The organism is Pseudomonas syringae group sp. J248-6 (assembly GCF_032586995.1).
Classification (GTDB): domain Bacteria; phylum Pseudomonadota; class Gammaproteobacteria; order Pseudomonadales; family Pseudomonadaceae; genus Aquipseudomonas; species Aquipseudomonas amygdali.
The window spans coordinates 21,115-78,785 of the sequence record NZ_JAWHOP010000013.1; the positions used below are offsets into that span (position 1 = coordinate 21,115).

The 57,671-nt window shown below is 59.2% G+C and carries 52 protein-coding genes (1 of these 52 running past the window's edge); 20 read left to right on the forward strand and 32 right to left on the reverse strand.

What is annotated here, in order from left to right:
* Positions 1-111 precede the first annotated feature (111 nt).
* The 8 genes from RYC17_RS17280 to RYC17_RS17315 all read right to left on the reverse strand — a co-directional run bounded on the left by RYC17_RS17280 (position 112) and on the right by RYC17_RS17315 (position 10,636).
* Entirely contained in the window at positions 112-1,014 is a 903-nt protein-coding gene (locus RYC17_RS17280; RefSeq protein ID WP_058407628.1) for a peptidoglycan DD-metalloendopeptidase family protein, read from the reverse strand.
* A gap of 216 nt (positions 1,015-1,230) precedes the next feature.
* Entirely contained in the window at positions 1,231-2,127 is an 897-nt protein-coding gene (locus tag RYC17_RS17285) for a response regulator (RefSeq protein ID WP_058402540.1), read from the reverse strand.
* A gap of 203 nt (positions 2,128-2,330) precedes the next feature.
* A complete protein-coding gene (gene phoU, locus RYC17_RS17290; RefSeq protein ID WP_002555887.1) occupies positions 2,331-3,092 on the reverse strand; it encodes a phosphate signaling complex protein PhoU in 762 nt (253 codons plus the stop codon).
* Positions 3,093-3,162: 70 nt separating this feature from the next.
* On the reverse strand, positions 3,163-3,996 hold the full coding sequence (pstB, locus tag RYC17_RS17295) for a phosphate ABC transporter ATP-binding protein PstB (protein ID WP_058402539.1): 834 nt from the start codon (positions 3,994-3,996) through the stop codon (positions 3,163-3,165).
* 66 nt (positions 3,997-4,062) lie between these two features.
* Complete coding sequence (gene pstA / locus RYC17_RS17300) at positions 4,063-5,679, reverse strand: phosphate ABC transporter permease PstA (protein WP_193601225.1); 1,617 nt, start codon at positions 5,677-5,679, stop codon at positions 4,063-4,065.
* Positions 5,680-5,748: 69 nt separating this feature from the next.
* Positions 5,749-8,034, reverse strand: coding sequence for an ABC transporter permease subunit (locus tag RYC17_RS17305; protein ID WP_193601223.1), 2,286 nt, complete (start codon positions 8,032-8,034; stop codon positions 5,749-5,751).
* Between the two features lie 143 nt (positions 8,035-8,177).
* Entirely contained in the window at positions 8,178-9,179 is a 1,002-nt protein-coding gene (locus RYC17_RS17310) for a phosphate ABC transporter substrate-binding protein PstS (RefSeq protein ID WP_058402537.1), read from the reverse strand.
* A 167-nt stretch (positions 9,180-9,346) separates the two neighbouring features.
* Entirely contained in the window at positions 9,347-10,636 is a 1,290-nt protein-coding gene (locus tag RYC17_RS17315) for an MFS transporter (protein WP_058402536.1), read from the reverse strand.
* Between the two features lie 431 nt (positions 10,637-11,067).
* Between RYC17_RS17315 and RYC17_RS17320 the strand changes: the two genes are divergently transcribed.
* Together RYC17_RS17320 and RYC17_RS17325 are read left to right on the forward strand one after the other, a co-directional pair.
* Positions 11,068-11,469, forward strand: coding sequence for an acyl-CoA thioesterase (locus RYC17_RS17320; RefSeq protein WP_003378389.1), 402 nt, complete (start codon positions 11,068-11,070; stop codon positions 11,467-11,469).
* Between the two features lie 91 nt (positions 11,470-11,560).
* The gene (locus tag RYC17_RS17325; protein ID WP_058402535.1) at positions 11,561-12,472 is read left to right on the forward strand and encodes a D-hexose-6-phosphate mutarotase; all 912 of its coding nucleotides are present in this window, start codon (positions 11,561-11,563) and stop codon (positions 12,470-12,472) included.
* Between the two features lie 25 nt (positions 12,473-12,497).
* Here RYC17_RS17325 and RYC17_RS17330 read toward each other — a convergent pair whose 3' ends face one another.
* The 4 genes from RYC17_RS17330 to purE form a co-directional block, all read right to left on the reverse strand.
* A complete protein-coding gene (locus RYC17_RS17330) occupies positions 12,498-13,031 on the reverse strand; it encodes a DUF3299 domain-containing protein (protein ID WP_002555895.1) in 534 nt (177 codons plus the stop codon).
* An 82-nt stretch (positions 13,032-13,113) separates the two neighbouring features.
* Positions 13,114-13,359 (reverse strand): GlsB/YeaQ/YmgE family stress response membrane protein, encoded by a 246-nt coding sequence (locus tag RYC17_RS17335; protein WP_002555896.1) that lies wholly within the window; start codon positions 13,357-13,359, stop codon positions 13,114-13,116.
* Positions 13,360-13,694: 335 nt separating this feature from the next.
* Positions 13,695-14,777 (reverse strand): 5-(carboxyamino)imidazole ribonucleotide synthase, encoded by a 1,083-nt coding sequence (locus RYC17_RS17340; protein ID WP_316903859.1) that lies wholly within the window; start codon positions 14,775-14,777, stop codon positions 13,695-13,697.
* 9 nt (positions 14,778-14,786) lie between these two features.
* Positions 14,787-15,278 (reverse strand): 5-(carboxyamino)imidazole ribonucleotide mutase, encoded by a 492-nt coding sequence (gene purE, locus RYC17_RS17345; protein WP_002555898.1) that lies wholly within the window; start codon positions 15,276-15,278, stop codon positions 14,787-14,789.
* A 361-nt stretch (positions 15,279-15,639) separates the two neighbouring features.
* On the opposite strand from purE, the gene RYC17_RS17350 reads away from it, so the two are divergent.
* On the forward strand, positions 15,640-16,272 hold the full coding sequence (locus RYC17_RS17350) for a hypothetical protein (RefSeq protein WP_316903861.1): 633 nt from the start codon (positions 15,640-15,642) through the stop codon (positions 16,270-16,272).
* 40 nt (positions 16,273-16,312) lie between these two features.
* Here RYC17_RS17350 and RYC17_RS17355 read toward each other — a convergent pair whose 3' ends face one another.
* Entirely contained in the window at positions 16,313-17,218 is a 906-nt protein-coding gene (locus RYC17_RS17355; RefSeq protein WP_058402533.1) for a LysR substrate-binding domain-containing protein, read from the reverse strand.
* A 318-nt stretch (positions 17,219-17,536) separates the two neighbouring features.
* Between RYC17_RS17355 and aspA the strand changes: the two genes are divergently transcribed.
* The 3 genes from aspA to RYC17_RS17370 all read left to right on the forward strand — a co-directional run bounded on the left by aspA (position 17,537) and on the right by RYC17_RS17370 (position 21,729).
* Positions 17,537-18,961 carry an aspartate ammonia-lyase gene (aspA, locus tag RYC17_RS17360; RefSeq protein ID WP_058402532.1) on the forward strand — a complete coding sequence of 475 codons (1,425 nt, stop codon included), beginning with the start codon at positions 17,537-17,539 and terminating at the stop codon, positions 18,959-18,961.
* 282 nt (positions 18,962-19,243) lie between these two features.
* Positions 19,244-20,695 carry an alanine/glycine:cation symporter family protein gene (locus RYC17_RS17365; RefSeq protein WP_005744886.1) on the forward strand — a complete coding sequence of 484 codons (1,452 nt, stop codon included), beginning with the start codon at positions 19,244-19,246 and terminating at the stop codon, positions 20,693-20,695.
* Positions 20,696-20,724: 29 nt separating this feature from the next.
* On the forward strand, positions 20,725-21,729 hold the full coding sequence (locus RYC17_RS17370; RefSeq protein WP_054077390.1) for an asparaginase: 1,005 nt from the start codon (positions 20,725-20,727) through the stop codon (positions 21,727-21,729).
* 59 nt (positions 21,730-21,788) lie between these two features.
* On the opposite strand, the gene RYC17_RS17375 is transcribed toward RYC17_RS17370, so the two are convergent.
* From RYC17_RS17375 to RYC17_RS17385, 3 genes are all read right to left on the reverse strand, one after another.
* The gene (locus RYC17_RS17375; protein ID WP_316903865.1) at positions 21,789-22,676 is read right to left on the reverse strand and encodes a bestrophin family protein; all 888 of its coding nucleotides are present in this window, start codon (positions 22,674-22,676) and stop codon (positions 21,789-21,791) included.
* Between the two features lie 119 nt (positions 22,677-22,795).
* A complete protein-coding gene (locus tag RYC17_RS17380; protein WP_219170647.1) occupies positions 22,796-24,007 on the reverse strand; it encodes a YeeE/YedE family protein in 1,212 nt (403 codons plus the stop codon).
* A 53-nt stretch (positions 24,008-24,060) separates the two neighbouring features.
* Complete coding sequence (locus RYC17_RS17385; RefSeq protein ID WP_316903867.1) at positions 24,061-25,623, reverse strand: PLP-dependent aminotransferase family protein; 1,563 nt, start codon at positions 25,621-25,623, stop codon at positions 24,061-24,063.
* Between the two features lie 89 nt (positions 25,624-25,712).
* Between RYC17_RS17385 and RYC17_RS17390 the strand changes: the two genes are divergently transcribed.
* From RYC17_RS17390 to RYC17_RS17400, 3 genes are read left to right on the forward strand one after another with little or no spacing between them, the layout of a single operon-like run.
* A complete protein-coding gene (locus RYC17_RS17390) occupies positions 25,713-26,351 on the forward strand; it encodes an FMN-binding negative transcriptional regulator (RefSeq protein ID WP_316903868.1) in 639 nt (212 codons plus the stop codon).
* Positions 26,348-26,794: a GNAT family N-acetyltransferase gene (locus RYC17_RS17395; protein ID WP_122259292.1), complete on the forward strand. Its 447-nt coding sequence runs from the start codon at positions 26,348-26,350 to the stop codon at positions 26,792-26,794. Before RYC17_RS17390 ends, RYC17_RS17395 begins: the two co-directional genes overlap by 4 nt.
* 15 nt (positions 26,795-26,809) lie before the next feature.
* Positions 26,810-27,478: a GNAT family protein gene (locus RYC17_RS17400; protein WP_316903871.1), complete on the forward strand. Its 669-nt coding sequence runs from the start codon at positions 26,810-26,812 to the stop codon at positions 27,476-27,478.
* Positions 27,479-27,602: 124 nt separating this feature from the next.
* Here the strand turns inward: RYC17_RS17400 and oadA are convergent, their stop codons facing one another.
* Together oadA and RYC17_RS17410 are read right to left on the reverse strand one after the other, a co-directional pair.
* A complete protein-coding gene (gene oadA / locus RYC17_RS17405; protein WP_122259294.1) occupies positions 27,603-29,411 on the reverse strand; it encodes a sodium-extruding oxaloacetate decarboxylase subunit alpha in 1,809 nt (602 codons plus the stop codon).
* A gap of 11 nt (positions 29,412-29,422) precedes the next feature.
* Complete coding sequence (locus RYC17_RS17410; RefSeq protein WP_002555912.1) at positions 29,423-30,838, reverse strand: acetyl-CoA carboxylase biotin carboxylase subunit; 1,416 nt, start codon at positions 30,836-30,838, stop codon at positions 29,423-29,425.
* Positions 30,839-30,999: 161 nt separating this feature from the next.
* On the opposite strand from RYC17_RS17410, the gene RYC17_RS17415 reads away from it, so the two are divergent.
* Positions 31,000-31,950, forward strand: a complete 951-nt coding sequence (locus RYC17_RS17415; protein ID WP_057402020.1) for a LysR family transcriptional regulator — start codon at positions 31,000-31,002, stop codon at positions 31,948-31,950.
* On the opposite strand, the gene RYC17_RS17420 is transcribed toward RYC17_RS17415, so the two are convergent.
* Positions 31,904-32,089 (reverse strand): PA3496 family putative envelope integrity protein, encoded by a 186-nt coding sequence (locus RYC17_RS17420; RefSeq protein WP_004659112.1) that lies wholly within the window; start codon positions 32,087-32,089, stop codon positions 31,904-31,906. The genes RYC17_RS17415 and RYC17_RS17420 overlap by 47 nt on opposite strands.
* 141 nt (positions 32,090-32,230) lie before the next feature.
* Complete coding sequence (hexR, locus tag RYC17_RS17425) at positions 32,231-33,097, reverse strand: transcriptional regulator HexR (RefSeq protein ID WP_002555915.1); 867 nt, start codon at positions 33,095-33,097, stop codon at positions 32,231-32,233.
* A 317-nt stretch (positions 33,098-33,414) separates the two neighbouring features.
* Between hexR and uvrD the strand changes: the two genes are divergently transcribed.
* The 3 genes from uvrD to RYC17_RS17440 all read left to right on the forward strand — a co-directional run bounded on the left by uvrD (position 33,415) and on the right by RYC17_RS17440 (position 37,363).
* On the forward strand, positions 33,415-35,598 hold the full coding sequence (uvrD, locus tag RYC17_RS17430; RefSeq protein WP_005734962.1) for a DNA helicase II: 2,184 nt from the start codon (positions 33,415-33,417) through the stop codon (positions 35,596-35,598).
* Between the two features lie 384 nt (positions 35,599-35,982).
* The gene (locus RYC17_RS17435) at positions 35,983-36,825 is read left to right on the forward strand and encodes a Tim44 domain-containing protein (protein ID WP_122259296.1); all 843 of its coding nucleotides are present in this window, start codon (positions 35,983-35,985) and stop codon (positions 36,823-36,825) included.
* Between the two features lie 130 nt (positions 36,826-36,955).
* On the forward strand, positions 36,956-37,363 hold the full coding sequence (locus RYC17_RS17440) for an SMI1/KNR4 family protein (RefSeq protein WP_004659120.1): 408 nt from the start codon (positions 36,956-36,958) through the stop codon (positions 37,361-37,363).
* A gap of 41 nt (positions 37,364-37,404) precedes the next feature.
* Here RYC17_RS17440 and RYC17_RS17445 read toward each other — a convergent pair whose 3' ends face one another.
* Complete coding sequence (locus RYC17_RS17445) at positions 37,405-39,168, reverse strand: cation:proton antiporter (RefSeq protein ID WP_058407640.1); 1,764 nt, start codon at positions 39,166-39,168, stop codon at positions 37,405-37,407.
* Positions 39,169-39,460: 292 nt separating this feature from the next.
* On the opposite strand from RYC17_RS17445, the gene RYC17_RS17450 reads away from it, so the two are divergent.
* Complete coding sequence (locus RYC17_RS17450; protein ID WP_002555921.1) at positions 39,461-39,946, forward strand: acyl-CoA thioesterase; 486 nt, start codon at positions 39,461-39,463, stop codon at positions 39,944-39,946.
* A 48-nt stretch (positions 39,947-39,994) separates the two neighbouring features.
* Here RYC17_RS17450 and pdxY read toward each other — a convergent pair whose 3' ends face one another.
* The gene (pdxY, locus tag RYC17_RS17455; RefSeq protein WP_316903878.1) at positions 39,995-40,861 is read right to left on the reverse strand and encodes a pyridoxal kinase PdxY; all 867 of its coding nucleotides are present in this window, start codon (positions 40,859-40,861) and stop codon (positions 39,995-39,997) included.
* Positions 40,862-40,979: 118 nt separating this feature from the next.
* Between pdxY and RYC17_RS17460 the strand changes: the two genes are divergently transcribed.
* The gene (locus tag RYC17_RS17460; RefSeq protein ID WP_057402017.1) at positions 40,980-41,372 is read left to right on the forward strand and encodes a DUF3301 domain-containing protein; all 393 of its coding nucleotides are present in this window, start codon (positions 40,980-40,982) and stop codon (positions 41,370-41,372) included.
* A gap of 109 nt (positions 41,373-41,481) precedes the next feature.
* Here the strand turns inward: RYC17_RS17460 and RYC17_RS17465 are convergent, their stop codons facing one another.
* On the reverse strand, positions 41,482-42,453 hold the full coding sequence (locus RYC17_RS17465; RefSeq protein WP_316903879.1) for a CobW family GTP-binding protein: 972 nt from the start codon (positions 42,451-42,453) through the stop codon (positions 41,482-41,484).
* Between the two features lie 52 nt (positions 42,454-42,505).
* Between RYC17_RS17465 and RYC17_RS17470 the strand changes: the two genes are divergently transcribed.
* Positions 42,506-42,880 carry a hypothetical protein gene (locus RYC17_RS17470; protein ID WP_058402547.1) on the forward strand — a complete coding sequence of 125 codons (375 nt, stop codon included), beginning with the start codon at positions 42,506-42,508 and terminating at the stop codon, positions 42,878-42,880.
* Positions 42,881-42,884: 4 nt separating this feature from the next.
* On the opposite strand, the gene RYC17_RS17475 is transcribed toward RYC17_RS17470, so the two are convergent.
* Positions 42,885-43,535 carry a DUF1826 domain-containing protein gene (locus RYC17_RS17475; protein WP_058407642.1) on the reverse strand — a complete coding sequence of 217 codons (651 nt, stop codon included), beginning with the start codon at positions 43,533-43,535 and terminating at the stop codon, positions 42,885-42,887.
* Positions 43,535-44,746: a zinc metallochaperone GTPase ZigA gene (zigA, locus tag RYC17_RS17480; RefSeq protein WP_058402520.1), complete on the reverse strand. Its 1,212-nt coding sequence runs from the start codon at positions 44,744-44,746 to the stop codon at positions 43,535-43,537. The genes RYC17_RS17475 and zigA overlap by 1 nt, the downstream gene beginning before the upstream one ends.
* Positions 44,747-44,886: 140 nt before the next feature.
* Between zigA and RYC17_RS17485 the strand changes: the two genes are divergently transcribed.
* On the forward strand, positions 44,887-45,270 hold the full coding sequence (locus tag RYC17_RS17485) for a hypothetical protein (RefSeq protein ID WP_057402014.1): 384 nt from the start codon (positions 44,887-44,889) through the stop codon (positions 45,268-45,270).
* 5 nt (positions 45,271-45,275) lie between these two features.
* Here RYC17_RS17485 and RYC17_RS17490 read toward each other — a convergent pair whose 3' ends face one another.
* Together RYC17_RS17490 and RYC17_RS17495 are read right to left on the reverse strand one after the other, a co-directional pair.
* Complete coding sequence (locus RYC17_RS17490; RefSeq protein ID WP_004666611.1) at positions 45,276-46,502, reverse strand: N-acetylmuramoyl-L-alanine amidase; 1,227 nt, start codon at positions 46,500-46,502, stop codon at positions 45,276-45,278.
* A 199-nt stretch (positions 46,503-46,701) separates the two neighbouring features.
* Positions 46,702-47,223 carry a DUF3617 domain-containing protein gene (locus tag RYC17_RS17495; protein WP_002555930.1) on the reverse strand — a complete coding sequence of 174 codons (522 nt, stop codon included), beginning with the start codon at positions 47,221-47,223 and terminating at the stop codon, positions 46,702-46,704.
* Positions 47,224-47,392: 169 nt separating this feature from the next.
* Here RYC17_RS17495 and cls point away from each other — a divergent pair, with 169 nt between their 5' ends.
* Positions 47,393-48,832, forward strand: coding sequence for a cardiolipin synthase (gene cls / locus RYC17_RS17500; protein WP_058402519.1), 1,440 nt, complete (start codon positions 47,393-47,395; stop codon positions 48,830-48,832).
* A gap of 105 nt (positions 48,833-48,937) precedes the next feature.
* On the forward strand, positions 48,938-49,405 hold the full coding sequence (locus tag RYC17_RS17505; RefSeq protein WP_223282449.1) for a YhfG family protein: 468 nt from the start codon (positions 48,938-48,940) through the stop codon (positions 49,403-49,405).
* 222 nt (positions 49,406-49,627) lie between these two features.
* Here the strand turns inward: RYC17_RS17505 and cfaB are convergent, their stop codons facing one another.
* The 5 genes from cfaB to hflK form a co-directional block, all read right to left on the reverse strand.
* Positions 49,628-50,815 carry a C17 cyclopropane fatty acid synthase CfaB gene (cfaB, locus tag RYC17_RS17515; RefSeq protein WP_058402518.1) on the reverse strand — a complete coding sequence of 396 codons (1,188 nt, stop codon included), beginning with the start codon at positions 50,813-50,815 and terminating at the stop codon, positions 49,628-49,630.
* A 270-nt stretch (positions 50,816-51,085) separates the two neighbouring features.
* Positions 51,086-53,011 (reverse strand): cation-translocating P-type ATPase, encoded by a 1,926-nt coding sequence (locus tag RYC17_RS17520; RefSeq protein WP_058402517.1) that lies wholly within the window; start codon positions 53,009-53,011, stop codon positions 51,086-51,088.
* A complete protein-coding gene (locus RYC17_RS17525; protein ID WP_316903883.1) occupies positions 53,008-54,078 on the reverse strand; it encodes a protease modulator HflK in 1,071 nt (356 codons plus the stop codon). Before RYC17_RS17525 ends, RYC17_RS17520 begins: the two co-directional genes overlap by 4 nt.
* Entirely contained in the window at positions 54,075-55,112 is a 1,038-nt protein-coding gene (locus RYC17_RS17530) for a protease modulator HflC (RefSeq protein ID WP_316903885.1), read from the reverse strand. Before RYC17_RS17530 ends, RYC17_RS17525 begins: the two co-directional genes overlap by 4 nt.
* 11 nt (positions 55,113-55,123) lie before the next feature.
* On the reverse strand, positions 55,124-57,070 hold the full coding sequence (hflK, locus tag RYC17_RS17535) for a protease modulator HflK (RefSeq protein ID WP_058402515.1): 1,947 nt from the start codon (positions 57,068-57,070) through the stop codon (positions 55,124-55,126).
* Between the two features lie 574 nt (positions 57,071-57,644).
* On the opposite strand from hflK, the gene RYC17_RS17540 reads away from it, so the two are divergent.
* Positions 57,645-57,671, forward strand: partial view of a glucan biosynthesis protein D gene (locus tag RYC17_RS17540; RefSeq protein ID WP_058402513.1) — the 5' portion only. It continues 1,593 nt past the right edge of the window; the window shows 27 of its 1,620 coding nt (coding positions 1-27); the start codon lies at positions 57,645-57,647; its stop codon lies beyond the right edge, outside the window.

Consider the following 57,671-nt stretch of genomic DNA (forward strand, 5'->3'; position numbering starts at 1 on the left):
TCTGCGCCGCGCCGCATACTCAAAAGCGGACGCAGAGCGTCCAGAACTGCATACCCACGCGGAGCATGGGCACGATAAATCAAAGCGTCGCCCGAGCCGCTCCCACAGCAGTCAATTTCCGCCGACGGCGAAGTTGGGCAGGCTCTGCACCGGCCTGGCGAACTCGTAGGGGATCGATACCAGTTCATGGCCCGAGTTGCGTTGCACGACAAAGTGCAGATGCGGGCCGGTGCTGTTGCCGGTATTACCCGACCGCGCCAGCGCGGTTCCGACGCTGACCCGCTGACCTTCCCTGACACTCACCGAACCGCGCATCAGGTGCAGGTAGACGCCCATCGTGCCGTCTTCGTGCAGAATACGTACGAAGTTGCCTGACGCATTCGACCCCCTGCCTGACTGGCTGTTTTCAATCTTTATCACCGTCCCGCCGCGTGCGGCGATGATCGGTGTGCCTTCGGGCATGGCAATGTCCATCGCATAGCGGCCCTTGGCGCCGTAATGACTGTATTTGCCATTCGGCCCCTGAGTCAGGCGAAACGGACCGCCAATCCACGGCAATGGGTATTTATAGGCCTGCACCGAACCTTTGGGATCGCCCAGGGTTGAAGTCAGCACCGAGGCGTAGTTCATCGGCTTGCTCCCCACTTTGGGGCTCAGCACCACCACACGTTCGTTACTGCGCGCAGGGATCGTGCGGCGTAGCGTTGCTGACGAGCCAGAGACGCCCAGCACGTTGGTCACACTGGAAAGCTTGAGTTCGACCTCGACCGGGGCGTACAGATCGTTGCGCACGTACAGGCTGTGCACGCCCTTTTCACGCCTGACGCTCAAATGCACCTGGCCGTCGATACGCTCGACCATCCGGTCCCGAAACACCATGACCGATGCGCCAGGCGTTGGCCGGTCCGAGAACGACACCACGCCATCGGCATCGGTGAATTTATAGATCGTGACTGCCCCGGCCGACTGCACAGTCAACGTCAGGGTAAACAGGATAAGCAGGCGTGCAAGCATCAGAGACGTTCGGGTTCAAGGGCACTGGGTGCCAAGCCTAGCAGCCTTGCAGACAGAAGAGGACTCGTCGGTATCAATCGGACATGAATAACGCGCCAGAAAAACCACAGACACAGCATGATCAGCGGGGGGATTGCAGCGGGGTGAAGTTATTGGGTAGCTGTCAGGCGCATGCCAACGCGAACGTCGGCATGCCAGTCAGCAGGAAGGCGTGTATCAGGCGCCGGGGACAAAGTGCTTCTGAGCCGTGCCGCGTGCGATCAGGCGCGACAGGTAGTCGAGCTTCTGCGCATCCTGATCGACAAAGCGGAAAGTCACTTGCAGCCATTCACTGTCAGGCTTCTGCTCAAACGCGGCGACGGAGTGCAGGTAGCCATTCAGGCGTGCGACCTCGTTGCTCTCGCCTTGCTCAAGGTCCAGTACCGCGCTGTCGAGCACCTGCGGCAGGTTTTCGCTGACGCGTATGACCAGTGTGGCGTCTTTCAGCGTCAAAGCCTTGATCACGCACGGCTGAATGCCGTTGGGCAGGCGCAACTGGCCCTGTCCACGACCGGCAGGCTCCGCCGATTTGGCTGCAACCGGCGGTGCTTTGGCGATACCGGCAGGCGCTGCTGCCTGTGCTGGTGCTGCGCGAACCACTTCGGCCTTGCCGCCGGTCAATGCACTGAGCGAGTCATTGAGCGGCGAGTTCATGCGTGCCGGGGCTGTGGACATAACGGCATCAAGCTTGCCGACCTTCGCCAGCGCCTTCTTGACCTTGGTCAGCAACTGCTCGTTGGTGAACGGTTTGCCGACAAAATCGGTCACGCCAGCCTGAATAGCCTGCACAACGTTTTCCTTGTCACCACGGCTGGTCACCATGATGAACGGCACGGTTCTCAGGTAATTGTCCTGCTCGCGGCACCATGCCAACAGCTCCAGGCCGGACATCTCGGGCATTTCCCAGTCGCACAGAATCAGATCGAACGGCTCTTTGCCCAGCAAAGCCTGAGCCTTGCGACCGTTGACTGCGTCCTCGGTATGAATCCCGGGAAAATAATTGCGCAGCCCTTTCTTGACCAAGTCGCGAATGAAAGTCGCGTCATCCACCACCAATACACTGACCTTACTCATCGACGCTCCTGCGGGCGTGTTCACCTGGAGGCGAACTGCGGTATGCCAACACGCCCTTTGTTTCGGCAAGCATAGCGTTGACCGGTGGCCAACTGCCATATTGATTGACTGCGCCGCGACATTTAATCCGCAGGCGACGGGAATACTCATCTGCACAACGAAAAACGCCCAGCGCATGCTGGGCGTTTTTCTCGCAGGCAATCTTACTTATCGTCAGCGTCGCCCGGAACATTAGCGGTTTCGCTCGATATACCCTGCACTTCTTCCTTCATGCGCTTGAGACCCATGTGCCGCACGTCGGTGCCACGCACCAGATAAATCACCAGCTCGGAAATGTTGCGTGCATGGTCGCCGATACGCTCCAGAGAGCGCAGCACCCAGATGACGTCCAGCACGCGGGAGATCGAGCGTGGATCTTCCATCATGTAGGTCGCCAGCTCGCGCAGGGCGGTTTTGTACTCACGGTCGATGGTCTTGTCGTACTGCGCGACCGACAGGGCCAGCTCGGCGTCGAAGCGCGCGAATGAGTCCAGGGCATCGCGCACCATGTTGCGCACCTGATCACCGATATGACGAACCTCGACGTAACCACGCGGTGCCTCGCCCTCTTCGCAGAGTTTGATGGCACGGCGGGCGATCTTGGTGGCTTCATCACCGATGCGCTCCAGGTCGATCACCGACTTGGAAATGCTGATGATCAGGCGCAGATCGGACGCCGCAGGCTGGCGACGAGCCAGAATGCGCAGGCATTCTTCGTCGATGCTGCGCTCCATCTGATTGATCCGGTCGTCGACCTCGCGAACGCGCTGGGCAAGACCGGAGTCGGCCTCGATCAGTGCCGTGACAGAATCGTTCACCTGCTTCTCGACCAGGCCACCCATTTCGAGCAAATGGCTGCGAACGTCTTCGAGTTCAGCGTTGAACTGTTGGGAAATGTGATGCGTATGGCTGTCTTTGTGGATCATGCTGGGTGTCCTTGGAACGTCCGGTTAATAGCGAAAACGCAGCGGTGGTTCAGGTCTGACGAAGCACGTCCTAGCCGTAACGACCGGTGATGTAGTCTTCTGTCTGTTTTTTTGCCGGGTTGGTGAACAAGGTGTCTGTATCACCGAACTCGACGAGTTTGCCCATGTACATAAACGCGGTGTAATCCGACACCCGAGCCGCCTGCTGCATGTTGTGCGTAACGATCACAATGGTGTATTTCGATTTCAGTTCGTAGATCAGTTCTTCGACTTTAAGGGTCGAAATCGGGTCAAGTGCCGAACAGGGTTCGTCGAGCAGCAGGACTTCCGGCTCCACGGCGATCGTTCGGGCAATAACCAGACGCTGTTGCTGCCCTCCGGACAACCCCAACGCCGACTCATGCAGTCGATCCTTGACCTCATCCCAGAGCGCAGAGGCTTTCAGCGCCCACTCGACAGCTTCATCGAGTACGCGCTTCTTGTTGATACCCTGAATGCGCAGGCCGTAGACCACGTTTTCATAAATCGTCTTGGGGAACGGGTTCGGCTTCTGGAACACCATGCCGACGCGCCGACGCAATTCAGCCACTTCCTCGCCCTTGGTGTAGATGTTGTGACCGTACAGGTTGATCGCGCCCTCGACCCGGCAACCGTCGACCAGATCGTTCATGCGATTGAAACTGCGCAACAGGGTCGACTTGCCACAACCGGACGGACCGATGAACGAGGTCACCTTCTGCTTGGGGATATTCAGGGCAATATCAAACAGCGCCTGCTTGTCGCCATAGAACAGATTCAGACCTGGCACTTCGATAGCCACGGTCTCGTCGGCCAGATCCAGGCTTTGCTTGTGACGCCTCAGGGCCGACATGTTCATGCCATTGGTCGGGCTTTCATGCTGCATGGATTGCTCCTGTGCGAACGATTCGCTTCATTGAACTGCCGCGTTTGCCAAAGGGCGAATTCGGGATCAATTGTCGAGCGCCTTATATTTTTCCCGCAAATGGTTACGGATACTCACCGCCGAGAGATTGAGCAAGGCGATGACCAGCACCAGCAACAGCGCGGTGGCGTAGACCAGCGGGCGTGCCGCTTCGACGTTGGGGCTCTGGAAGCCAACGTCGTAAATGTGGAAACCCAGGTGCATGATCTTCTGATCGAGATGCAGATAAGGATAGTTGCCATCCAGCGGCAGCGACGGGGCCAGTTTGACCACGCCCACCAGCATCAAGGGCGCAACTTCCCCGGCAGCACGCGCCACCGCCAGAATCAGGCCGGTCATCATTGCCGGGCTGGCCATTGGCAATACAATCTTCCACAACGTCTCGGCCTTGGTCGCGCCCAGCGCCAGCGAGCCTTCACGCAGGGTCAGCGGAATACGCGCCAACCCTTCTTCTGTGGCCACGATCACCACCGGCACGGCCAGCAGCGCCAGGGTCAGCGAGGCCCATAACAGGCCTGGCGTACCGAACGTCGGGGCTGGCAGCGCTTCAGGAAAGAACAGCCGGTCTACCGAGCCACCGAGCACATAAACGAAAAACCCGAGGCCGAACACGCCGTAGACAATCGCCGGTACACCGGCCAGGTTGTTCACGGCAATGCGGATCAGCCGGGTAACCGGCCCCTGACGCGCGTACTCGCGCAGGTAAACTGCGGCCAGCACACCGAACGGCGTCACGATCACCGCCATGATCAGGGTCATCATCACCGTGCCGAAGATAGCCGGGAAAATCCCCCCTTCGGTGTTGGCTTCGCGAGGGTCGTCACTGAGAAATTCCCACAGTTTCTGGAAGTAGAAACCCAGCTTGGTAACGGTGCCCATCGCGTTGGGCTGGTAAGCACGCACCACTTTGCCCAGGCTGAGTTCGATTTCTTTGCCATTGCCATCGCGTGCCGTCAGGCTGTCGCGATCAAAAGCCTCATGCAGACCGTCCAGACGCCCCTCGATGACCTTGTAACGCGCGTCCAGCTCGGCACGTTCTGCAGCCATGTCAGCTTGCGCAGCGGCATCGAGCCGGCCATTGAGTTCCAGCTTGCGGGCCTGCAGACGCAGGCGCTCAATACCGTGATTGATGGCCCCGATGTCTTTCTTTTCCAGAATGTAGAGTTCGTCAGCCAGCTTCTCGACGCGCTTGATGCGCTCTTGCAGGATCGGCCAGGCAGCTTCGCCTTGCGCCACGATCCGGCCGCCCTCTTTGACGTTGACCAGATAGCCATAGAAATTGCCCCACTCCCGGCGCTCCAGCGTCATCAGTTCGGCAGGACGGCTCTGGTCGGTCAGCCAGTCGCCCACAACCCAGGTGAAATCGCTCGGGTTGAGGTCACGGTTGCCGACCTTGAACAGCTCACGGGTCATGAACTCCGGCCCTTGATCAGGCACCGGCAGGCCTGCACTTTTCAGACGCGCGCGAGGGACCTGTTCCTGCTCGACCCGCTCACCGACCAGCACACTCGATTCCTGATTGGGCACCGCATAACGTGCGACCACCAGATCAGCGGGCCAAAAGTGCCCAAGCCCCCGCACGGCGATCACCGCCAGCAGGCCGATGGTCATGATGACAGCGATGGATACGGCACCCGCACTCATCCAGACGCCGGGGGCGCCGCTTTTGAACCAGCTCTTGAGGGAGTTCCGCTTCACCAACGCCTACCTTCCTTACAACGCCGAGTATTGCTTGCGCAGACGCTGACGAATCAACTCCGCGAGGGTGTTCATCACAAAGGTGAACATCAACAGCACCAACGCCGCCAGAAACAACACCCGATAATGGCTACCGCCTACTTCCGACTCTGGCATCTCCACCGCGACATTGGCCGCCAGCGTGCGCATGCCTTCAAATAGATTCATGTCCATGATCGGCGTGTTGCCGGTCGCCATCAGCACAATCATGGTTTCCCCAACCGCCCGACCCATGCCGATCATCAAGGCCGAAAAAATACCCGGGCTGGCGGTCAGAATGACTACCCGCGTCAGGGTCTGCCACGGCGTCGCGCCCAGTGCCAGAGAGCCCAGTGTCAGGCTGCGCGGCACGCTGAACACGGCGTCTTCGGCAATCGAGTAGATGTTGGGGATCACCGCGAAACCCATTGCAATGCCGACCACCAACGCGTTGCGCTGATCGTAGGTGATGCCCAGTTGGTCGCGGATCCATGTACTCATGTCACCGCCGAAGAACCAGCTCTCCAGGTGCGGGCTCATGCTCAGTGAAAACCAGCCCACCAATAGCACAACGGGAATCAGGATCGCGCCTTCCCAGCCATCGGGCACGCGCAGGCGAAGCGAATCAGGCAGACGGGTCCAGAAAAAGCCCGCCAGCAAAATGCCGATCGGCGTGAGCAGCAGCAAACTGAAGATGCCCGGCAAATGACCTTCCAGATACGGCGCCAGAAACAATCCGGCAAAGAAACCGAGAATCACCGTCGGCATCGCTTCCATCAATTCAATCACCGGCTTGACCTTGCGGCGCATGCCCGGCGCCATGAAGTAGGCGGTGTAGATCGCGGCCGCCACGGCCAGCGGCGCGGCCAGCAACATGGCGTAGAACGCCGCTTTCAGGGTGCCGTAGGTCAAGGGTGCCAGGCTCAGCTTGGGCTCGAAGTCGGAGTTGGACGCCGTGGATTGCCAAACGTACTTGGGCTCGTCGTAATTCTCATACCAGACCTTGCCCCACAGCGAACTCCACGAGACTTCCGGGTGCGGGTTATCCAGCGCCAGCGGCAACAGCTTGCCAGCGCTTTCGATCAAAACCCGGTTGGCGCGCGGTGATAACGCCAGAATGCCGGGACCGTCAGTTACCTTGTCGATCAGCAAGGTTCGGTGCGCGGTGCTGTGGAACACGCCCAGCCTGCCCGAGGCGTCCAGAGCAATGAAGCCCTTGCGCCGCTGCTCAGCCTTGATCTGCTCGATAGGTGCGCTGCCCATTTTGAAGTCGCGGATGCGCATCAGGCGCTGCTCGCCGTCAGTGTCACGGGCCATGAACCACTGGGACATGCTGCCCTTCGAGTTGCCGATGATCAGCGAAATGCCGCCGACCAGCTGGGCACTCGCCGTGATCTCGGCGTTACCGTCTTCCAGCAATTTATAGCGGCCATTGAGGGTTCGGTCGCGCAGGCTGAACACATCCGCCTGCGCGCGACCATTGATGACATACAACCATTGCTGGCGCGGGTCGATGTAAATCGCTTTAACGGCGGCCGACATCTGCGGTAGCTCGATGCGCGTCTGCTCACGCGTCATCTCGCCGGTCATCATGTTTTCTTTCTGCTCGAGCGAGATAACGTGCAACTGAGTGCCGGTAGACCCTGCCAGCTTGAGGCTGTCGCCATCAGCACTGACGGTCACATGCTCGACTGCGCGACCGGCCTCGTCCAGCACCAAAGGCGCTTCGCCGTAGGGCCAGGCCACGCTCGGGGTGATGGTTTTCTGATTGTTCGGGTAAGTCGTCAGGTACGAGTGCCTGAACACCAGCACCTGGCCATTGGACAAGCCCAAAGCTATTAATGGTGCGCCGGGCTGATCCTTGCCGATGGAAGCGACAGATACGCCAGCGGGCAGCGGCAAGGCAACCCTATGCAGTTCTGCGCCATCCTTGACGTTGAAAAAGATGACTTCGCCCTTGTCGGAAATGCGCATCCCGATCTGGTTCTGCTCTTCGATTGCGATCATCAACGGCGTGCCCGCATCCTGCATCCAGGCAGTATTCAGCACGGGTTCGGAGGTAAGGCTTGCGCCTTTGAAGAGCGGCGCGACGACATAGGCCAGATAGAAGAAGATCAGTGTGATGGCTGCCAGAACGGCAAGGCCACCAATGGCAACGTACCAGTGAGTCAGACGATCCTTGAATGCACGGACACGGCGCTTCCTCACCATAGCGGGCGTATTGAAATCAATACGCGCTGGCGGCGAACTCTGGTCCATCGAAGATTTGAACAGCTCATTCATGCGCACACACCGTAGACGCCTTGTATGACAAAAACATTACAGCAAGGTGACGCAGAAAAGCCCGCTGCCCATGAGTCCGGCGGCGGACTGATCAATTTGTGTGCAGGCCAGTCCATTGAGCCTCGCTTGCAAGCTGTACGTGACTATTTTTTTACTGCCAGGCCGCTCGTATCTTGCAGGCCGAGATCGGCAAGTGTCTTTTCCACCACACGAGCAGGCAGCGGAATATAACCGTCTTTCATCACCACTTCCTGGCCCTGTCTGGACAGCACCAGTTTAACGAACTCGGCTTCCAGCGGTGCCAGAGGCTGATTGGGCGCCTTGTTCACATAAACATAGAGAAAGCGCGACAACGGGTAACTGCCGTTCAAGGTGTTGGCTTCGCTGTCTTCGACAAACTCGCCGCCCTCCTTCTTCGCCAGCGGAACGGTCCTGACATTGGATGTCTTGTAGCCGATGCCCGAGTAGCCAATGCCGTTAAGCGAATTGCTGATGGCGCTGACCACCGAGGCGGAACCGGGCTGTTCGTTGACGTTGGCCTTGAAATCGCCTTTGCACAGGGCTTCTTCCTTGAAGTAACCGTAAGTGCCCGACACCGAGTTGCGACCGAACAACTGAATCGGCTTGCCTGCCAGGCTGCCGCTCACACCGACATCACCCCAGGTTTTCGCATCCGCCCTGGCACCACACAGGCGGGTCGCAGAAAAGATTGCGTCCACTTGCTGCAGGGTCAGGCCTTTGATCGGATTGTCCTTGTGCACGAATACGGCCAATGCATCCACGGCCACCGGAATAGCGGTCGGTTTATAGCCGTGCTTCTGCTCAAAAGCCGATAGTTCGCCGTCTTTCATCCTGCGGCTCATAGGCCCCAGATTGGCCGTGCCTTCGGTCAGCGCAGGTGGCGCTGTGGAAGAGCCAGCCGCTTGAATCTGGATGTTAACGCTCGGGTATTCTTTCTTGTAGGCCTCGGCCCACAGGGTCATGAGATTGGCCAGGGTATCGGAGCCGACACTGGAGAGATTGCCCGACACGCCGGAGGTCCTGGTATAGGCCTTGATGGCAGGGTCGACGGCAGCCAGCGTATTGGCTGCCATCACGCTGGCGGCAACCCATGTCAGTGCAGCCATCAAACGCTTGAGTGTCATCCTTGCGCTCCTGGCAGGGTATGTAGGTGTCCACAAGCCTTTTTGGGCCAGTCTTGTGACTACTCTATGAATTGATTATGACAATAAGATGAAAAGGCTATCGCCCCTCGCAGGGAGATAGCCTTTCGCTGTAGCGGATGACTCAAGCGTTTTACCAGGGGTGCTGATCAACGCTTTCTGGTCAGCAAAAACACACCGATTGCCATGCCCAGGCCGCAGAGAATCGCGACATACCAGGCCGGGCCCATCGGGCTGCTCTTGAGCATGAACGTCACCACCATCGGCGTCAGCCCCCCGAAAATGGCGTACGCCAGGTTGTAGGAGAACGACAGCCCGGAGAAGCGCACCACGGGCGGGAAAGCCTTGACCATGACATAAGGAACCGCGCCGATAGTGCCGACGAACAACCCTGTCACGGCATACAGCGGGAACAGCACTTCCGGATGGCTGCCGAGGACGTGATAGAACGTCCAGGAACTGGCCAGTAACCCTGCGCTGCCCAACAGAAACACCCAGCCGGCGCCAAAGCGATCCGCCAGGGCACCCGCTGCGATGCAACCCAGGCTGAGAAACACGATAGCCAGGCTGTTGGCCTTCAGCGCCGTAGCCGCCGGAAAGCCATAGATGGTTTGCAGAATGGTCGGCGTCATCAGGATCACAACGATGATGCCGGCCGACAGCAACCAGGTCATCAGCATCGATAGTGCAACGGCACCACGATGATCACGCAGCACCGCCTTGAGCGGCACTTCTTCAGCCAGCGCCTTGCGCAGCTGCAGTTCGGCGAACACCGGCGTTTCGTGCAACAGACGACGCAGATAAACCGACATCAGGCCAAACACGCCACCCAGCAGGAAAGGGATCCGCCAGGCGTAATCCGACACTTCGACCGGGGTATAGATACTGTTGATCGCCGTGGCGACCAGCGAGCCCAGCAGGATGCCCGCTGTCAGCCCGGCTGTCAGGGTGCCGCAGGCATACCCGACACGACGGGCGGGTACATGCTCGGAGACGAATACCCAGGCGCCAGGCACTTCACCGCCGATGGCGGCACCTTGAATGACGCGCATCAACAGCAGCAGAATCGGCGCCCACATGCCGATCTGTGCGTAGGTCGGCAGCAAGCCCATGATCAGGGTCGGCACCGCCATCATGAAAATGCTCAGCGTGAACATTTTCTTGCGCCCCAGCAGATCGCCGAAGTGCGCCATGATAATGCCGCCCAGCGGTCTCGCCAGATAACCGGCGGCGAAAATGCCGAACGTCTGCATCATGCGCAGCCAGTCAGGCATGTCCACCGGGAAAAACAGCTTGCCGACCACCGCCGCGAAAAACACGAAAATGATGAAGTCGTAGAACTCCAGCGCGCCACCCAGAGCGGACAGCGAAAGGGTTTTGTAATCGCTGCGGGTCAAAGGCCGCGCAGGCTGCGTGGAACTTGAAGGAACAGATGACATGACAAGGCTTCTCTTTACTTGTTCTTTAAAAAGGGGCAAGCGACAGCAACGCTGGCTGCTGCGGGGTGCCGTGCAGAAGCGATTGTCGAGGGCAAAGGCGCAGATAGGCACCAAAATTGCGTGTACAGGCAGTCTTGTCACCTGTAGAGGTCCAGCAAGATAGCAAATTGCTCTCAAAAACACATGTCAAGAACTGCATCATTACAAAATGGAAACCCGACGGTCGTTCTATGACGCAACGCCCGATATACTCGCAAGCCGTCAGCAGCAGTGGGAAGTTGTGCGAAAACGTCTGAATCAGCGGGTTTCGCAGAGTTTCTCTATGGGCCACACCAGCGCTGGACACACAATGTTCATGCGCATGGTTTTGAATGGCGCCTGTTAACCGCGGCATACAATAATGAGAGTCATGGGTCAGAGGCACCCTAGGCATGATCGAGCTCGAACAAGAAGATCCAACTCCGCAAGGCGACCTTGCACTGCAAATTACCGCCCTTCCCCGCGAAACCAATGGCTTTGGCGACATCTTCGGCGGCTGGCTGGTCTCCCAGATGGACCTGGCGGGTACAGCCATGGCCAGTAAAGTGGCTGGCGGCCGTGTAGCGACCGTTGCGATTGATCGCATGGCGTTTCTGGTTCCGGTCGCGGTTGGCGAACAGCTTTCCTTTTATACCCGCACCCTGGAAGTCGGACGCACCTCGATCAAGATGATGGTCGAAGTGTGGAGCGATGACCCGGTCACCAGCGAATGGCGCAAGGTCACTGAGGCCGCATTCGTGTTCGTGGCCATAGATTCCAGCGGGCGGACACGCTCGGTTCCCGCACGACGGTAAATGGTTGCTCAACCCATGGCTGGCTGTCCGGTTAAACTCGCCCTGCATGAAGCGGTCTATTTTCGTCACGGTCATTGAGTGAGAACTTTGCATGCCAACATCCCCGGTTGAACCCAACGTTGAATCTGTCCAGTACGACGAACTGAACTGCTGGCGCATTCGCCACGGCGAAGCAGAGCTGCTGGTTGCCCAGCAGGGCGCACATATCCTCAGCTATCAAGTGGCCGGACAGCAGCCGCTGGTGTGGCTGAATGAAGAAGCCGTTTTCAAGCAAGGCAAACCCATTCGCGCGGGCATGCCCATCTGCTGGCCGTGGTTCGGTAATCTGGAACGCAACCCGCAAAGCGTGCAGGCAATGCGCGACAGCAGCGAACCCGCCAAGGCGCATGGTGAAGTGCGAGCGCTGGATTGGCAGCTGCTGGGGATCGGCGCAGATGGCGATGCACTGCTGGTAGAGTTCGTCCTTCCCGAGGCCGAAGGCCACTTGCCGGGCTGGCCGCACAACGTCGCCCTGAAACTAAGCATTCGTCTGGACCACGCACTGAATGTCAGTCTGGTCAGCTACAACTGTGGCACTGAGCCTGTGGTGATCAGCCAGGCGCTGCATACCTATTTCGCCGTCAGCGATGTACGTCAGGTCAGCGTCGAAGGGCTCGACGGCCTGCGCTACATCGAAACCCTGGCAAACTGGGAAGAACGCGAGCAGACCGGCGACCTGACGTTCACTGGCGAAACCGACCGTATCTACAAGGATACGCCGGGTGTACTCAGCATCCTTGACCCCCAATGGCAGCGCCGCATCCACATTCGCAGCACCGGCTCGAGATCAGCCATCCTGTGGAACCCGTGGATCGAGAAAACCGGCAAATTCACCGACATGGCAGCAGATGGCTGGCAGCGCATGGTCTGTGTCGAAACGGCCAACGTACTGGACGACGTGGTGACGCTGGCCCCCGACCAGATGCATGTTCTGGGTGTGAGTATCTGGAGCGAGGCGCTCTGATCGAAATTTGATCAGAGATATGCCATCAAAGGTCCGATTCAACCACCACACGGACCTTTGACGCATCCATCGCATACGCTGCATCAGCCAGGTCGTTACTGACCTTCTCGATTTTCAGGGTGCCTTCTACCCACAGTGGTGTGTAGATATCATCCAGTTTCAAGCCTTTGGGGTAACGCACCAGCACCAACTGGTTAGGCGGTGGTGGCGGAACATGGATGCAGGCACCTGGATAAGGCACGATGAAGAACAGCGTGCTGTGGCCCTTGGCATCGGTTTCGAGGGGTACAGGGTAACCGCCAAGACGAATGGTCTTGCCGTTCATTGCCGGGACGGTCTTGGTCGAATACATGACCGCTGGCAAACCCTTGCTCTGCTTCAAGCCACCCTTGCTGTCGAACGTGCCCATGGCTTCCGGAGAATTGTGGTCAATCTCGGGCATGGCTTCGAGGGCTTTTTGATCGGACTTGGGCATCAGCTCAAGCCAGTCGGTTTCCGGCAACTGGGCGTGTGCAAGCCCGGATAGCAGCAGAAGAGTCATCAACAAGAAGCGGCGCATGATAAAGCTCGGCAAAGGAGGAAGAGTTGCCGCGCATTCTAGCCCTCTGTGCTGCGCAGAACAGAGGGCTGAACATTAAACGTTATTTCTTTTTGATCATGCCGTAGATAACCAGCAGGATGATTGCACCTACCAGCGCGCCGAGGAAACCTGCACCCTCGCCCGCTTGATAGATACCCAGCGCCTGACCACCATAAGTGGCTGCAAGCGAGCCGGCGATACCCAGCACGATGGTCATGATCCAGCCCATGCTGTCGTCGCCCGGCTTCAGGAAGCGAGCCAGCAGACCAACGATCAGGCCGATAAAGATGGTTCCAATGATACCCATGCCATTTCCCTCTGTATTAAGTGAATATGCCTGGGCTAATGAGCAGCCCCGGCCTACTGCTATCTGAGAACAGCGGCAGGGAATGGTTCCGGCGCAATGGACAGTTTGCTTCGAGGTGGAGAATTCTTCATGAATGACGGAGCCTGGCGATAGCGCAGAACGGCTAAACAGGGCTGACACTCCGATAATTCTCGTTCCCACGCTCCGCGTGGTAATGCATTTCGTGATGCTCTGCGTCACCCTATGCATGCCAACGCGGAGCATTGGCACGATAGTCAGTTGGATTTGTGTATTACGCCGAGCGCAAAGTATTGGCACGACAGCCGCAGGCCTGATCAGCCCTTGATCAGCGCTTCAACCAGCTTCACCTGACGATCCAGCGTGGCGCGGTCAGCGCTGCGGACCGTAGCGTGCCCTACTTTGCGGCCAGCCTTGAACGCCTTGCCGTAGTGGTGCAGGTGGCAATCTTCGACGGCGATGACCTTGTCCACTGCTGGCACTTCACCGATGAAGTTGAGCATGGCGCTCTCGCCGACCTTGGCTGTGGAGCCCAACGGCAGACCGGCAACCGCCCGCAGGTGGTTTTCGAACTGGCTGCACTCGGCGCCTTCGGTGGTCCAGTGACCGGAGTTGTGTACCCGCGGTGCAATCTCGTTGGCTTTCAGGCCACCGTCGACCTCAAAGAACTCGAATGCCAGCACGCCGACGTAATCCAGCTGCTTCAGTACGCGACCGGCGTAGTCTTCGGCCATTGCCTGCAAAGGGTGGTCGGTGCTGGCGATGGACAGGCGCAGGATGCCGCTGTCGTGCGTGTTGTGAACCAGCGGGTAGAACCGGGTCTCGCCATCACGCGCGCGAACGGCGATCAGCGACACTTCGCCAGTGAACGGCACGAAGCCTTCCAGCAGGCAAGGCACGCTGCCCAGCTCGGCGAATGTATCGGTCACGTCTGCTGCCGAGCGCAGGACTTTCTGGCCCTTGCCGTCATAACCCAGCGTGCGGGTCTTGAGCACCGCAGGCAGGCCAATGCTGGCCACCGCAGCATCCAGATCGGCCTGCGACTGAATATCGGCGAATGCGGGCGTCGGAATGCCCAGATCCTTGAACATGCTTTTTTCAAACCAGCGGTCACGCGCAATGCGCAACGCCTCGGCGCTCGGATAGACCGGTACGAACTGCGACAGAAACGCCACGGTCTCGGCCGGCACGCTTTCGAACTCGAAAGTCACCAGATCGACTTCATCAGCCAACTGACGCAGATGGTCCAGGTCGCCGTAATCGGCACGCAGATGCTCGCCAAGTGCAGCAGCACAGGCATCCGGCGCGGGATCGAGAAAGGCGAAGTTCATGCCCAGCGGCGTACCTGCCAATGCCAACATGCGGCCGAGCTGGCCGCCACCGATTACACCGATCTTCATGGAAAAACCTCAGGCGTGGCGTGGGTCTGGATTGTCCAGGACGCTGTCTGTCTGCTCAGCGCGGAATTTCTTCAGCGCTGCGTGGAATTGAGGGTGTTTGGCGCCAAGGATACTGGCCGAAAGCAGCGCAGCGTTGATCGCCCCCGCTTTGCCGATGGCCAGGGTCGCTACCGGAATACCGGCAGGCATCTGCACGATCGACAGCAAGGAGTCGACACCCGACAGCATCGACGACTGCACCGGAACGCCCAGCACAGGCAGGTGGGTCTTGGCGGCACACATGCCAGGCAAGTGAGCTGCACCACCAGCACCGGCGATGATCACTTCAATGCCACGGCCCTCTGCTTCGTCGGCGTACTGGAACAGCAGGTCCGGCGTGCGGTGAGCTGACACCACCTTGACTTCATAAGGGATGCCGAGCTTTTCCAGCATGTCGGCAGTGTGGCTAAGGGTGGACCAATCGGACTTGGAGCCCATGATCACGCCAACCAGTGCGCTCATCGTCGTGCCTCTCATCGGGCGCCCGCAGGCGCGTCTGAAAACAACAAGCCACGCGGGGGAACCGGCGTGGCTTGTTGTACGAATAGTGACCGATTTAGCCGGCCAAAGGCCGCGCAGTATACCGCAAAGCGCCAGGATGACAGCCCCCCTGGACGACCAACCGCATGAGGTTTTTACAGGCATGGGCCACCGAGACAGACGACCTCGGAAAAGCCCCTCATTCTTCCTGCACTTTGGTACAGGTCAGGACTACACCAGCAGCTGCCAATCCTGATTTAGCCGACGCTGCGATTGTTATTAATTATGGCCATGACCTGCTTCGGGTCATGACCCCATTCACTACTCATGGACGAGTAAAAACATGTTCAAGACAATCGCAAGATCCTTGCTGCTGATCGCTGCATTCGCACTTTCTCAGGCCGCCTTGGCTGAAGGCGCTTCGCAGCGCCCGCTGTTCTTTTTTCTGTTCATACATGACGACGTAAAGGAAACCAGCAACGAGCGCCTTACCGAGGGCTACTTTACGTGGCTCATCAAGGACCTCGAAAGCTTTACCGGTCGCCGGGTGCATCTGCAGTTCGTTCGCAACGTTACTGACGTGACCGACGTTGAGTACAAGAACGACAACCTGGACCAGACGTACGCCATCTGGAAGGGCAGACTCAATCACTATTTGAGCGAGCAAAACCTGCCGAAAAATGGCACGACCAAGTACCTGTTGCTGACGCAAAGCAGACTGAACTCAGGCACGCTTGGCTTTGCTACCCTCAATGGGCATACGGGTATCGCCTCCCTGGAAACGTTCACAGCACCTGCCCATGAGCTGGGTCATATGCTCGGCGGCACTCACGAACTGGCAGAGGTCATTTACAAAGGTGGCTGGTGGTGCGAGACCAATCTGGTAGCAACCCGCCAATCCATACGCGCCAACTGCTACGTCTACAGCGACAAAAACAAGCAAAAAATCGCGGCAAACCTCAGCGAGTTTCCCTGAACAAGTACGGGCCGCTTGCCACGAGCGGCTCGTCTCACGATCACTCTGGTGCAGCCGCACTCTCAAGCTTGCGCCATAACAGACGCACATTGGCCTTGCGTACCAGGGCGCAGCGGTACAGGCGGATCTCCAGCGGCACATGCCACTGCGGCCCGCCGCACACCACCAGTTCACCGCGCGCCAGCTCGGCGCGCACACTCAGTTGCGGCACCCAGGCGATGCCCAACCCCTCCAGCGCCATGCTTTTCAGGCTATCGGCCATCGCCGTCTCGTAAACAGTCGTGAACCGCAGGTTACGCTGACGCAGCAGCAAATTCACCGAGCGCCCGAGAAAGGCCCCGGCGCTGTAGGCAAGTAACGGCACACTGCCCTCGCCTTCCATATCGAATAACGGCTGCCCATCGGCATCGGCGGCGCAGACCGGCAACATCTCGGTATGGCCCAGATGCAGCGAGGGGAAGATTTCAGCGTCCATTTGCAGCGCGGCGTCAGGATCGTAGAACGCCAGCATCAGGTCACAGCCCCCTTCACGCAACGCATGTACGGCATCGCCAACGTTTGTGGCCACCAGCCGGGTGGCAATGTTCAGCCCTTCATTACGTAACTGGGCGATCCAGCGCGGAAAGAACCCCAACGCCAGGGAGTGTGCCGCGGCAACCTGCATCACCTCGCCCTGCCCACCTTCCAGATGATGCAGATGGCGCACGACTTCGCCCAGTTGTTCGACCACCGTACGCGCGGTAACCAGAAACAGTTGCCCGGCAGCGGTCAGTTCGATGGGCGTGCGCGAACGATTGACCAGCGTCAGCCCCAAGGCCGACTCAAGACTGCGGATACGCCGACTGAACGCTGGCTGAGTCACGAAACGACGCTCGGCCGCCTGGGAAAAGCTGCGGGTGGCCGCCAGGGCGCTGAAATCCTCCAGCCATTTGCTTTCCAGATTCATCAGGTCCTCCCGGACAATGGATGACTGCTTCGACAGGCAACTGCGCATGCCCTGCACGCAACCGGTTTGAAGCGACCCCGGTGGGACGCCCGGCAACGCGCTGCGGATACATGACCAGACGGCTCTGGCAAGGCGGCCGGAGCAGCGTCCGGGTGCGACATTTTGCCCCCTTTACGCACTGAACGGAATCCGGGTCACACCCTGATTATGCCGTTATTGCATAGGCCAGCGTTTAACAGCATTGGTCAAGACGGGGCGGCAAGCCCAATATTCGCGGCGTTCCGGCATTGTCCGTGCCTTTTTGAGACTTCTTTTATCATGTCCTCGCCTGCATCATCGCGCATCGAAAAAGACCTGCTTGGTGTTCTCGAAGTACCTGCCAACGCGTATTACGGCATCCAGACCCTGCGAGCGGTGAACAACTTTCACCTCTCCGGCGTGCCGCTTTCGCACTACCCTAAACTGGTTGTGGCCCTGGCCATGGTCAAACAGGCGGCAGCTGATGCAAACCACCAGCTCGGACACCTCAACGATAACAAGCATGCGGCCATCAGCGAGGCCTGCGCCCGTCTGATCCGTGGCGACTTCCACGATCAGTTCGTGGTCGACATGATTCAGGGCGGCGCCGGCACGTCCACCAACATGAATGCCAACGAAGTCATCGCCAACATCGCCCTGGAAACCATGGGCTTCGAGAAAGGCGAATACAAGCACCTGCACCCCAACAACGATGTAAACATGGCGCAGTCGACCAACGACGCCTACCCGACCGCGATCCGCCTGGGTCTGCTGCTGGGCCATGACGCCCTGCTCGCCAGTCTCTCCAGCCTGATCCAGTCGTTCGCCGCCAAGGGCGAAGAATTCAATCATGTGCTGAAGATGGGTCGCACCCAGTTGCAGGACGCCGTGCCAATGACCCTGGGTCAGGAATTCCGCGCCTTTGCCACCACCCTGACTGAAGACCTCAACCGCCTGCGCAGCCTGGCACCCGAGCTGTTGACCGAAGTGAACCTGGGCGGCACCGCCATCGGCACCGGCATCAACGCCGACCCTGGCTATCAAAAGCTTGCCGTCGACCGCCTGGCGCTGATCAGCGGCCAGCCGCTGGTGCCGGCAGCCGATCTGATCGAAGCGACCTCCGACATGGGCGCGTTCGTACTGTTCTCGGGCATGCTCAAGCGTACTGCGGTCAAGCTGTCGAAGATCTGCAACGACCTGCGCCTGCTATCCAGCGGACCGCGCACCGGGATCAACGAAATCAACCTGCCGGCACGCCAGCCAGGCAGCTCGATCATGCCCGGCAAGGTCAACCCGGTAATCCCGGAAGCGGTCAATCAGGTTGCTTTCGAAATCATCGGCAACGACCTGTCGCTGACCATGGCCGCTGAAGGCGGACAATTGCAGCTCAACGTGATGGAGCCACTGATCGCTTACAAGATCTTCGACTCTATCCGCCTGTTGCAGCGCGCCATGGACATGCTGCGCGAGCACTGCATTGTGGGCATCACGGCCAACGAACAGCGCTGCCGCGAGCTGGTCGAGCATTCGATCGGCCTGGTGACCGCACTGAACCCCTACATCGGTTACGAAAACTCCACCCGTATCGCCCGCATCGCGCTGGAAACCGGCCGCGGCGTGCTGGAACTGGTGCGTGAGGAAGGTCTGCTCGACGATGCAATGCTCGACGACATCCTGCGCCCGGAAAACATGATCGCTCCGCGTCTGGCCCCCTTGAAGGCCTGACAGGAAATGACCTGCGCACCAAGCTCACCAGATTGAGGGCCTAGACACCCCTCAATTTTTTGAGGGTCTGGGAGTGATTCTCCAGACCCTTTTTTTTGCCCGCAGCAAAGGGCTCCGACACTGGACCCAGAGCCTTCGGCACCCCACTTTGGCGGAGTAATCCGTGGAAGTATTCATTCATCGTCGCGAATGAAGAATCAGACGTCCAAGAAAGCGACTACAGACGTAAAAACTTTGCACCGGTATAGTGCGCCCCCTCAAAAGTAGCGAGGAATAACAAAAATGCTGGAAATGATTAACGACTTTCTCTCCGGTAAGGTACTGATCGTACTTATCGTTGGCCTGGGTAGTTACTTCACGATCCGCTCGCGTTTCGTTCAGTTTCGACACTTTTTCCACATGTTCTCGGTTTTTCGCGACAGTCTGCGCAGCAGCGCAGGTCAGTTGAGTTCGTTCCAGGCCCTGATGCTCAGCCTTGCGGGCCGCGTCGGAGCAGGCAACATCGCAGGCGTCGGCATTGCCGTAACGCTGGGCGGTCCGGGCGCCGTATTCTGGATGTGGGTCACCGCACTGGTCGGCATGTCCAGCAGCTTCATCGAGTGTTCACTCGCTCAGCTCTATAAACGCAAGGATTCCGAAGGACAGTTCCGCGGCGGTCCCGCGTTTTACATCCAGCACGGTCTGGGCAAGCGCTGGCTAGGCATGGTCATGGCCGTACTGTTGCTGGTGACCTTCGGTTTTGCCTTCAACGGCCTGCAATCGCACGCCGTGACCGACTCGCTGAAAAGCGCGTTCAACATCGACACCCGTACCACAGGCATCTGTCTGGTCGTGCTGCTGGGTCTGGCCTTCGTCGGCGGCATCAAGCGTATCGCGGCAATTTCCGACCTGCTGGTTCCGGTCAAGACCCTGATCTACATCGCGGTCACCATCTACGTCATCGTTCTGCAGATCGACCACGTTCCCGGCATGCTGATGACCATCGTCAGAAGCGCCTTCGGTCTTGACCCGGTATTCGGCGGCCTGATCGGCAGCGCTATCGTGATGGGCGTCAAGCGTGGCGTGTTCGCCAACGAAGCCGGTCTGGGCAGCGCGCCCAACGTGGCCGCTGTGGCGCATGTAGAGCACCCGGTTGCACAAGGCGTGGTTCAAGCGTTCAGCGTGTTCCTCGACACCTTCGTGATCTGCACCTGCACCGCCTTGCTGATCCTGCTGTCCGGTATCTACGACATCGGTTACGACGGCAACGGCATCGTTCTGGCGCAGAACTCGCTGGCCGCAGTAGTCGGTGACTGGGGCCGAATCTTCATCAGCGTGGCGCTGGCACTGTTCGTCTTCACCTCGATTCTCTACAACTACTACCTGGGTGAAAACAGCCTGCGGTTCCTGTTTGGCGAGAAGATCCAGACCATCATCATCTACCGTATCGCGGTGCTGGTGTTGATCATGTGGGGTGCCGTCGTCGACCTGAAAGATGTATTGGCATTCGCCGACATCACCATGACCATGCTGGCGTTCGTCAACCTGATCGCGCTCGCCATGCTGTTCAAAGTCGTCAAGCGCATTCTGAACGACTACGATTCGCAGCGTCGGGCTGGCATCAAGACGCCGGTGTTCGATTCCAGCCAGTTCCCTGATCTGGACCTGGACCGCAACGCATGGCCAGCCAATCCGACCCGTCAGTCGACACAGGACGCCGAAGCGGCAGCCAAGCCTGTACCTGAAGCACGATAACCAACGCGACCTTACGCCGGAGAACAACCATGACTGATCATGCACATAAACCCGCTCAGAGCGTCATGGTTCTTTACACCGGCGGCACCATTGGCATGCAGGCCAGCGCCAACGGCCTGGCACCCGCCTCGGGTTTCGAGGCGCGGATGGCCGGGCAACTGGCCGAGCACCCGGAACTGCGGGTGCCGCAGTGGCGCTTTCGCGAGATGTCGCCGCTGATCGACAGCGCCAACATGACCCCTTCCTACTGGCTGCGCCTGCGTGAGGCGGTGATCGAGGCGGTGGAGGTCGATGGCTGCGATGCAGTTCTGGTGCTGCATGGCACCGACACCCTGGCATACAGCGCGGCGGCCATGTGCTTCCAGCTGTTGGGTTTCCATGCCCCCGTCGTGTTCACCGGCTCGATGCTGCCCGCTGGCGTGCAGGACAGCGATGCCTGGGAAAACGTCAACGGTGCACTGCTGGCACTGGGTTCGGGTCTGGTGTCAGGCGTTCAGCTGTATTTCCACGGGCAACTGATGACGCCTGTGCGCTGCGCGAAAATTCGCAGCTTCGGTCGTCAACCGTTCGCACCGCTGCAACGTTCGCGTGGCGGTCATGCGGTGGTTTCGCTGCCCGATGCACTGAACTACCGGCAGGCGAAGACGCTGGCAGAGGTCGCCGTGTTGCCGCTGTTTCCCGGCGTCGGCGCAGCTCAGCTGGACGGTCTGATCAACAGCGGTATTCGGGGTCTGGTGCTTGAGTGCTTCGGCAGCGGCACCGGGCCAAGTGATGATCCGCAGTTTCTGGCCAGCCTGGAAAATGCACGAGCACTGGGTATCTGCGTTGTCGCGATTACCCAGTGCCACGAAGGCGGTGTCGAGCTGGATGTCTACGAAGCGGGCAGCCGCCTGCGTGGTGCAGGCGTGCTTTCCGGTGGTGGCATGACCCGTGAGGCAGCGCTTGGCAAACTGCATGCACTGCTGGGGGCAAGCCTGACGACCGAGGAAGTCAGGCGACTGGTCGAACTGGACCTGTGTGGCGAGCTGCGTTAAGCAGCTGCAATCTCCGCGTTATCCGAGGCGTTCTGCACACGCGCAACGCCTCACCCTCTTTACGAAGCCTTGCTTTCTTCCTGCGCGCCCCTGAGCATCGAATCCAGATTGCGCTCGATGTTTTCGCACAACGCCGTCATCTGAATCTCATGTTCGCTGGCACGGAACGGGCTCTGCAGGTCGGTGCCGATCTTTTCGATGGCCAACAGCATGAAGCCCACCACGGTTGATGCCAGCGGCGTGAACCAGCCCAGAGTCTCCACCAGGCCAATCGGTACGATCAGGCAGAACAGCGTGATGAACAGGCGCGGAAAGGCGACGTACGGATAAGGCAATGGTGTGTTGGCAATACGCTCCATGCCGCCCTGGCAATTGGAGATGTCCACCATGGTCGACTCCAGACGCGCCAGACGAATGCTGTCCAGCCGGCCCGCCTGATACTCCTTGGCCAACAGCGCTGCGGAGGTGTTGAGCAGATCGTTGGGGAAATTGTTGGTGTCGTGACGGCGCTCGAATTCCTCGCGGGGAATCAGCATCTGAATCTCGTCGCCACACTTGGCACCTTTCAGGTGCGCGGACAGGCACTTCACGTAGGCAACATGGCGACGCAACAGCGTGGCCTTGACCGGGTTGATCCCTTCGTCATCCTCGACCAGGGTCAACACCTGTCGAGCGAAGCTGCGCGAACTATTGACCAGCGCACCCCACAACGTTCGTGCTTCCCACCAGCGGTTGTAGGCGCTGGAATTACGAAAGCTGGTGAGGACCACAAGTGCCGAGCCCAGCAGGGTCAACGGCATGGAAGGCAATGTAATCTTGCGCTCCAGATACAGCATGAAGTCGACCGTGACGATCACATCCCAGATCAACAACCAGAAAAGCGACCAACCCACGTAACCGATGGTCTTGCCGAGAAAACGGATTTTCGAAATGATCGTTTGCTGCAAAAGAACTACCCCACCGAAAAAGAAGCGAATCGCAGGCTGACATCTGCTGCATGGCTTTGAATGCCAAACCGGCAGATGGTTCGCAAACGACCCGCTTTATCTCGGGGTTACAGACTTCCTCAGCAGCCAGTCAGTGCCACTTGCGGGCGTTCGCCAGCGAAGAAAATCGGCCTCAGGCGGACGCCGATCACGTTACCGGCGTAGGCTGCAACGAGCCACAGCCAGCCGTGCAGGCTGCCCGAAGCAATACCGCTGAAGTACGCGCCGATGTTGCAGCCGTAGGCCAGACGCGAGCCATAACCCAGCAGCAACCCGCCGATGACCGCAGCAACCAGCGAGCGCGTGGGAATGTCCAGGCTCGGCGCAAAACGGCCAGCCAGCCCTGCCGCCAGCAAGGCACCGAGCATGATGCCGATGTCCATCACACTGGTGACGTCTTCCCACACCGGAGCCGCCAACGCCTTGGCATTCGCCGCGCTCTGCCAGAACACCCAGCTGCCGACGTCCACACCCAGACCACTGGCCACCTTCGCGCCCCACAGCGCGAACGCCGAGGTGATGCCCCAAGGACGCCCTGCCAGCGCCAGTGTTGCGTAATTGAGCAGCGCCAGCGCGACAGCGCCCCAGACCAGAACCCACGGTCCGCGAAGCACCCGGCTCAGCCCACGGTGATCAGTGCTGACCGGTGCTTCAAGCTGTCCATGACGCCGCTTTTCGAGCTTCACGGTTATGAAGGCGATCAAGGCGAACAGAGCAAGATTCACGATCAGCGCAGGCAGCACGCCGAAGGTCTTGACCACTGAAACTGCCGGGAACGCAGGCAGCGCAAACCACCAGTCAACGTGATGGGTCGCAATCAACGAACCGAGGATGAAAAACAGCAGCGTCACCAGCATGCGTGCATTGCCGCCACCTGCAGTGAACAACGTACCGGACGCACAGCCACCGCCCAGTTGCATGCCGATACCGAAGATGAACGCACCGACGACGACCGAAATTCCGACCGGCGCGACCAGTCCGGTAACAGGCTGACCGAACAGCGTGCCAGCACCCAGCGCAGGGAAAAACAGCACCACGGCCACCGCCAGCATGACCATTTGCGCCCGCAAACCCGCACCGCGGCGCTCACGGATAAACACCCGCCACGCCGAGGTGAAGCCGAATGCCGCGTGATACAGCGTCACGCCCAGCGCTGCGCCGACGATCCACAGCATTACCTGACGGGTGCCGACACTGAGCAGCAGAAACTGGGCGCCCATCAGCAGCAGGAACAGCGCGGCCAGCGGCGCGCCGAACTTGCGTCCGGGTGTTGCAGTAAGAGAGTTGTTCATGGGTATCTCAGGACAAGTAACAGAAAGTGCAGATTATACGCCTGCCAGCGGGACTACTCGGACCAGGCCTTGCGCAGCCTGTTCAATGCATCGGCAATCTCGACCTCGGGCACTGCGGCAAAACCCAGCACCAGCCCGGCGCGGTTATCCACAGGCTCGCTGGACTCGGGCAGCCAGTAATCACTCAAGGCATTCATCTCGACGCCGACGCTGCCAGCCTTGGCAATCAGTGCCTGCTCACGCGCGATACTGTCTACCTTGACCATCACATGCAGCCCTGCAACCACCTTGGGCATTGCAGCGCACCCTGCTATATCGGCAGGCCAGTTATCCAGCAGCGCATTACGACGGCTCAGCGCCGCGCGACGCATACGACGGATGTGTCGTTGAAAGTGCCCCGACGCAATGAATTGCGCCATGACCGCCTGCACGCCAATCTCGGTATGGCGCATGTCTACCGCCTTGCGCTGGCTGAACGGGAGGACAAGTTGCTCAGGCAGAACCAGATACCCGAGGCGCAGCGCCGGAAAGGCGATTTTGCCGAACGTGCCGACGTAGAGCACTCGACCGCTCTGGTCGAGCGCAGCCAACGGGGCCAATGGCGAACCGCTGTACCGATACTCACCATCGTAATCGTCCTCGACAATCCAGCTCTGGTGCCTCTCGGCCCAGGCCAGTAATTCCAGGCGCCGTGCCAGGCTCATGACTACGCCGGTCGGGTACTGATGCGAAGGGGTCACGTACGCCAATCTGCAATTGGCCTGCTCAAGATCGGCGCAATGCATGCCCTCGTTATCCACAGGCACGCCGTGCAATCGCGCACCTGCCAGCGCAAACGCGTGACCCGCCGCCCGATAGCCTGGATTTTCCACAGCAACGCTATCGCCCGGCGTCAAAAGCAACTGTGCACAAAGGCTGATTGCATGTTGTGCGCCGCTGGTGATCACAATTTGCTCAGCCGTGCAGTGCAGCCCACGCGATGAACGAAGATAAACGGCAATCAACTCACGCAGCCGCGAATCTCCCGCAGCGGTGCCGTAACCCAGCTGAGCAAGGTCCGGCTTGCGCCAAAAGGCCGCATACAGCTTGCCCCACAAGGCAAACGGAAAAAGATCGAAGGCTGGAACGCCTACTCGAAAAGCCCGCGGCCTACCCGTCGGCGGCTCGTGCAAATGATGCTTTTCGAGCAGCACGCGTGTCGGGTTGTGGATAACTTCATCGGAACAATTCGACGGCATTTCCGCCGCAATTGTGGACAAACCTGTGTGTAACCCTGTGGATACACCTGTGGGTAAGTTGGTGGATAGTTTTTTACGGCCAGGCCGTCGAGGCGCGGCGCTTCGTTCAGACAGCTGCGCAACATACGTACCGTCGCCAACACGCCCTTCGATGAAACCCTCGGCATAAAGCTGGTCATAGGCCCGCATGACGCTGTTACGGGAGATGCCCAGTGAATGCGCCAAATCGCGGCTGGCTGGCAGACGCATGCCGCCACTCAAGCGCCCATCCAGCACTTGCTGGCGCAAAATCTCGTAGAGCTGCTTGCTCAAGCCGTGATTAGGGTCCAGCTCAATGCCGGTAAGCGTGGGTGGAAACGCGACAGGGGCGATGGGCATTAATTGGTCCCATGAAATTTATAAAAAATGGATCTTACATCAGACCAATGCCTTGCCTAGGATCGCTCCATCAGCCAAGGAACATGACCATGTACATACCTGCCGCCTTCAAGGAAAACGATACGCTCAGCCTGCACGAGCAGATGGATCAGACTCGCCTGGCTATTCTTGTCACACAGGGTGAAGAAGGATTGCACGCGACCCACTTGCCGCTGCTGTTGCGCCGCGATGAAGGTCCGCACGGCACGCTTTACGGGCATCTGGCCAGAGCCAACCCACAGTGGCAGCAGTTAGACTCAGGTGTCGAAGCGCTGTTGATTTTTCCCGGCGGCGATGCCTATGTGAGCCCGTCTTTCTACCCGAGCAAGGCAGAACACGGCAAGGTTGTACCTACCTGGAACTATCTAGCCGTACATGCCTACGGGCAGGCCACGGTTTTTACCGATGCAGCGCAACTGCACCAATTGCTGGCTGACCTGACCCATCGCCATGAGTCCAGCCGCCCGCAACCCTGGTCAATCGAGGATGCACCTGCGGACTACATTGCAAAAATGCTGGGGGCGATTGCAGGGTTTGCAATTCCCGTGCAGCGGCTGCAAGGCAAACGCAAACTCAGCCAGAACCGCAGCGCTTCGGACATGGCCGGTGTACGCGACGGCCTCGCTGCAAGCGAGGATGCAAACGATCAGCAAATCGCTCGTTTGATGAGCGCAGGGAGAACGTTATGACCGATGTCCGGATTCGCGCCGTTACTGTCGACGACCATAAGGCCTGGCTGCCTCTATGGCAGGCCTATCTGCGCTTCTACAATACCGAGCTGGCCGAAAGTGTCAGCGACGTCACCTGGCAACGCCTTGTGGACCCGAACGAACCGACCCACTCGGCGCTGGCCTGGCTGGATGGCGAAGCGGTGGGCATGGTGAACTTCATCTACCATCGCTCCAACTGGAGCATCAACAATGCCTGTTACCTGCAGGACCTGATTGTCGCGCCCGAACAACGCGGAACGGGTATTGGCAGGCAACTGATCGAGTTTGTCTACGCCACGGCCAAGGCAGACGGTTGCGACAAGGTGCACTGGCTGACCCACGAAACCAACGCCACGGCCATTCAGTTGTATGAAAGGATTGCCGAACGGCCTGGCCTCATACAATTTCGCAAAGCGCTCTGAAACAGGAAGTGATTAATGTCCGACACTCTGCTGGACTGGCAAGCCGCTGCATTGCCCACAACCAAGACTCTGACAGGCCGTTTCATTCGCCTGGAAAAACTCGACGCCACGCGTCACGCCGATGATTTGTGGGCTGCACTTCAGGGGCCGGATGCCGACCCGAAACTGTGGGATTACCTGCCTTACGGGCCTTTTATCGAGCGCAGTGCGTTCGATGCATGGCTGGCCGGGCATCAGGTCGCGTCCGACCCGTGGTTTTATACGGTCGTCGATCAGCAGACCGGTAAAGCCGAAGGTGTCATCAGCCTGATGTCGATCGTCGCCGTCCACGGGCGTATCGAAATAGGTCATGTCACCTTCAGCGCGGCCATGCAACGCACGCCCAAAGGCACCGAAGCCATCTACCTGCTGGCGAGAGAAGCCTTCGCATTGGGCTATCGCCGCCTGGAATGGAAGTGCAATGCCAACAACGCCCGTTCCAAACGCGCAGCCCAACGCTTTGGCTTCAGCTACGAAGGCGCCTTCCGCCAGCACATGGTAGTCAAAGGTCAGAGCAGGGATACCGCGTGGTACTCGATCCTTGACAGCGAATGGCCTGAACTGCAAAAAGCGTTCGAAAGCTGGCTGGCTGTGGATAACTTCGCGGACGGGCAGCAGATCAAAGGGCTTGAGGCGTTTCGCTGACTCTGAGGACGCAGAGCGTACGCAACGATAGCGGCGACAACCGGGCCCGCCTGCACAGAATAAAAAAAGGGAAGCCACGAGTGCTTCCCTGAGGTAAATCGTTGAATTATCTGTATGTGCCCGGTCAGCCTTCGATCTCGACCAGAACCTCACCCGGATTGACGCGGTCGCCCTTGGCAACGTGAATCGCTACAACCTTGCCCGCGACCGACGCCTGGACCTCGGTTTCCATCTTCATGGCTTCGGTGATCAATACCGCCTGCCCGGCTTTGACCATATCGCCCTCCTTGACCAGCACATCAACGATATTGCCCGGCATGGTGGTGCTGACGTCGCCCGGTGCATGGGCCTGCTTGCGTTTGCTGGCACCGCCGCCGACAAATTCGTTGAGCGGCTCGAACACCACCTCTTCCGGCATGCCATCGATGGACAGGTAGAAGTGGCGCTTGCCCTCGGCCTTGACGCCCACGCCGGTGATGTCGACCCGATAGGTTTCGCCGTGCACATCAATAACAAACTCAGTCGGCACGCCCTCGCCGCCCGCTCTGGCCACGCTTCCTGCTTCGGGAATCGGCAGCAGCACTTCCGGCGTCAGCGTTCCGGCTGCACGCTCTTCAAGAAACTTGCGGCCGATGTCCGGGAACATGGCAAACGTCAGCACGTCCTCTTCGGATTTGGCCAATGCGCCGATATCGGCACGCAATTTGGTCATCTCCGGCCTGAGCAGATCGGCCGGACGAACATCGATCAGTTCTTCATTACCAATGGCCTGACGACGCAGTTTTTCATCCACCTGCCCCGGCGCCTTGCCGTAACCGCCTTGTAGATAAAGCTTCACTTCATTGGTGATGGTCTTGTAACGCTCGCCGGCCAGCACGTTGAAGAACGCCTGAGTACCGACGATCTGTGAGGTCGGCGTTACCAGCGGTGGATAACCGAGGTCTTTACGCACGCGCGGAATTTCCGCCAGCACTTCGCCCATGCGATTGAGCGCGCCCTGCTCCTTGAGCTGATTGGCCAGGTTGGAAATCATCCCGCCGGGCACCTGATTGACCTGTACGCGGGTATCGACCGCGGTGAATTCGCTTTCGAACTGGTGATATTTCTTACGCACCGCGTAGAAATACAGGCCGATTTCCTGCAACAGCTCCAGGTCCAGCCCGGTGTCGAATTCGCTGCCCTTGAGCGCAGCAACCATCGACTCTGTGCCCGGATGACTGGTGCCCCAGGCAAAGCTGGAGATCGCCGTATCAATATGGTCCGCGCCGCTTTCAATGGCTTTGAGCTGGCACATGGCAGCCAGGCCTGCGGTGTCGTGGGAGTGAATGAACACCGGCAGTGACTGTTCGGCTTTCAGCGCCTTGACCAGTTCACCCGTGGCATAGGGAGTCAACAGACCGGCCATGTCCTTGATCGCCACCGAATCGCAGCCCATCGCCTCCATCTGCCGGGCCTGCGCGACGAACGCTTCGATGGTGTGCACCGGGCTGGTGGTGTAAGCGATGGTGCCCTGCGCATGCTTGCCCGCAGCTTTCACCGCTTCAATGGCAACGCGCAGGTTACGCACATCGTTCATGGCATCGAAAATACGGAACACATCGATACCATTCACCGCTGCTTTGGCGACGAACGCCTTGACCACGTCATCGCTGTAATGCCGATAGCCCAGCAGGTTCTGGCCGCGCAGGAGCATTTGCAAACGGGTATTGGGCAAGGCAGCACGCAGTTGACGCAGGCGCTCCCACGGATCTTCCTTGAGAAAACGCACGCAGGCATCGAAGGTCGCGCCGCCCCAGACTTCCAGCGACCAGTAACCGACCTTGTCGAGCTTGTCGCAGATCGGCAGCATGTCCTCGGTACGCATGCGGGTCGCCAGCAATGATTGGTGAGCGTCACGCAGGATGGTGTCGGTTACGAAAATCTTTTTGGACATTTCACTATTCCTTACAGACCGGCGTGTGCGGCAATGGCGGCGGCGATGGCCAGAGCCAGCTCTTCGGGTTTGCGCTTGATCGAATAATTGGTCAGCTCGGGGTGGCTCTCGACAAAGCTGGTGTTGAATTCACCGCTGCGAAATTCCGGGTTACGCAGAATTTCCTGGTAATAGGCAGCCGTGGTCTTCACTCCTTGCAGGCGCATGTCATCCAGCGCACGCAGGCCACGGTCCATCGCCTCTTCCCAGGTCAGCGCCCAGACGATCAGCTTCAGGCACATCGAGTCGTAAAACGGCGGAATGGTGTAGCCGGTGTAAATCGCCGTATCGGTGCGCACGCCTGGTCCTCCGGGCGCGTAATAGCGGGTGATCTTGCCGAAACTGGGCAGGAAATTGTTCTTCGGGTCTTCGGCGTTGATCCGGAATTGCAGGGCAAAACCGCGGTGAATGATGTCTTCCTGCTTGATCGACAACGGCAGGCCGGACGCAATACGGATCTGCTCGCGAACAATATCGATGCCGGTGATTTCTTCAGTGATGGTGTGCTCGACCTGAACCCGGGTATTCATTTCCATGAAGTACACCTCGCCCTCGGCGAGCAAAAACTCCACGGTCCCTGCGTTCTCGTAACCGACCGCCTTGGCCGCACGCACCGACAGATCACCGATATAAGCACGCTGCTCGGGAGTCAGTTGCGGGCTGGGGGCGATTTCGATGAGCTTCTGGTTGCGGCGCTGAATCGAACAGTCGCGCTCAAACAGGTGCACCACATTGCCGAAGCTGTCACCGAGAATCTGCGCTTCAATGTGCTTGGGATTGACGATGCACTTCTCGAGAAACACTTCCGCCGAGCCAAAGGCCTTGGTCGCTTCGGAAATCACCCTGGGGAATGCCTGCTCGAGTTCTTCGCGGCTGTTGCAACGGCGTATGCCGCGCCCGCCGCCCCCGGAGGTAGCCTTGAGCATCACCGGGTAACCAATACGCTCGCCTTCGACCAGCGCCTCGTCGATGTCCGCCACGTTGCCTTCGGTGCCGGGCGTAACCGGCACACCGGCCTTGATCATGCTGCGCCGCGCTTCGGTCTTGTCACCCATGCGACGAATCACTTCTGCGGACGGACCGATAAACTTAATGCCACGTTCAGCACAGATGTCGGCCAGTTCGGCGTTCTCCGACAGAAAGCCATAACCGGGATGCAGCGCATCGCAGCCCGTCTCTACCGCCAGATTCACCAGCTTGCGCGGGTTCAGGTAACCGGCCAACGGTTCGGCACCAATGCTATAGGCTTCGTCAGCACGCTTGACATGCAGGGCATGCCGGTCGGCATCGGAAAAGATCGCGACCGAGCGAATGCCCATCTCGGCGCAGGCACGCACGATCCGGACGGCAATCTCCCCGCGGTTGGCAATCAGAATTTTTGTTATCACTGGCGTTTTCCTCGACCCGTTTTTGTAACAGGGCATGTGACTGAATGCCGCAGGGACACCCTATGCCGAATCAAGGATTAACAAAAATGAGTAAAAGTTGGGACATGCATAAGTAAAAGCTTATAGTTGAAGCTTCTTGTCGTCTCAGGAAGCTCTTATAAATGCGTAAGTCATTGATGCGTATGACATTGCGTCAGCTGCGTATTTTCAATGAAGTATGTGATCTGCGCTCATACAGCCGTGCAGCCGAAGAGATGTCTCTGACGCAGCCTGCCGTCAGCCTGCAGATTCGCCAGCTTGAGGAGCTGATCGGCCAGCCGCTGTTCGAATACGTCAGCAAAAAGCTCTACCTGACTGAGGCGGCGCAGGCACTGCAACTGGCCAGCCGGGATATTTTCGGACGCCTGGAAAGTCTCGACATGCAGCTTTCGGACATGCAGGGCTCGCTGCAAGGCCAGTTGAAGCTGGCGATTGAATCCAGCTGCAAGTATTTCATCCCCCACCTTTTCGCTGCATTCAAACGCCAGCACCCGGAAGTCAGCCTGAGCCTGATGGTTGTCAATCGTGCACAGATAATCAGGCGATTATCGGACAACCGCGATGATCTTGTAGTGATGTCAGCGGTTCCGCTGGATATGGGGCTGGAGTTTCTACCCTTTCTCAACAACCCGATTGTCGCCGTAGCACCGCCTGACCACCCGCTGAGCAGCCTTGCGACGCTGAACTTGAAAGACCTGGAGCCTTGGCCGCTGCTGACCCGAGAGACGGGTTCAGGCACACGCCGGGCCTGCGAGGAGTACTTCAAAGAGAAACGCGTGCATTTCACGCAGACGCTGGAGGTGTCTTCCAGCGAGGCGCAACGTGAATGCGTGGTCGCCGGACTAGGCCTGGCGATGCTGACACGGCATGCGGTCTGCCAGGAACTCGCCACCGGTGCTCTCGTGGAGCTACCCGTGGCGGAGCTGCCGCTGTATCGAAGCTGGTGCGTGGCTCAGGCCCGAGACAAACGCCTTTCACCCGTGGCACATGCCTTTCTTGCGTTCATCCGCACCGAACGTGCGCAGATCAACCAGCTTGTCGAGCGTTTCGACGGTCGACCGCGGGCAACTTGATAGTCTGCCATACAGCGTTGTCGATACCATCCATGTAGTCACACAGCTCCTGATTAAGCTGACGCGCTTCACTGTAGCTCTCAATAGCCCGACGAAACTCCATGCGGCGCTGGTCTTCCTGCTGGCGGCGGGTTTTCACGGTGCTGGTAGGTAAATCATCGTAATGCCGAGCCATATCCTGTCTCCCAATACGTTTTGTGGGAGCACCAGAATGGAGCGCGACAGTGACAATCAGGCGGCATGCAGATGACAGATCGATGAATTTCGCTCGGTTGAGCGATCAGTCTTCGTGAGTCTTTATCGACTTCGGCGACAGACGCAAGCCGCGCAGGCTGCGCTTGACGCTCTTGAGGTGATTGACCAGGCTCGGGCCGCGGGCCATTGCCACACCCATCGCCAGCACATCGATCACCACCAGGTGCGCGATACGGGACGTCAGCGGCGTGTAGATTTCGGTGTCTTCATGTACATCGATGGCCAGATTGACCGATGACAGCTCGGCCAGCGGCGTCTGGCTTGGGCACAAGGTAATCAGCGTCGCGCCGCTCTCGCGGACCAGATTGGCGGTGATCAGCAAGTCCTTGGAGCGCCCCGACTGGGAAATGCATACCGCGACGTCTGTCGGCTTGAGCGTGACCGCCGACATCGCCTGCATGTGCGGGTCGGAATACGCTGCCGCGGTCAGCAGCAAACGAAAGAACTTGTGCTGCGCATCGGCAGCCACTGCACCGGAAGCGCCAAACCCATAGAATTCGACCCGATTGGCCCCGGCCATGGCCGTGACTGCCATCTGTAAAGCATGGGGGTCGAGGTTTTCGCGCACCTCCATCAGCGTGTGCAGGGTAGTGTCGAAAATCTTCAGGCTGTAGTCGGCGACCGAATCGTCTTCGTGAATCGCGAACTGGCCGAAACTCGCACCCGCTGCCAGACTCTGCGCCAGCTTGAGCTTGAGGTCCTGAAACCCGGTGCACCCAATGGCGCGGCAGAAGCGCACGATGGTTGGCTCGCTGATGCCGACGCTGTGCGCCAGATCCGCCATGGAACTGTGCATCACAGCCGCAGGGTCAAGCAGCACATGATCGGCAACCTTGAGCTCCGATTTGCGCAGCAAATTACGTGACTGGGCGATGTGTTGCAGCAGATTCAAGGGGCAGACTCGGCAAAAGGAAGATGGGCTGGGTTGTAGCTTTCTTGTAGTTATACTACATGACTTGCAAACCGCCCAGTTAAACGACGCTGAAACCTGTTACACGGGCCCTGAATGGGTGAATCGAAAAAAATTGTGGGAATAATCCTACATTAAGCGGAATCCTGCGCCTGGCCTGCGAATGGCCAATCCTCAAGGTCGACTGACCGCGCTCGACCCTGCAACGCTCGACGACCGGTCGTCAGCACCCAGTCATTTTTATTGCCTGACGCAAAGCATGGTTTGCCCGGCATGACGCAGCACCCTAGAATGCGCGGATGCGCGATGATCTCTCTCTTCTTCTGAATTCCCTCAACGATGCCCAACGTCAGGCCGTAGCCGCCTCATTGGGTCGTCAGTTGGTCCTCGCTGGTGCTGGCTCCGGCAAAACCCGTGTGCTGGTGCATCGCATCGCATGGCTGATGCAGGTTGAGCAAGCCTCCCCGCATTCGGTTCTGTCGGTGACGTTCACCAACAAGGCTGCCGCCGAAATGCGCCACCGTATCGAGCAGCTGATGGGCATCAGCCCTGCCGGTATGTGGGTGGGCACCTTCCACGGCCTGGCCCACCGCCTGCTGCGAGCGCACTGGCAGGAAGCCGGGCTGGTGCAAACCTTCCAGATTCTCGACAGCGATGACCAGCAGCGCTTGGTAAAACGCGTGATGCGCGAGCTGGGCCTGGATGAGCAACGCTGGCCTGCACGTCAGGCACAGTGGTTCATCAACGGCCAGAAAGATGAAGGCCTGCGCCCGAAACATATTCAGGCCAGCGGCGATCTGTTCCTGACCACCATGAAAAGCGTCTACGAAGCCTACGAGGTCGCCTGTCAGCGGGCCGGCGTCATCGACTTCTCCGAACTGCTGCTGCGCGCACTCGACCTGTGGCGCGATAATCCGGGTTTGCTCGCGCATTATCAGCGTCGTTTCCGCCATGTATTGGTGGATGAATTCCAGGACACCAACGCCGTGCAATACGCGTGGCTACGCCTGCTCGCTCAGGGTGGCGACAGCCTGATGGTGGTCGGCGACGACGATCAGTCCATTTACGGCTGGCGTGGCGCGAAGATCGAGAACATTCACCAGTATTCCTCTGACTTCCCGGACACCGAAGTCATCCGCCTGGAGCAGAATTACCGCTCCACAGCGAGCATTCTCAAGGCTGCCAACGGCTTGATCGTCAATAACAGCGGCCGCCTGGGCAAGGAGTTGTGGACTGACGTCGGCGATGGCGAGCTGATCAACCTGTATGCCGCCTTCAACGAACACGATGAGGCGCGCTATGTGGTCGAGACCATCGAAAGCGCGCTGAAAACCGGCATCTCGCGCAACGACATCGCCATTCTGTACCGTTCCAACGCCCAGTCGCGGGTGCTCGAAGAAGCCCTGCTGCGTGAGCGTATTCCATACCGCATTTACGGCGGGCAGCGCTTCTTCGAACGCGCCGAAATTAAGAACGCGATGGCGTATATGCGCTTGCTGGAAGGTCGTGGCAACGATGCAGCGCTGGAGCGGGTGATCAACGTTCCGGCTCGCGGCATCGGCGAAAAGACCGTCGAAGCAATTCGCGAACATGCACGTCATGCCGACGTCTCCATGTGGGAAGCCATGCGCCTGCTGGTCGCCAACAAGGGCCTGACCGGCCGCGCCGCCACGGCCCTGGGCGGGTTCATCGAGCTGATCGAGAACCTGTCGGCGAAGGTCATGGAGATGCCGCTGCACCTGATGACCCAGACGGTTATCGAGCAGTCCGGGCTGATCACCTATCACGAGCAGGAAAAAGGCGAGAAAGGCCAGGCGCGGGTAGAAAACCTTGAGGAACTGGTCAGCGCGGCCCGTGCTTTCGAGAATCACGAAAGCGAAGAAGACCTGACGCCACTTGCAGCGTTTTTGGGGCATGCCTCACTGGAGGCCGGCGACACCCAGGCGCAGGAGCATGAAGACAGCATTCAGCTGATGACCCTGCACAGCGCCAAGGGCCTGGAGTTCCCGCATGTGTTCCTGGTGGGCATGGAGGAAGGGCTGTTCCCGCACAAGATGAGTCTGGAAGAGCCGGGGCGCCTGGAAGAAGAGCGACGTCTGGCTTATGTCGGCATCACCCGCGCCATGAAACAGCTGGTGATGACCTACGCCGAAACGCGTCGTCTGTACGGCAGCGAAACCTACAACAAGGTCTCGCGTTTTGTACGCGAGATTCCGCCGGCGCTGATCCAGGAAGTGCGCCTGTCCAACAGCGTGAGTCGCCCGTTCGGCGGCACTCCGAAGTTCAACAGCAGCAGCCTGTTCAACGGCACCGGCATTCCGGAAACCGAGTTCACCATGGGCCAGCGCGTACAGCATGCGGTGTTCGGCGAAGGCGTGATCCTCAACTTCGAGGGCGCTGGCGCTCAGGCACGGGTGCAGGTCAACTTCGCCGAAGGCAGCAAGTGGCTGATGATGGGCTATGCGAAGCTGGTGCCGTTGTAGCGTTCAGGGGTTGGGCGCGGTGCCAGTTCTTGTTCCCGCGCTCGGCGTCATACATTAGTCCGCTTTTGATTCTGGCCGCAGGACGTGGGAGCGAGCTTGCTCGCGAAGGCGCTGTTTCAGTCGATGCATTTTCGGCGATTATGAAGACCTTTTCGCGAACAAGTTCGCTCCCACGCCCTTCGGGCAGAAGCACAGAGGCCATTTATTCCGGGCGTTCCAAGACCTGTGTATAACCTCGGTGCGTGGGGCTAATCACAAGTCTTACGAAGCGCGCTGAAAAGTCCTACGCTATTTATGTAAAAGTCCGAAACACTAACGCGCTGGTCATGTAGTCATCTGCTGTGCAACATGGCGCGCGTGCAATCACAAAACGGGAATACCCTTATGCAACGTTTTCTAAGCATCGCGATGGCGCTGTGCATCGGGCTCACCATGAGCCTGGATGTGAACGCCGCGCGTTTCGGTGGCGGCAAGAGCATGGGCTCGGCGCCTACGCATCAGACACGTCAGGCAACACCCTCCACGCCTGCGGCAGCGCCTAACGCTGCGGGCCGTCCTGCGCCTGCGGCAAGCGGTGCCTCGCGCTGGCTGGGCCCATTGGCCGGTATCGCTGCCGGTGGCCTGCTCGCGTCGATGTTCATGGGTGACGGCTTCAACGGCCTGCAACTGTTCGACATCCTGATCATGGGCCTCATCGCCTTCCTGATCTTCCGCTTCATTGCACGTCGTCGTCAGCAGCAACAGCCGAAAATGGCTGCTGCCGGTGCACCGTACCAGCGTGAAAGCAGCCAGCCTGCGCAGAACCCGATCTTCGGCAGTTCCTCACCGGCCTCCGCTGCGCCAGTGATCAACGCCCCGGCCTGGTTCAACGAAGAGCGCTTTCTGGAAGCCGCTCGTGGCCACTTCCAGTCGCTGCAGCAGCACTGGGACGCCAACGAAATGGACAAGATCGCCGAGTTCGTTACCCCGCAAATGCTGCAGTTCCTGAAAAAGGAACGTGCGGACCTGGGTGATGGCTTCCAGTCGACCTACATCGACAACCTTCAGGTTCAACTGGACGGTGTGGATGATCGCGCCGACAAGACCATCGCTACCCTGACCTTCTCGGGCGTGTCCAAGACCTCGCGTTTCGACCAGGGCGAAGTGTTCAGCGAAAGCTGGAACATGGAGCGCCCACAGGGTGATAACCAACCGTGGCTGGTGGCAGGAATTCGCCAGAACGGTTGAACCAGAATCCTTTCTCGCGTTCAGAACCCCGGACATGTCCGGGGTTTTTGCTTATCCGTTCGGATAGTTATTTTGAGAAAGGCTTTACGCTACTGTATAACCCGCGCCATCAAGTGAGAGGATCTGTGTCGTGGAAGAAGTCATCGAACAACTGCGTGAAGCAAACGAGCCGGTCCCGGTTCCGCTTGAGCTGCCAGACGAAGACCAACTGGTCGAAATTGAAGAACAGCTGTTCATCAATATTCCGTTCGTCTTCAAAGAGTTTCTCCTGACGGTCAGCGATGTGGTGTACGGCAGCCTTGAGCCCGTCACCGTGACCGATCCGCAGTCGCACACCTATTTGCCGGACGTGGCCGCCACGGCCTGGGATCTGGGCGTGCCGCGCGAGCTGATTCCGATCTGCCAGGACGGCGACGACTACTACTGCGTCGAAGAAGACGGCACGGTAGTGCTGTGGTCTGCCGAAGAGGAACTGGTCACCGAGGAAAGCTGGGAGTCGGTCTGGCACTGGGCTCGGGATGTCTGGCTGGAAAGCTGAGACACCCCTGCGCGGCAAAGACTGTAAGGTAATCTCCGGGCTCAATGCCCGGATGATTCCTGATTATTGCCCAGCGTCTCCAGCAGCGCGATCTGCATCCGCGTATGCACGCGGATCAGCCAGCGCCAGAGCAGTGCCGCGACCAGAGCGGCAATCAGGGCGATGACCAGAAGCAATTCGTTGGCAGGCAGAATACTTGCCGACAATGCTGCCAGCATCACGAAAATCACCACCAGCGACAACAGCGGAATCACTTCCGCCACGACCTTGCGCACACGCACGGTATGTCGGCCTGCCATCTCGGGTTTGACGCCCATCTCCGCCAGCAGCATCGACAGCGCCTTGAGCTTGCGATACGCGGCAATCAGAAACGGCAGCGACAGCAGCAACGCCGCGCCGCAGATCCAGGCTTTCTGGTGACTGACATCCGCCACCCATTCGTCCATGTACCCGCCAAGATGCTCGGCAAAATAGCCGCCGCTGAAGAAAATCGCCATTACCAGCGCCAGATTGACCCCGACCTGTAGCAGAATCCGCCGGATCATCCCGGCAAGCACTGCACCCTGCCCTTGCGGCTGAATGCTGCGCAGCCACTCGCCGTACATGCCGAACACCCGTGCAACGCGCCGGGGCATTATCGACGCCAGCTTGAGTGACAGCGGATCAGCACCGCGAATCAGATAGGGCGTCAGCAAAGTAGTAATGGCTGATACCGCCACTGCCACCGGGTAGAGAAAATCGCTGGTGACCTGCAGGGTCATGCCCAGCGCCGCGATGATGAAGGAAAACTCGCCAATCTGTGACAGCCCCATCCCCACGCGCAATGAGGTGCGACCGTCATTGCCAGCGATAAACGCCCCAAGGCCGCAAGACAGCATCTTGCCCAGCACCACAGCGACAGTGATGACTGCAATCGGCCAGGCATATTCCAGCAGGATTTTCGGGTCGATCATCAAACCGATGGCGACGAAAAAGATTGCGCTGAACATGTCACGAACCGGCTCGATCAATCGCTCGATTTTCAGCAGCTCACGCGACTCAGCCATGATCGCACCGATCAGGAACGCGCCCAGCACCATGCTGTATTCCAGCTTGACCACCAGCAGACAGAAGCCGAAACACAGGCCCAGCACGGTAATCAACAGCATTTCATTGCTTTCGAACCTGGCGACATAGGCCAGCAAACGGGGCACCAGCAGAATCCCGATCACCAGCGCTACGATCATGAACAGCGACAGTTTGCCGACCGTGGAAAACACTTCCCCCGAACTGACGGAGCCGCTGACTGCGATGCCGGACAACAGCGCAATAATGCCGATGCCGAGAATGTCTTCGACGATCAGCACACCGAAGATCAACTGGGCAAAATGCTGGTTCTTCATCTTCAGGTCGTTGAGCGCCTTGACGATGATGGTGGTGGAAGAGATCGCCAGAATCGCGCCGAGAAACAGCGAGTCCATGGTTTTCCAGCCAAAGAACTGCCCGATCTCGTAACCGATCCAGATCATCAGGGCAATTTCCAGAAAAGCCGCGATGAACGCCGTCGCGCCGACCTTGAACAATTTGCGCAGGCTGAATTCCAGCCCCAGGCAGAACATCAGGAAGATCACTCCCAGCTCGGCCAGAATTTTGATGGTTTCTTCGTCATGGATCAGACTGAACGGCGGAGTGTGCGGACCGATGATGAACCCGGCAACGATATAACCGAGCACCACTGGCTGCCTGAGGCGATGAAAAAGGATGGTCACCACGCCGGCCACCAGCATGATCACTGCCAGGTCCTGAATGAAATTGATGGCATGCATGGGGATACGGCTCCTTGTGGGTGATGACTCCTAAAACCGCTGGCGCTGTTCTTGCAACGGCGTCGGCTGGTAGTTGCGCCATCAAAATCGGATGAAAGCGTAGGAAAATTCCCGATCCACGGGTTTTTGCAGGTTAACACCGCCCCCTTCGACATAAAGCCGGTGCAATATATGGAAACAGATAGTTATGACGCGTGACGGCCGCCTGCTGGCCAGCGTCCCGATAACTGTCACAAGCCCCTTGAGCGCCAGGATAGGCGCCCCTTGAACACCTTGACCGTGTGAGTACGCTATGGAACCCGGAAACGCCCAGCTGTCGATGACTGTATTGATGACCCCGGACATGGCCAACTTCTCTGGCAACGTACACGGCGGCACGCTGCTCAAGTACCTGGACGAAGTGGCCTACGCGTGTGCCAGCCGCTACGCCGGACGCTATGTGGTAACGCTGTCGGTGGACCAGGTGATTTTTCGCGAGCCGGTGCATGTCGGCGAACTGGTGACCTTCCTTGCGTCGGTCAATTACACCGGCAACACCTCCATGGAGGTGGGCATCAAGGTGGTCACCGAAAACATCCGCGAGCGCTCGGTACGTCATTCCAACAGCTGCTTCTTCACCATGGTTGCCGTGGACGACAATCGCAAACCCGCCAGCGTACCGCCTCTGGAACCGGAAACCCCGGAAGGCAAGCGTCGTTTCATTCAGGCGCAACAACGCCGCCAGATTCGTCAGGAACTGGAAAAGCGTTATCAGGACATCAAGGAAGAAGCCTTGTAAGGGACAGGCTCAGACATGGGTGCCTGAGCCCTCGGTTGCATCTGAAGGTTACAGACGCACAGCGTCGAACTTCACCCGTGGATGCGCGATGCGATCCTGGGCGCGCACCAGTTCCAGCTCGTAACTGCCGCAAGCCTGCGTTTCGAGCAGCACTTCGTGGACTGCTGCTGCGGTGAATTCGAACGCTGCTACCAGATCGTCGCCCAGTAAAATGCGTGACAGGAACAACCCGGACGTCAGATCCCCCACACCGACCGGCTGGCGTGGAAATGCCAATAGCGGGCGGCGCAGGTGCCAGCTTGCCTCGGCGGTCACCAACAGCATTTCAAAGCCGTCGGCAGCCTTGCCGGGGTAATCAAGGTGTTTGACGACAACCGCTTTGGGACCCCGCGCCAGCAAGGCCCGCGCCATCGCCAGGCAGTCGGCCAGCGATTCGGGCTTGCGGCCAGAGAAGCTGTCCAGCTCCAGCTGGTTGGGGCACATGAAGTCAGCCATGGCCGCAGCCTCTTGCAGCAGGAAGTCGCTGACTTCAGGCGCAACGATGCAGCCTTTTTCTGGGTGGCCCATTACCGGGTCGCACAGGTAAAGCGCCTTGGGATTGGCAGCCTTGATGCGCGCCACGCCGGTCAGAATCGCCCTGCCCTGCGCCGCACTGCCCAGATACCCGGACAGCACGGCATCACAGTTACCCAGCTCGCCGATGGCGGCTATCCCGTCGATCAGTGCGGGAATCTGCTGCGGGGCCAGCACTTCGCCTGTCCACTGCTTGTATTGCGTGTGGTTGGAGAACTGAACCGTATTGAGCGGCCAGACATTGACCCCGATACGCTGCATCGGGAACACCGCCGCGCTGTTGCCGGCGTGGCCGAATACCACATGGGACTGGATAGCGAGCAAGTGAGGCGTACGTTTCATTGGGGGCGGAATCCTGAACACGATGCAAATGCAATAATGAGAAATATAAGTTGCGCAGTATGGCTGTAAATCACTCAGGGCAGTTAAGCTGGTAACACCTACGCTGGAGCACTCCGTCATGCTGACCCTGGGAAATATCTTCGTGCTGATGCTGTTCGCAAGTGCTGCGGCCTGGTGGTGGCACGCCCATGGTCTGCGAGAAAAAGCGCTGGCGCGCGTCAAGCAGCATTGTGCACGCCTTGAACTGCAACTGCTGGACGACGCCGTTGCGCTGCGCCGCCTGACCTTTGCCCACGACGCTCAGGGTCGCAAGCGCCTGGCCCGCGTGTATGGCTTCGAGTTCACGGTGACGGGCGAGCAGCGTCACCCTGGCACGATCACCATGTTCGGCGCGCACACTGCGCAAATCGAACTGGCACCCTACCCGTTTGAAATCAAGACGCCACCACCCAGCGCTGAAATTATTCAAATGAGCGAGTGGCGTCAATCGCATCAGAAATGGAAGCAGTAGCGGCTGGGTAAATGCAAATCGTTGTGGGAGCGAGCTTGCTCGCGAAGAGGGCGTCAAAGCCCCCGAAAACAGGGCGTTTGAAGGGTCGCCGTCGCGAGCAAGCGGCGCGTCACGCCAGACACTCCGCCATCTGCGCCTGCAACTTATCCACATCCTGATCGGTGGAAAAGATCAATTCCAGACGTGAATCCTGACGCCACTCGCTGACTTGCCAGGCTATCGGTGCGCCATCGACCACATTCCCGGAATACCAGCCACCCTCGCTGTGGATAACCATCTTCGCCCGCCGCCAATCAAGGCTTTCCAGCCAGTACAGAATGCGCTGCAGGTCGAAGCATTGCGAGGGATGCCAGCGCCAGCCGATGCTCCAGCCTTCAGCACTGGCCTGACTCAGGCAGATCGGTACCTTCGGGTCGACCCATAGCGCAGGCAACTGGCCAACGTTGTTGGGCAGCATAAACTTATCCACAGCCTGTTTATCCACACCGACAGCACTGGTGAACCCCGGTACCTGGCTCGGGTGCAGCTCTCCGTATCGGGTCCAGATCAAGGCGTGCGGCAGCAACTGTTCGGCCAACGCCCGGCGAGAGACTTCATCCAGTTGCTCGGACTTGTTCATAACCACAAGCCCTGCATCCGCCAGTGCTTCCTGCTGAGTGCTCGGCAACGGTTGTCCGGCGAGCATTGCTTGCGCGTCCAGCACCACCACGCCGGGCTGAACATTCAGGACGCCGCGCCAGGGTGCCTCGCGCAATTGCGCCATGAGTTGCGCAGGATGACCCAGTCCCGAAGGCTCGATCAGCAGACGATCAGGCCGGGCCTTGCGCAACAAACGCCCCAGACCGATCTGGAACGGCACGCCATTGACGCAGCACAGGCAGCCGCCAGCCACCTCGCCAAGTGCGATACCATCGGCATCCGTGGTCAGCAACGCGGCATCCAGACCGATCTGTCCGAACTCGTTTATCAACACGGCCCAGCGTTCATGGGCGGGTTTCTGCGCCAGCAGGCGTTTGATCAGGCTGGTCTTGCCGGCGCCCAGCGGGCCACCGATGACATGCGTCGGTATGTTTTGCAGCATGGGATCACTTTTGACGAATGCGTGGGTCATTGAAGAGCAAGGAAGGGTAATGATGCAAGTGATGTGGCTGCCCGCCCGCCTGGCACTGATGCTGCTGATGGCGAGTTCGGGTACGGCGTGGGCCGAGGCGTGTCTGGTCCACAGCCAGGCCGAAAGGCTTGATGTGAAAGTCTGCCAGGAAAATATCAATATCCCGGCAGACCTGTTCCACGACAGCTTCTGCAAGCCACAACTGGCCGGGCAGAAGACCGAAACGACCTACTCGCAACAGTGCCCGGCAGGTGCCTTCGGTGTCTGCCGCAACGCGCAAGTCGCCAATCTTCCGTATCGCGAGCACATCCACTATTACGGGGTCGCCCGTGACGCGCTGTACCTCAAGCCCTTTTGTGAGGGCCAGAGCAAGGGGCAATGGGCAACCCCTGAATAAAGTTTCAGTCCAGCCAGTCCAGCGTCAGAATCAACCTGCGCTCGTTACGCAGCAGTTGCGGCGAGCGATGGATCAAACCGAAGCCTTCGTTACCGTGCCAGCGTTCCCCCTTGAGCAACGCCACTTCCCCGCTGTTGATCTGCTGGATACGGGCAGCATCCGTCGGCTCGGCGTCCAAATGCCCCAATTGTTTACGGTCCATCACCCCTTCATGCAGCCATTGACTGCCAACCCCGCCATAAGTGGTGATAAGACGTACCGGCACATGATCAACATGGAAGCGCGGGCACATGGCCTTGTCGAGCACGCGCAGACGCAGGCCAACGCACTCGGCACCCAGCAGGCAGGCATAGGCGCCGACCAGCCATGAAACGTCGGCAATGAAGCCCTGATACCCCTGCAGATCGGAATATCCCCGAGCCAGCGTGGTCAGGTCAGGCTCGACTTCACCGCCCCTTACTTGCAGGGGCATGGACTCGGCAAGGGGCTCGCCCATCGACAGCAGCAAGGCACCGAAATCCTCGATGTGCGCAGGCAGTTGACGCTGCCAGACCGCAAGGTTGACGTCATCCTGGAGGATCTCGCTCAATACCTCAGGCGTGCCGCCGTGTGCCTGACGAACGGCTGTCTTGTCATTCAAACGATAGGCCAGCATCAGGCAGCCACCTCTTCTTCGTACCAGTCGCCAAAAGGATCGGCCAGCGTGCGCCAGCGCTCGACACCCGCCGCCATCTCGGTATCAGTGAGCAGGCATTTGTCCAGTTCGGCTGTCAGCAGGGCAAAATCAATGTTCTGACCGATGAACACCAGTTCCTGACGGCAGTCACCGGTTTCAGTCGACCAGTTCTCCAGAATGGATTTGACGCTCTCCTTGTCCTCGGGCCAGCTGTCGCGGGTCACGAAACGCCACCAGCGTCCGGCAAAACCATGGCGCATCAAGCCGCCCGCCTGCGACCAGCTGCCTGCATCCTTGTATTTGCTGGCCAGCCAGAAGAAGCCTTTGGAGCGCAGCAGCTTGCCATTGGTCCACGGGCGATTGATGAAATTGAAAAAACGCTCCGGATGGAACGGGCGCCGGGCACGATAGGCAGTTGATGCTATGCCGTACTCTTCGGTTTCCGGCATGTGTTCGCCGCGCATTTCCTTTAGCCAGCCCGGTGCCTGAGAAGCACGCTGGAAGTCAAAACGCCCGGTGTTGAGAATCGTCGCCAACGGCACCTGGCCCATCACCATCGGCACAATCTCGGCTTCGGGGTTGAGGCGCTTCAGGATCGCCATCAGCTCTTCACGCTCACTGGAGCTGATCAGGTCGATCTTGCTGAGCAGGATGACGTCGGCAAATTCGATCTGCTCGATCAGCAGGTCGGTAATCGAGCGGTCATCGTCTTCACCCAGGGTTTCACCGCGTGTGGACAAGCCGTCAGCCGCTTCGTAATCGAGCAGAAAATTCACGCCATCGACGACGGTGACCATGGTGTCCAGACGCGCCAGATCCATCAGGCTTTTGCCAGCTTCGTCACGAAAAGTGAAGGTCTCGGCCACTGGCAGTGGTTCGGAGATTCCAGTGGATTCGATCAATAAATAGTCAAAACGACCGTCCTGAGCGAGGCGACTGACCTCTTCAAGCAAGTCCTCGCGCAAGGTGCAGCAGATGCAACCATTGCTCATCTCGATCAGCTTTTCTTCGGCACGGTTCAGGCTGACATCGCGCTGAACTTCGCTGCCATCGATATTGATCTCACTCATATCGTTGACTATTACGGCAACCCGCAGGTTTTCACGATTGCGCAGCACATAATTGAGTAAAGTGCTTTTACCGGCCCCTAGAAAACCGGACAGAACGGTAACGGGTAGAAGATTTGCCATCAGGATTCTCCAGGCAGCTGCAAGGCTTGAACCTTGTTCATGTCGGCTGCAACGAATCCCTCAGGCAGCCGACTCTAATCACACTGAGATGTTATAGTATAACAACACATAATAGCTACGGCGTTGGTGAAGGGATCTTCATGAGACGGGTTTCAACAGGTTTGGTGGCGATGTTGATCAGCGCACACTTGATGGCAGCACCACCCAGGCCTTCTGCCGACCTCGCCACTTGTACGCGTAGCGCGACGGTGCTGGCGTGCAGCGATGCCCAAGGCAATAGCTACAGCGTGACCACAGCCGGATCGACGACCTGGTTGAAGGGTTACGAGGTACTCGACAAGCGTCGCTGGGCGCAGACCAACAGTCGCTATGGCCAGCTGACGTTTTTTACCGGGCTGGCTTCCAATGGCGAAGCCTGGGTAGGCACTGTCCAGCGCGTGGGCTGGACAACAATCACGCGGGTGTCCAGCTCAAGCGGCACGCGTAGCAAGATCACCTGCAGCCGGCTGAACGGCTGCCGTTGACCTGATCAGACCTGCTGTTCCTGCTTCTGCGCTTGCAGCCAGGCCATGTGCGAATCCACTGGCGGGTTGCGCTGGAAATAGCGCTGCAGGCCATCGAACAAACCGTCTGCAACGGCCTGTTGGTGGCGCGCAGTGACCAGACGCTGACTGTCACGGCTATTGGAGATAAACCCGGTTTCGACCAGAATCGACGGTACGTCCGGTGATTTGAGAACGGCGAACCCGGCCTGCTCCACGCGCTTCTGATGCAGCGTGGTAATGCCTTCCAGACTGCCCAGAACGGTGTGGCCCAGTTGCAGACTGGCTGCAATGGTAGCGTTCATCGACATGTCGAGAATCACCCCGGCGAGCATCGGGTCCTTGTCCTTGAGGTTGAGCAGCGACGAGGCCCCCAACAGGTCGGCACCGTTTTCCCGCTGCGCCATGAAACGCGCCGTCGCCGAGGTTGCACCGCCTTCGGAAAGGGCAAACACCGAAGCACCAGAGGCTGTCAGACGAGGCGCTGCGTCAGCATGTACGGAGATGAACATGTCGGCGTTGGACTTGTGCGCGAACTCGACGCGCTTGCGCAGCGGCACGAAGAAGTCATCGTTGCGCACCAGACGCACGTCGAAACCCTTCTCGCGCTTCAGCCGTTTGGCCAGCAACTGCGCGATGGAAAGCACCACATCTTTTTCGCGTTCGCCCCGAGAACCTACAGCGCCCGGGTCCTTGCCGCCATGACCGGCATCGACCACCACCATGATGTCGCGCCCGGTGTGCGCCTTGTTGGTCTGGATCGGGACGGGCACCGGTGGCGGCAGCTCAGCCATCTGCACGGGCGCATGGGCCGTGGAACTCATGTCCAGCACCAACCGGTGTCCCTGCCCACCTTCCGGGCCGAGCAGGAAACTATTGAGTTGCACTGGCGCGGTCAGGTCCAGCACGATGCGCGTGTCGTCACCCTGGCCGTAGTGCCCGGAGCGAATGGACTTGATAACGGTACGGTCCAGCGCCAGTTGGCTGAAGTCGCCGGTCAGCCGCGAACCGCTGACATCGATGATCAGACGGTCGGGGGCGGTAAGCGTGAAAGTTTTGTACTGCACCGGGCCGCTAAGGTCGAGCACCAGGCGCAGCTTGTCGTTGGTACGCCACAGGCGGGCGTTACGAATCTGTGTGGCATAGGCACCCAACGGCAACGTCAGAGCCGCGCTGGCCAGCAGCATGTTGAGCAACACTTGGCGTCGGTGCATGGAACATCTCAAAGAGCAAATTGAGCATCCCGGCTCACGAAGGGTTCATCCACATCATTAGTAACAATATAACATGCAGTTACGGACGAAACATGAAGCCCTTCATGAAGATTCCGTCATCTGGTGCCCCGCCAACGTGACAAAAAATCACCGCCTTCAGACAGAGTGTTCCACGTGGAACATAACCCTCTGAATTTGATCAGGTACGCGGGGCGACATTGCCGCACTGTGGTCCCAGCCATACAGCGCGAGTGTCCATGCTGCCATTCTGTTGCTGACCGGTGGCGTTGAAAGTGCCCACCACGTTCGTGGTGAACTCACGATCACTTAGAAACTGAGCCTGCCCGGTGCCCTGAGCTTTCGGGCAGCTAAACTGAAAATTCCAGGTCTTGCCGTTTCGCGCGGTAATTTTTTGCGTGCATCCGGAAGCCGGATCAGTCAGCGGAATGTTGTCCGACTGTACCTGAGCCTGTGTCAGGCAGGCCCTAACGCCCTTGCCGCCGAGCGACACGCCCTGCTTCTTCATCATCTGTTCCATCATGGCGCGCTGCTCAGGCGGCAGGTTCTGCAATTGGCCCAGCATCAATTGCATGTCCGGCAATTGCTGTCCGTCCACCTTCATATTGCTAGAAGTCAGTTCCCACAAACCTGGTTGCAGCATCTGCGCTTGAGCCAGAGGGGTAGCCAGGCAAAACATCCAGGCCAATATGCGTTTGTTCATTTCAAGATTCCTGATGGACGATTGCAGATGTAAACGGGGCCGGAATCATCCAGCCGGAAGATAAGCCTTAGACGGCACAGACATCGCCCAGTTGCATGGGTAATAAAATAGCGACATTCCCGTTCAGCTGTGGTCTGTTAGGCAGCAAAGACGAGGAGCATTGTTCCACATGGATTATCACGACCCGTACTTTTTCGGTTATGTCCTCGGCTTCATTCATTTGCTGGGCACAGGCGCCGCCATTCACGCGCTGCTGACGGTGCGCACCTCTCAAGGTGCTATTGCCTGGGCGATGCCGCTGGTATTCATTCCTTATTTCACCCTGCTGCCTTATCTGGTGTTCGGCAGAAGCTCGTTCGACGCGTACATCAAGGCCCGTCGCCAGGCCAACCAGGAAATGCGCATTGCGATTGGCAGCCTCAACTGGCGGCCGTGGATCGAGGAAGCTGTGGCAGCACGTCGCTCGGATGCCTATGCAGCGCTGCGCGCCATGCCCAAGTTGGGAAACATGCCCGCACTGGCCAACAACAAGGTCAGGCTCTTGATCAATGGTGAGGAAACCTTCGGAGCGATCTTCAAAGCCATCCGTGAGGCGAAAAAGACAATCCTGATTCAGTTTTTCATCATTCATGACGACAACCTCGGTCGCCAGTTGCAAACACTGCTGCTGGAAAAAGCCGCCGAGGGCGTAGGCATCTTTGTCCTTTATGACCGGATCGGTAGCCACGCATTGCCGGGGGCTTACATCGAAAAATTGCGCGACGGTGGCGTACAGATAAAAGCCTTTGCCACACGTGGCGGCTGGCTGAATCGCTTTCAGATCAACTTCCGCAACCACCGCAAGATCGTCGTCGTCGATGGCCTGAAAGGCTATATGGGTGGGCATAACGTCGGTGATGAATACATGGGACTGAAGCCCCCCCTGGCTCCCTGGCGCGATACCCATGTAGAAGTCATCGGCCCGGTGGTCGCCTGCCTGCAAGAGTCGTTCGCCGAAGACTGGTTCTGGGCCACCCGCGAGCTGCCACCATTGAGCCTGCCTGATGAATTTCCCGAGGATGGTGTGCTCTGCCAGTTGCTGACCAGTGGCCCGGCCGATGCGCAGGAAACCTGCTCGCTGTTCTTCGTCGAAGCCATTCACGCTGCCGAAGAGCGCGTATGGATCACCAGCCCTTACTTCATACCTGACGAAGCCGTGACCGCTGCGCTGACCCTGGCGGTACTGCGCGGGGTGGATGTGCGCCTGCTGCTGCCCTCACGGCCTGATCATTATGTGGTCTATGCCGCCTCCAGCCTGTATGCCTTCGATGCCGTGCGTGCCGGCGTGCGGGTATTCCGTTACGAACCGGGCTTCCTGCACCAGAAGGTCGTGCTGGTCGACAACGACATCACCGCCATAGGCAGCGCAAACCTCGACAACCGCTCGTTCCGCCTCAACTTCGAACTGATGCTACTGACGGTCGACAGCGACTTCTCCAGCCAGGTGGAATCCATGCTCACTGCCGACTTCAACCTAGCCCGCGAAATATCTGTGCAAGAAAGCCACGAAACGCGGCGCCTGCATCAATTGGGTATGCGCGTGGCGCGGCTGATTTCGCCGATTCTGTGAAGATTAAGGTGTACTACATTGTTGCACCTCAAGCATTGGATAACCCATGAGTTTTCACTAGAATTTTGATCACCACGCGCATTGATGGATTTTACGAGGCTCAAGATGAAGGCGTCACTGCAGCAGGTGTTACAGGCTGATCGAATAGACGACCTGCAAAAGCTAGGAACATTTATTGAAGTGAAGAGAGGCATCGAAACTCAGCTGATGTTGAAGCTCGGGGTCAATGGCTGGGTAGCGTTATTCTCGAAACTGAATGTTCTGAAAACCGCGCTCTTGGCGAGTAAGACCTCCGTCCACATGGCCGCCCATGAAAACACCTTCAGAGAAGCCAAACGCAAACTCTCAAAAAGCCTGGGTTTTCAAATAACGGCACACAATCAAGCAGAGCTCGACCGGCTGATACAAACATGCTCACTGTATGTTCTCGGTCGTACGGTCGACCCGCATGAGCGTTTTGAAGAGAACAAACACAGAAATTTCATTAGCAGTTCGAAACTGGAAGGAATCCACATACCCTCCACCGACGAGAAAACGTCTTTGGAAATGATACTGGCCAAACACAGAAGATGATCAATGGACAGATACGAGAGCTCGATTGGGCAACCGTCAGTCAGGAGGAATGGGTCAGGGCCAATATTGATGGCGTCAACGTGAACTATGGCCCCATGAAAGACATATTCGAGCGCATCGTAACCCTCTGCTAATCGGCCTGCCGAGCACGAAAGCCGCCTTGGGTGCTCAAGACCCTTAAGACTCTCAGAGTATCCCGGCCTCGGCGTTCGTAACTAAAGCTCATCCATAAATATCCTCCCGCGTCAGCGGCAACCCGGTCTTGCCGTCGGCAAAGGGTTTCACGGCGAGTATCTGGTGCAGGTTGATCCAGCCCTTGGCGAATCCATAGGCGCAGCCCGCCAGGTACAGACGCCAGATGCGCAGGGTATGTTCGGGCACGATACGGGCGGCTTCACCGAGCCTGGCTTCAAGCCGCGCGCTCCAGTGTTCCAGCGTTCTGGCGTAGTGCGGGCGCAGGCTTTCCACGTCGACTACTTCCAGACCGGCTTCGCTGATATGGGCGCTGATCATGGCCAGGTGCGGCAGCTCGCCGTTGGGGAATACATAGCGGTCGATGAACTCCCCGGCACCACGTCCTACAGGACGTCCGTCCGTATGCCGGGCGGTGATCCCGTGATTCATGACCAGGCCGCCCTCCTTCACCGCACCGAACAGGCATTGCGCGTACAACGGCAAGTTAGCGTGCCCTACGTGCTCGAACATACCGACGCTGACCACCTTGTCGAAGCGCGCATCCTGCGGCAGGTCGCGGTAGTCGAGCAGTTGCAGGTCGACCTTGTCCTGCAAGCCCTCGGCCTGCACTCGTTGACGGGCCAGCGTCAGTTGTTGCTCGCTGAGCGTGATGCCGAACACCTTCGCGCCATATTCACGGGCAGCAAACCGCGCCAGTCCGCCCCAGCCGCACCCCACATCCAGCAGATACTCACCTGGCTTGAGCCGTAACTTGCGGCACAGGTGGTGGAATTTGTCCTGCTGCGCCTGCTCGAGGGATTCATCACCCGTCTTGAAGTACGCGCAGGAGTAAACCATCTCTCTGTCGAGCCAGAGCTGGTAGAAGTCGTTGGATACGTCGTAATGGTAGGCAATCGACGCGGCGTCAGTGTCCTTGTCGTGCTGGACGCGGATCGGGTTGTCGGCGCTGTCATCATCGTCCACAAGGGCATGAGTCAGTTCATCGCAAACCCGGACAACTTCGCTGATCGAACCTTCCAGCTCCAGCCGCCCCTCTACGAAGGCACTGCCAAGCAAGCCCAGGCTGGGGTGGTTGAAATCGGAGACCAGTTGCGGGTCCTTGACCACTATGGTGACGCTGGGCGCAGGCCCCAGGTCCATCTGATGGCCGTCCCAGAGCTTGAGCCGTAACGGCAGATGAAGGTTCTGCAAGGTCGTTGGAAGTTGTGTAAGCATTCAAAATCACCCCCTTATCCAGAAACTCAAAAAGAGTAATCCAGCAAGGGCCCCGCAAAAGGGCCCGCAAAGGCTATTGGCGACGGCAAATTGCGATGAATCAACTTCGGGGAACAGCCCTGTGCCCACTGATTCGAGCCGAAAGACAGCCTGAATTTGGATCACGCACTGAAACACAGCGCTTAATTTGTAACAGAATTCGTCAAAGCTCAAGCCGTTTTAAAGCGCTGATCAGCGCCGCTGGCCTGAGCCTTGTCGTTCACCAAATGCCTATAGCTTCAGCAATGGCTCCTGAAAGCGCAGCAGACGTCCGGCATTGCCCAACACCAACAAGGTGCTTAGATTGTGCAGGATAGCCGCGACCATCGCGCCGGCAGCGCCGAGCAGACCAAACGCGGCCAGCGCAACGATGGCCAGCGTCCAGCCCAGACCGATGATCACGTTGACCTGTAAGGTCTGACGGCACTGACGGCTGAGCCGCACACAGGTGCCCAGACGACGCAGATCGCTGCCGATCAGCACGATATCGGCGGAAGCCAGCGCAATGTCTGCCCCGCCCGCCCCCATCGCGACGCCGACAACGCCTGCCTTGAGAGCCAGCGAATCGTTGACCCCGTCACCGACCACCATCGGCCGGAAGCCACTGGCGATCTCGCCCATGACACGGTTCAGTTTGTCCTCCGGCAATGCCTGCGCCTGAACGTCTGCTATGCCGATATCGTGTGCCAGGTTGTCGGCCACGCTTTGTCGGTCGCCGGTCAACAGCAACTGCCGTCCCATGCCCAGTTCACGTAATTCAAACAGCGCAGCCTGGGCTTCAGGCTTGACGCTGTCGGCCAGTAGCAGCCAGGCCAGGAAAACACCATCCAGCGACAACCCGGCCAGCGGGCCGTCATGTGCAGGTACGCCGGGCGTGACAATGCCCAGCTGTTCGAACAATTCCGGACGACCCAGCGCTGCCTCACCCTGCCCGGTCGACGCCACCACACCCAGTCCCTGCCGCTCACGGGTGTCCAGCAACGGCAGCAGCCGAGTGTTATCCACAAGCCCGGCCAATGCACGGCTGACCGGGTGACTGCTGGCCGACCCCAGGCTGGCCGCCAGCTCCAGCAATTGCGGATGCTGCGGCCCTTCAGCCTGCACCGACTGCAAGCGCAGTCGGCCATAGGTCAGGGTGCCGGTTTTATCCACAACCAGTGAGTTCAGGTCCGCCAGTTCTTCGAGAAACGCCGAACTGCGGATCAAAATACCGTGCCGCGCGGCGACTGCGATACCGGCGATGGCCGTGGCCGGCGCCGAAAGCACCAGTGCGCAGGGGCAGGCAGCTACCAGCACCGCCAGCATCGCCTGGGCATCCTGAGTGATAAACCAGGTCAGCGCCGCGATCAGCAAGACCAGCACCATGTAACTGCCTGCGTAGCGCTCCAGCAGTCGTGTGATCGGCGGCTTGGAGCGCTCCGCGCTCTGCATCAGCGCGATGACCTTGCCCAGCGTGGACTCATCGCCGATGCGGGTCACTTCGATACGCAGCAGCCCGTCCAGGTTGATCGCCCCACCAAACACTTCGACGCCGATACTGGCCTCCAGCGGCACCGACTCGCCGGTAATCGATGAAGTGTCCAGACTGGCCTGCCCGGAAAGAACCCGACCATCGGCCGGGACGCGATCACCCGCACGCACTTCAACCTGATCGCCAGCCTTGAGCGTTGCGTTGTCGACCTCGCGAATATTGCCATCAGGCCCCAGCAAACGTGCCTGGCTACGGGTCAGACGACCCAGCGCTTCGATGGCCTCCTGCGAGCCGATCACGCTGCGCTCTTCCAGCACATGGCCGAAGATCATGATGATCGGCAGCAAGGCGGCAGTCATCAGATCGCCGGTGGCCCAGGCACCGAGCATCGCCAGTGCGATTAACTGATCGGTGATGCCGTGCAGACTGGGATGCCGCAGGCTGTGCCAACCGGCGCTGATCACAGGTATCGCCACCAGCAGCGAGGCAGCGCCCAACAGCAACTGGCTGACGCCTGCCTGTTCCGGAGCGACAAAACGCCAGACCAGACCCAATGCCAACAGGCCCAGCGCCAGCATCGCGAGGGTCAATTGCCGGGCTGCGCTACGCTGCTCTGCGTTGCTCAGCAGGCTGCCATCCGCTTGCGGTTTGATGGCGTGATGGGTGTGAACGGCTTCGCCACTCATTGCGGTGCTCCCTGAATGATCAGGCGGGAATCGTCTTTGGGATCGACGGTAGTGACCGAACCTGCCTGATGCAGAATGCCCGGCACACGTTCACGGTAAAGGCGCTGCATGAGGCCGGGATCGCTGTGGTTCTCGGCAGATTGCGCCAGGCTGACGACTGTCGCGGTGGCTGCTTGTGCCTTGGCCAGGCGCTCGGAAGCTTGTGCGTGCGCCACTTGCAGGGTCCGATCAGCGTGTTGATTGGCGGTCTGGGTCAGTTTTTCTGCATCCGTGCGTGCGTTGGCCATGGCCTGGTCGGCCTGCTGACTGGCCGTCAGCACGGCATTGAAAGCATTGACCGCCGACGTCGGCAGGCTCGACTGCACATCCACCCGAGCGACTTCGACGCCGATGCCCATCCCGGTCGCGTTGAGCTCAGCCAGGCGTTGATTGATGCCGCGCACCAGATCGCCGCGCAGCCGCTCACGACGCTCTGCCGCCTGACTGTCAGCGCCGATCAGCTCGGGGCGGGCAACCAGAATGGTGTCCAGGTCTCGCGCGGCAGTCAGCGCCACGGCGCTGCGATTGACCAGTCGGTCCAGCGCGGGCAATACATGATCGCCCTGCAATACGAAGGCGTTGGGGTCAGTCACTTTGTAGAACACGGTGACGTCCAGCTGCACCACACCGGCATCACCGGTCAGCAGAAAACCAGAACCTGCCAGAGCATCGCTCATCGGCGCCGACAGGGTCGCGATTTCATCGGCTTTGAGTGCCGCAGGCGAACGCAGCAGGGTTTCCACCCGTCGCTCGATCACCCGATCAGCCGACGGCAGCAACACCACCTGCTCGAACGGCTGCGGCCAGGCGGTCAGCAATCCTGCGTTCTGCACCCGCTCGAGCGCGCCGAAGCGCATGACCACGGCACGGTTCTGCGGATCGATCTGGCGCACGTTGGACGTCGCCCAGGCAAGCGCCGCCAGCAGGGTCACGCCATACAGCCCGATGAACGCCAGTCGGCTCGCCTGCAACCAGGGGCTGTTGGCAGGCGGTCGTTGCGTTACGGGCTCGTCGACCGGTTGGCTCATGGCTGCGTTCCGCTCTTGCCGTCCAGCGTTGGCGGGCCATCGACCAGCACGCGGAATGGCGCGGCGTCGGTGCGCAGTATAAGGCGAGTACCCGGCGTCACGATGGTGCCCAGAGTGTCCAGCGAGCGCAGCAGGTTGTAGAGCTGCGGCGACCCTGCATAGGCGCGGCCATAGATCTGCGCGGCTTCAACACGGGACTGCGCTTCGATATCGGCCGCCTTGACCGTGGCATCGGCCTCGACAATGCGCGCGTCGCGTTCGGCTGCCGAGCGAATCTGCGCCGCTTCACGCTTGCCCACGGCGGTCCGCTCGGTGGCGATGGTCTCGCGTTCGGCGCGCATGCGATCCACGGTGGCGTTGAGCGTCACCGACGGCAGGGTCAGTCGTTCGACGCCTACCTGCAGAACACGAACGCCATAGGTCGCCAGCAGTTGCTGATCGATCTGCTGGCGCAGCTGATTTTCGAACGCGGTGATATTCACCTTGTTGGCGTCGGTGTTCACCAGGCTGGACAGGTCGAAACTGCTCGCGGTGGTTTCCAGCGCCGAGCCGACAAAGGTGCGGATCTGCCGCGCAGCTTCGTCGGGCTGGTTTTGTACCGCGCGCATGAAGCGCTGCACGTTGTCGGCATCGCCCTGTACCTGCCACGCCACATAGGCCTGAACGATGATGCGCAAGCCGTCACGGGTGCCGACATCCTGCAAACCGCTGGACGTGGTACGCAGGCGCAGATCCACCGGAATGGTCGCTTCGAACGGTGCGGGCCAGCGCCAGTTAAGGCCCGGGTCGAGCAGAACGCGGGAAGGATTGCCGAAGCGGGTGACGACGGTCGCTTCACCCGAGCGCACCTGCACCAGGCTCGCCGCCGCAATCGCGAAGGCGATCAGCACCGCCGCCAGGCTTGCCCGTCGCCAGGGGAACGCTGCCGGACCGGTCGCGCCATGATGATGGTGATGATGGCCGTGGCCGCCATGAGCGTGACTGTCATGGCTATCGTGGTCGGCGTGATCGTGATGATGATGAAACAGACTCAAGGGACGACTCCTTACTGAACGGCTTTACGCGGCGCCGTTGGGTCTGCCGGTGGGGTGAAGGTACGCAGGTCGATGGTCGGCGCGTTGTCGCCGCCCAGACGGTGGTCGAGTATCAGCAGCTTGGCATTGCCCAGGCCTTCGGTCAGTTGCGCCAGGTATTGCTCCAGCAAAAACGCCTGCCCTGCCTTGGCGTAGGCCTGGCGCTCGGCGCTGAAGCGCAGGTCCGCGCCTTGCGCTGTGGCCAGAACTTCACGGGCTGCAGCGCTGGCCTGATCACGGGCAACGCTGGCATTGAGCTGCGCCTGGTTGGCCTTGTCACTGGCCGCCCCGCGTTCGCGGGAGATCAGCGCCTGCGCGCCGATCTGCGCAGCCTGCACAGCATGATAGGCATTGGCAGCACCCGCTGGCGGGTGGATGGCTTCGACTACCGTGGCGAGCAGTTCAACGCCGCTGTCCAGACGCTGCAAGTCAGCCTGCACGGCTTTGCCGATGTCATCGGCCAGCCCGCTGCGCTGTTCGCCGAGCAGTTCGTCCAGCGTGCGCGAGGCAAAGTCATGCACCAGCACGCGGCTGGCCGTGCTGCGGATCAGAGAAGGAATATCGGCGCTGTTATAGGTCGAGGCCATCGCCGCGGCATCTGTCAGGCCGATGCGGTAGACGAACCGCACATCCATATTGACGATCTGAAAGCTCTGCTTGTCGCCGGCACTGCTGGCAATGACCTGGGATTTTTCGTTGATATGGCTGGCATCCCACAGTCGGTTGGCACTGCCCGGCGGCGGCCCTTCGGCCGGGTCCAGCGTCTGCTCGGACGCGTCGGCCGCAGAAACACTGGTCGCCAGCTCATGAACCACGCCGTTTTCAACCGCCAGGACCCGGCCGAACGGCCAAGGCAAACCGACATGCAGACCCGGTCCGAAGACTTCGACCGGCTTGCCGAACCGCTCATAAATGCCTCGCCCCTGCATCGGAATTTCATGCACGCCGCTTAGCGCCCAGCCCAGCGCTGCAACCACAGCCAGCACCGGCAAAAAGGCGCGGCGCATGTAGGTAAAGGCCCAGATCTGGCGCAGATCAATGCCGAAGCGGTTGTGCAGCTCATGCTGCAAGGCGAGCAACGGGCGCGGCGGCCAGCGCAGCAGGTCAGCGATGAAGCTGGCGGCCAGCAGGCGCGGCTCGAGACGCGGAGTGCGCGGGCTGAACACCGACAACACAGCCCGCAACAGAAATTCAAGCGCCACACCCAATGGCAGCAGGCCGATCAACACAGCCAGCCGTGCAGGCCAGACACGGTCAGCGCTGGAGAAGAACAGGCACAAAGCGCCGGCCAACAGAACGATAAGCGTCATGCGCACCAGTTGCGCCAGCGCCCCGGCCTCTGGCGACTGGCCTTCGGGCTCGCTGCTCAATTGCCGTTCGATGACCAAGAGCCCGAACGCCAACAGCAACAGGATGCTGCCCGCCAGACTGCCTGAAGTGGAAAGGTCGGAACCGGACAACGCCAGGTTCCAGAAGGCGCGGATGACGATCAACGCCAGCACTGCCCACCCGGCAAGCCACAGGGTCGAGCTGCCGATGTGCCGAACCAGCGACTCGCCCGAATCGCTCAGCCGGGTAAGCAGGCGCTCATACCAACCGGTTTCATCGAGCGCTTGCGCTGTTGCGGGAGAGTCTGCGGCAACAGGTGCAGCCAACGCGCGGGCACGCCACATCGCGACGTGCCTGGCCGACTGCAAGCCCGCGGCGAGCAGTATCAGCGCCGCCGACGCATTGCCCAGCACGGCCATCCACAATGAACCAGGAGAAAACAGATCGATGGACAGGGCCAGCAGCAGCCCGAACGCGCCCACCCCACCACTCACATACATCAGTCGCCCGAGACGCCGAACCTGCTGCACCGCCATTTGAAAACGCGGCAGGCCTTCGAGGCCATCGTGCTCACCCAAATCAACCCGCATCACTACCCCGGCACCCGCTGATTATTGCCCTGTGGAGAGCCGTGTATCGGCATCCATTAATGCAGCTGCATCATAGCGTTACGATATAACACGCAGAGTGAAACTTTCGTCAGGACTATTGCCTGAACGAATGCGATATAGCGGTAAATAATCGGGCTGGATATCGTGCCTATGCTCCGCGTCGGCATGCGGTACTGGACGCTCAGCCTGCGTCAGACTGACATTTGCTCAGTCTGCGACCCGGCAAAATGGTTGCTGAATATTGCGCGCAGATTCAAGCTCTCTGCGCCAACGCGCCCTATCGCCCTGACCGGCGCTGCGTACTCACCTTGCTCGCAAGCCTTGCGCCAAGCGGTGCCGAGCACATTCAACCCACCACAACAGGCCTGAAAAACGCCCATTCCTGCCATCTGGATGCCGCTTCCATTGAGCACGATCGGTGATTTTTTTTGACTGATTTCCGAACGGGATCTCGTCTTTGTTATCTGTTGTGGGTAGTTTGCGTTCGGCAAGGAGTCGTTGGCGCGCCATTTTTTGTGCAGGACGCACAGAATTACTCAGAGGCTTCACCCTTATGAATCGCAGAAATCTCCTGAAAGCG

Coding starts and splice junctions, on each gene's coding strand:
- RYC17_RS17495 (WP_002555930.1), bottom strand. CDS start 47,223: ATGAACAAACGCATATTGGCCTGGATGTTTTGCCTGGCTACCCCTCTG.
- RYC17_RS17415 (WP_057402020.1), top strand. CDS start 31,000: ATGCGTAAGTCATTGATGCGTATGACATTGCGTCAGCTGCGTATTTTC.
- purE (WP_002555898.1), bottom strand. CDS start 15,278: ATGAGCGCACTGGTTGGCGTGATCATGGGCTCCAAGTCCGATTGGTCC.
- phoU (WP_002555887.1), bottom strand. CDS start 3,092: ATGATCCACAAAGACAGCCATACGCATCACATTTCCCAACAGTTCAAC.
- RYC17_RS17280 (WP_058407628.1), bottom strand. CDS start 1,014: ATGCTTGCACGCCTGCTTATCCTGTTTACCCTGACGTTGACTGTGCAG.
- RYC17_RS17435 (WP_122259296.1), top strand. CDS start 35,983: ATGCAACGTTTTCTAAGCATCGCGATGGCGCTGTGCATCGGGCTCACC.
- RYC17_RS17490 (WP_004666611.1), bottom strand. CDS start 46,502: ATGCACCGACGCCAAGTGTTGCTCAACATGCTGCTGGCCAGCGCGGCT.
- cfaB (WP_058402518.1), bottom strand. CDS start 50,815: ATGCTTACACAACTTCCAACGACCTTGCAGAACCTTCATCTGCCGTTA.
- pstA (WP_193601225.1), bottom strand. CDS start 5,679: ATGAGTGCGGGTGCCGTATCCATCGCTGTCATCATGACCATCGGCCTG.
- RYC17_RS17305 (WP_193601223.1), bottom strand. CDS start 8,034: ATGAATGAGCTGTTCAAATCTTCGATGGACCAGAGTTCGCCGCCAGCG.
- RYC17_RS17465 (WP_316903879.1), bottom strand. CDS start 42,453: ATGCTGCAAAACATACCGACGCATGTCATCGGTGGCCCGCTGGGCGCC.
- RYC17_RS17385 (WP_316903867.1), bottom strand. CDS start 25,623: ATGCCCATCGCCCCTGTCGCGTTTCCACCCACGCTTACCGGCATTGAG.
- cls (WP_058402519.1), top strand. CDS start 47,393: ATGGATTATCACGACCCGTACTTTTTCGGTTATGTCCTCGGCTTCATT.
- RYC17_RS17505 (WP_223282449.1), top strand. CDS start 48,938: ATGAAGGCGTCACTGCAGCAGGTGTTACAGGCTGATCGAATAGACGAC.
- RYC17_RS17485 (WP_057402014.1), top strand. CDS start 44,887: ATGAGACGGGTTTCAACAGGTTTGGTGGCGATGTTGATCAGCGCACAC.
- RYC17_RS17320 (WP_003378389.1), top strand. CDS start 11,068: ATGATCGAGCTCGAACAAGAAGATCCAACTCCGCAAGGCGACCTTGCA.
- RYC17_RS17355 (WP_058402533.1), bottom strand. CDS start 17,218: ATGAATCTGGAAAGCAAATGGCTGGAGGATTTCAGCGCCCTGGCGGCC.
- pdxY (WP_316903878.1), bottom strand. CDS start 40,861: ATGAAACGTACGCCTCACTTGCTCGCTATCCAGTCCCATGTGGTATTC.
- RYC17_RS17400 (WP_316903871.1), top strand. CDS start 26,810: ATGTCCGACACTCTGCTGGACTGGCAAGCCGCTGCATTGCCCACAACC.
- RYC17_RS17445 (WP_058407640.1), bottom strand. CDS start 39,168: ATGCATGCCATCAATTTCATTCAGGACCTGGCAGTGATCATGCTGGTG.
- RYC17_RS17525 (WP_316903883.1), bottom strand. CDS start 54,078: ATGAGCCAACCGGTCGACGAGCCCGTAACGCAACGACCGCCTGCCAAC.
- RYC17_RS17390 (WP_316903868.1), top strand. CDS start 25,713: ATGTACATACCTGCCGCCTTCAAGGAAAACGATACGCTCAGCCTGCAC.
- RYC17_RS17285 (WP_058402540.1), bottom strand. CDS start 2,127: ATGAGTAAGGTCAGTGTATTGGTGGTGGATGACGCGACTTTCATTCGC.
- RYC17_RS17330 (WP_002555895.1), bottom strand. CDS start 13,031: ATGCGCCGCTTCTTGTTGATGACTCTTCTGCTGCTATCCGGGCTTGCA.
- RYC17_RS17325 (WP_058402535.1), top strand. CDS start 11,561: ATGCCAACATCCCCGGTTGAACCCAACGTTGAATCTGTCCAGTACGAC.
- zigA (WP_058402520.1), bottom strand. CDS start 44,746: ATGGCAAATCTTCTACCCGTTACCGTTCTGTCCGGTTTTCTAGGGGCC.
- RYC17_RS17380 (WP_219170647.1), bottom strand. CDS start 24,007: ATGAACAACTCTCTTACTGCAACACCCGGACGCAAGTTCGGCGCGCCG.
- RYC17_RS17340 (WP_316903859.1), bottom strand. CDS start 14,777: ATGAAGATCGGTGTAATCGGTGGCGGCCAGCTCGGCCGCATGTTGGCA.
- RYC17_RS17310 (WP_058402537.1), bottom strand. CDS start 9,179: ATGACACTCAAGCGTTTGATGGCTGCACTGACATGGGTTGCCGCCAGC.
- RYC17_RS17460 (WP_057402017.1), top strand. CDS start 40,980: ATGCTGACCCTGGGAAATATCTTCGTGCTGATGCTGTTCGCAAGTGCT.
- oadA (WP_122259294.1), bottom strand. CDS start 29,411: ATGTCCAAAAAGATTTTCGTAACCGACACCATCCTGCGTGACGCTCAC.
- RYC17_RS17475 (WP_058407642.1), bottom strand. CDS start 43,535: ATGCTGGCCTATCGTTTGAATGACAAGACAGCCGTTCGTCAGGCACAC.
- RYC17_RS17370 (WP_054077390.1), top strand. CDS start 20,725: ATGACTGATCATGCACATAAACCCGCTCAGAGCGTCATGGTTCTTTAC.
- uvrD (WP_005734962.1), top strand. CDS start 33,415: ATGCGCGATGATCTCTCTCTTCTTCTGAATTCCCTCAACGATGCCCAA.
- RYC17_RS17350 (WP_316903861.1), top strand. CDS start 15,640: ATGTTCAAGACAATCGCAAGATCCTTGCTGCTGATCGCTGCATTCGCA.
- RYC17_RS17335 (WP_002555896.1), bottom strand. CDS start 13,359: ATGGGTATCATTGGAACCATCTTTATCGGCCTGATCGTTGGTCTGCTG.
- RYC17_RS17450 (WP_002555921.1), top strand. CDS start 39,461: ATGGAACCCGGAAACGCCCAGCTGTCGATGACTGTATTGATGACCCCG.
- aspA (WP_058402532.1), top strand. CDS start 17,537: ATGTCCTCGCCTGCATCATCGCGCATCGAAAAAGACCTGCTTGGTGTT.
- RYC17_RS17315 (WP_058402536.1), bottom strand. CDS start 10,636: ATGTCATCTGTTCCTTCAAGTTCCACGCAGCCTGCGCGGCCTTTGACC.
- RYC17_RS17470 (WP_058402547.1), top strand. CDS start 42,506: ATGCAAGTGATGTGGCTGCCCGCCCGCCTGGCACTGATGCTGCTGATG.
- pstB (WP_058402539.1), bottom strand. CDS start 3,996: ATGCAGCATGAAAGCCCGACCAATGGCATGAACATGTCGGCCCTGAGG.
- RYC17_RS17395 (WP_122259292.1), top strand. CDS start 26,348: ATGACCGATGTCCGGATTCGCGCCGTTACTGTCGACGACCATAAGGCC.
- RYC17_RS17520 (WP_058402517.1), bottom strand. CDS start 53,011: ATGAGTGGCGAAGCCGTTCACACCCATCACGCCATCAAACCGCAAGCG.
- RYC17_RS17365 (WP_005744886.1), top strand. CDS start 19,244: ATGCTGGAAATGATTAACGACTTTCTCTCCGGTAAGGTACTGATCGTA.
- hflK (WP_058402515.1), bottom strand. CDS start 57,070: ATGCGGGTTGATTTGGGTGAGCACGATGGCCTCGAAGGCCTGCCGCGT.